Below are 57,671 nucleotides of genomic sequence, written 5' to 3' on the forward strand. Positions count from 1 at the left end.
TAAGTAGCTGGGCCTAATTAAACGATAGCCTGGTGGCTGATTTCGACTCCGCTCAATCAGCGATATTGCTTGGCAGGCCAGAAGTTGAGGGTTGAGCGGAGTCGAAACCCGTTTGTGAAATAATTTTGCCTATCTACTTACATCAATCCCAAGGGTGAAGTTAGCTTTTCCCCGGCGAGATGACCTGACATTGCGTACATAACTCAATGTTTTGAGATGACAATCCCCAAAAGAGTGTTAAGGGGCTTGGTGTCGCTTCCATTTGTCGTCACAATTACGTTTATTGCCGTAGTCAGAGGCCATGGACCAACGACCTCGATAAACTGCGATCGCATGATTAACGCTCTGTAGACAGCTTGGAACTATGCGCCCAATTCGCACCTTTAACGTCACGCCTGCTTTGCCACCTCGCTTGGCCGGCTTAAAAAAGCTGGCTTATAACCTGCAGTGGGACTGGGATGTCGATACCATCGAGCTATTTCGCCGCTTAGATCCAGACCTGTGGGAATCGAGCCACTACAATCCCGTGTTGATGTTAGGGATGCTGAACCAGCAACGCTTGCAGGCGATCGCGGACGATGAGGGCTTTGTCGCCCAAGCCGATCGCGCGGCACAGCGGCTGGAAGATTACCTGAGCGAGCGCACCTGGCACCACCGAAACCGAGCTCAGGCGGGCGAGTGCTATGCCTACTTCTCGATGGAGTTTGGGCTGACTTCTTGTATGCCCGTTTATTCGGGGGGATTAGGCGTACTGGCAGGCGACCATCTCAAATCAGCCAGCGATTTGGGGTTACCCCTGGTGGGGGTGGGGCTGCTCTATCAAGAAGGGTATTTTGCCCAATATTTCAACGCCGATGGCTGGCAGCAGGAGCGCTATCCGGTCAATGACTTTTACAATATGCCGCTAGAACTGGAGCGCGATGACCAAGGCTCCGAAATTCGCATTGCGGTGGAATATCCTGGCCGCACGGTCTATGCTCGCGTCTGGCGAGTGCAGGTTGGCAGGGTGCCGCTCTATTTACTCGACACCAACATCGAGCCGAATAATCAATACGATCAGGACATCTGCGATCGCCTCTACGGCGGCGATATTGATATGCGGATTCACCAAGAAATCATGCTGGGGATTGGCGGTGTCCGGATGCTGGAGGCATTGGGGCTGAAACCCACGGCTTACCACATGAACGAGGGCCATTCCGCCTTCCTGGCCCTAGAGCGGATTCGCCGCTTCATGGAGGGCGATAGCTTAACTTATGCCGAAGCCTTACAGGTAGCTGCGTCTAGCCAAATTTTCACCACCCATACCCCCGTACCGGCTGGCATTGACCTGTTCGGCGCTGACAAAATTCTGTATTACCTCGGTCGCTACGCCCGCAAATTTGGCCTCGCCGATGACGAATTTCTCGCCCTGGGGCGCGAAGATACCGGCAATCTCTCAACCCCGTTTAGCATGGCCGTACTCGCGATTAAAACGGCTTCCTTTGTCAACGGGGTGAGTCAGTTACATGGGGCCGTCTCACGCGATATGTTTGGTGGGCTGTGGCAAGATTTGCCTCAACCGGAAGTGCCCATCACCGCCATCACCAATGGGGTGCATGCCCGCAGTTGTGTCGCTAAGCCGACTCAAGAGCTTTACGATCGCTACCTCGGCCCGAACTGGTCGCAGGCGGGAGCCCAAGATGCCCTCTGGGAGCGAGTCAAATCCATTCCTGATGAAGAACTGTGGCGCAACCACGAACTCTGCCGCTCGCAGTTAGTCAAGTATGTGCGCAGTCACTTGCAGAAAAGTTTGCTGGAGCGCGATGCTGCCCCCACAGAAGTCGCCAAAGCCGCAGAAGTCCTAGATCCCTCGGTCTTGACCATTGGCTTTGCGCGGCGGTTTGCCACCTATAAACGCGCCACCTTATTTCTCCGCGACGTAGAACGGATTCGTAAAATTATCACCGGCGGCGGCCAAAGAAATCGGCGCGTCCAGTTTGTCATTGCCGGCAAGGCGCATCCCAAAGACATTCCCGGCAAAGAACTCATCCGCAGCATTATCCACTTCACGCGGGATGAAGGGCTAGATGGCTCGATTGTGTTTGTGCCCAACTATGACATTCACACCGCCCGCGCCATGGTTGCCGGAGCTGATATCTGGCTCAACAATCCCCGTCGCCCCCGTGAAGCCTCGGGCACCAGCGGCATGAAAGCGGCGATGAACGGCTTGCTGAATCTAAGTGTGCTCGACGGTTGGTGGGATGAAGCCGACCACGTCAGAACCGGGTGGGCGATCGGCTCTGGCGAAGAGTATGACGACCCCGATTACCAAGATGAAGTGGAAGCAAATGCGCTGTATGAACTCATTGAAAAAGAAGTGGTGCCGCTCTTCTACGATCGCGACGAGAACGACACCCCCCGGGGCTGGGTCGCCAAAATGAAGGATGCGATCCACCTCAATACGCCTCGGTTCAACACCTCGCGGATGGTGAAGGAATATACCCGGCGCGCTTACTTCATGGTGAGCGATCGCTTGCACCAGTTGAGTGCTGACCAGTACGCCCCCGCCAAAGAACTCGCCGCCTGGCATAACCGCCTGTATGAGCATTGGTATGACACGAAAATCCAAGCTATTAACATTGCTGCGCCGTCAGACCTGCAAGTCAACGAAACCTTCAATGTTCAGGCTAAAATTTCTTTGGGAAAATTAAGCCCGGAAGATGTTCTAGTCGAACTTTATCAAGGCACCGTGCAAGTGGATGGGGAAATGCATACGGGCATCGCCATCGCCATGGACTATCAAGGCCAAGATGCCGATGGCAAAAGCTTATATGCCACCGAGATGCAGTACGTCACCAGTGGTTTGCAGGGCTTATCCCTCCGGCTACTCCCTCGACATCGTTATTTACACAGTTCCCTAGAGACGCGGCTCATGCTCTGGGCCAATCCCGAAGAAGTGGCTATCAATATGGAGTCTAGCGCGCCCCCTGTGGCTCCTACGGCCCCGGCTACGCCCCACCCGTCTTGAAGTCTGGCGATGGCAGACGGCTCTGGATCCCGGAGATTTGTACCCCTGAGTTTACCGGACACTACTCAGGGAAAGGGTCTTTCCCAACAGTCTTTGGCAAGCAGTTTGGGCTGAGTCGAAGGTGGGCTGGAGCTTGGCCGCTTTTTGGTAGGCGGCGATCGCGGCGCGATAATCCGCCAGCTGTTCTAACATGCGCCCCCGCTGATACCAGGCCCAATGGTTGTGGGGCTGTAGGCGGGTAACATTACCGTAGGCCTTGGCCGCCCGCTTGGGATGTCCCAGTTCTTCGAGTACGGTGCCTAGGCGAAACCAGGCCATGTGATCGTCCGGTTGTAAGCGGATGACGGTGTTGTAAGCGATCGCCGCAGCGGCTAAATCCTGTTGATTTTCGAGCGCCATGCCTCGCATCAGCCACAGGGTAGCATCTTGAGGATTTTCTTTGAGCGCCTGATCACAGGCGGCGATCGCATCGTCGTAATGCTGCAAGGTGTAGAGTTCGTCCACCCGCTTGAGCGTAATGAGGAGTTGCTTTCGACGCTCTTGAGCCAGTTGAAAGTCAGGTTTGAGCTCAATGGCGCGATCGTAAGCTGCTAGCGCTTCCTCTACCCGTTCCGTTTTTTCCAAAATTTGACCGCGATCGGCCCACACCCAATAGTTTTTGGGTTGCAGTTTAAGCACTTCATCGTAAGCCACAAGCGCTGCTTCATACTGCCCTAGGCGCTCTCTCACTTTGCCCAATTTAAGCCAGGCCAAATAATCTTCAGACTGGCGTTCAGTCACGGTCTGATAGGCTTCGACCGCTAAGGCGTATTGCTCGATGTGGTCGAGGGCCATACCCAACTTGAACCAAGCCGTCGTGGCATTGGGTTGCACCTTGACCACCTTTTCGTAACAGCGCGCCGCTTCATGGAAGCGATTTTGTTCAAACAATTCGTCCGCGCGTTCTAACCAGGCCACATGGGCCTCTAGCGCTTGGGAAGTTAGATCAATTTGGGGATTGGGGTGGTTTGCTGTTCCCGGAGAGGGAGCCGTTGCTTGATTCAGGGCCGCCAAGGCGGCTCTCGCATTGGCGTAGCGCTGGCGATAGTCATAGCACACCATCTTATCTAAAACATTGGCGAGTTCTGGTCTGATTGAGACCAAATTCCGCCACATAAGTTCACTGGTGGTGGGGTCTTTGGGAATGCGCTTTGGATCACGACCCATGAGGGCTTGTAATGCCAAGATCCCGACCGCGTAGATATCACTACTCAGGCAAGGTTGACCCGCCAGTTGTTCGTTAGGCATGTACCCCAATGAGCCGACGGCAACCGTCATGCTGTAGGGCGTCGCTTCATCCAGGGGTTGATTGCTGATTTGCTTGACCGCGCCAAAATCGATTAGCACAATTTTGCGATCGCGCGCTCGGCGAATCAAATTGGATGGCTTGATATCGCGATGAATCACCCCATGATCATGAACAGTGCAGAGGGTCGTCAGGATGTCCTGAATCATTTCAACGGTTTGAGTTTCCGAAAGCTGCGCCCCAGGATGAATTTCTTCGGTTAATAAGTCGCCTTGAATATATTCTTGAGCTAAATAAAAGTGCCGATTCTCTTCAAAGTGAGCGAGCAATCGGGGAATCTGATCGTGATTGCCCAAGGTGTACAGGGCTTCCGCTTCACTGTTGAACAACCGACGAGCCGAGTCGAGGGAAATGCCATCAGTGTTGCGGGGCTGTAGACGCTTGACGACGCAACAGGGATGTCCAGGTAGATGAAGATCGTTAGCCAGAAACGTTTGGCCAAATCCTCCTCCCCCCAATGGTTGAATAATGCTATATCGGCTACCTAAAATCTGTAGGGACATGCAATCGCACCCTTAAAGCTATCTACACAAAAGAAACGTTAAAGAGCCTTTAAATCAGTGCAGAGCCAGGCAACTCACAGACATTTTAATCGTTCTGAAAGCTGTGCCAGGATCAGCTTTTACATGGTTTAAAGAGCATCCTTGTATTGATATCGATAACATTTGCCCAGTCAGTGATTGAAAAGAAGCTGCCAATTAATGACTTATCCACTCGCCCAAGACCTGCTAATGCTCTAACAGTTTTTTACTAACAATGGAAAGGGTGATAATGCTGAACTTCACCTGAATGAATCGATCCCTCCCTGCTTCTCAAGACTCGGTGCATTGTGCTGAAGCCGATTAACCCTGCACCAGCTCATTTACACGCTTGAGTATAGTGTCGCTATTCGACCGCCACATGAGCCAACGGATGAGCCTTCTTTGCGAAAATTTCATCATTTTGTAATTCAGCCTCATGCTTGGTGAGTGCTTTCGAAGGCGGCTTGATTGCGGTCAAAGAGTTGTTGATGGTTGTGATAGTAACTCGCCACGATCGCTAACATGAGCCACCACAGGGTGCTGACCTGGGGGCGAAACCAGATGGTGTCGACGAGGCCATGGACGAGCATCCCCGTCATGGTCGAGATCGCGGCCATGAGCCAATAAGCCTGCACAGATTGGGTTTCGCGCAGTTGTTGCAACCGCCGCCAGCCCTGCCCAAAGGTGACGGCAAGCAGCCAGACAAAGCAGGCCAAACCAATCAGGCCCGCTTCTACCGCAATTTCCAAAAAGACGGAGTAAGCGCTAAGGGCGGTGTAGCGCGGACGCTGAAAGAGTGGATAAACCTGATTAAACGCATCGTTGCCAGGGCCAATGCCGAGGATGGGGCGGGCTTTGATCATGTCGATCACGGCCATCCAGACATTGATCCGAAAGTTGTTGCTGCTGTCGCTGCGTCCGGCAAAGATGCTCATGACGCGATCGCGCAGCGGATCGAGGGCAGCGATGCTGACAAACAAAAACGCCGCTGAGCCGCCCAGCAAGATTGGCATCGCCCACTGCCGCCAAAATGTGTTGAACCGCAGGCTCCAAAACTGCACGAGCAAGACTAATAGGGTGAATCCGGCGGCGATAAAGCCGAGCCAACCGCCCCGGCTAAACGTCAGGACTAAACAAGCCATGTTGACCAGCAGCGACACCATCGCTAACAGCTTAGGAGTCCAGCGCGGCCAGGCAAAGATCGCACTCCCACTCAGCATCACGGCAGGAATGAGGTAGCCCGCTAGCAGGTTAGGATTGCCCAGAAAGCTATAAACCCGCGTGGTGCCTGCCAAGTTCGAGGTGGGGTCAACCCAAGTGGCCAGGGCATCGGCCCCAAAGAACCATTGGCGGAGTCCAAACACGGAGACCACTAAGGCAGTGAGTAGGTACACCGTGATCAACGTGGTGCGCAGTCGCGGCTGTCGCAATACCCGCGCCATCAGCAGAAATAGCAGGACATTGAGCGTGAGTTTGATCAACCCAGCGATCGCGGCCCCCCGCACGGGAGACAACGCGGTCGCCAGGACCATCACCCCCCAATAGGCGATGACGACTAAGTGAATAGGTGTCAGCCCTTCCCCCGCGTTGTCCGTCAGCGTTAGCAGTAGCCAAAAGGCGCTACAGGCAATTAACAAGACGCCGATGAGCGATGTGGGTACGTAGGGGGCGAGGGCGAACAAAATTGCCACAATACCGAGGGCGATCGCCTCGCCCCACTGCAACAAAAAACTACCCTGTCGCCAGACCCGGGCAAACCCTAATAACCGATGTAGCACACTGACTTCACGCCATTGTGATAGCGCTAAGCGATTGAGAGTCACACTTTGCCAAACGTTGCTCAACATCGGGAATCGATCGCCCCAAAATAACTAGGCTTTATTCTGCATCATTCTGATGGGTTTGCGGCGTCAGATTAACCTAACGGTTGTCTGACTGGAGAATTCAGCGAGCTCCAGGAATAGATAACGAGCACACATCTCATCTGTTGGGGGTATCGCCAGGAGGCCGTTTGTTTGCTACGAAAACCAGCAGTCTCAAAAGCTTTGCTGGGAGTTTATTAAATCTTTTGCCATGCCCTCAGGCTGAGGGGCTGATCGTGATTTGCTGAAGGGTGGCGATAATTCAGCCAATTTTTAGAGAGGTGATTTAGATGAGATTTTCTGCATCAACGATGGCAATGGCTGGGGCCTTGACGTTGGGAACGGCTTGGTTGGCTCCGGGGGCGATCGCTCAAACGACGCAAGACGGCACCTGGCTAGATGATAAGACCAATTGGAATACGCCCGGAGCAGCGATGCCGATGGCCCCGGAACTGGAATATTCCAACCTAGCCGAATGTGAGCGCACCTTTCGCTCGCCGCGATTGTATGAAGATGCGCTGGTGGAGGCCGCTGGCTGGACTTTGACTGGCCCGGCTTACATCTTTGGCGACACAACCTTGGTGATGGGCATGGCCAATGCGGATGGCATGTGTCGCCCCTTTAGCTATCAGGCGTTTGTCTTTGTGGATGGCGATTTTGCGGGCACACTCTCCCCCAATTTGATGGACGCTCGCACGGATGGCAGCCTGTACGATGTGCGGCTGTATAACGATGGCTCGATTGATGCTTTCTTCAACCGCTATGCGCCGGATGATGCGTTGTGCTGCGCCTCGGCAGAGAGCCGCATCTTTTACAGCATTGAGGCCACTGAAGACGGCCCGGTGTTGGTGCCCCAGCTCCCGGCAGACACGACAGATCGCCCCCAGCCCTAGCTTGGACTAACTGAGGCGATCGCGCTGTTTTCGCACGTTACTGCTCATCGCGATCGGCCTCATCATCATCGTCGTTGGACTGGCTGGCGAGCAAGCCGATCAGCGTCGTAGTGCCCATTGTCCAGGTGGCGTTAGCCCCGTCAAACAACCGATTTTGCGCCGGGCTCAGGGTGGGCTGACTGCCCAGGTAAAACGCGGCCCCGCCCGAGGTTAGGGTCAAGCAAAAAACGGCAGTAAAGATAGCTTGGAAGTGAACGGTTTTCATTAGAATCAAGTCTCCCTTGCGTGGTTGTATCTACTGTCGCAAGGGGGATTTGGAGTTTTCTCTCTAACTTCAGCCTGACTTCCCTGACTTAGCCTGACTTAATTCCAATCGTTGCCAGATTGACCCATTCGAGAGCGCAGCAGGGAGCCTCCCTCATCGCGATCAGTGAGTTACGCTTTGAGCAACCCAAAGTTTTGTCTGCTAGAGCTATGCAACCTTTGCCTTCAAGCTTTCTGGAAACTATTGCAAAGCAATACGAGTTGTCACCTGAGCAAACAGAAGCACTCATAAAACGATTGGGTGAGCAGCAAAGTGAACAAGACGATGCGGAGGCATTGCACATCAGCGTCAATGCCTTGCGTAATCGCATGAGCGGTGTGTATGGCAAGTTCAGCATTGGTGGAAAAGGGCCGGGGAAGCTACGCAGGCTGCACGATTTTCTATCGGCGCAATATCGGAAGGAACTGCCGGACAACTCGGATGTTTATGGCCCTGAGACGGATATTGACGCCTTAGTGCAAACCGTGCGCCAACAGGTACGGGCCGACATCCATCATCGCTGCGGCACGATGCGGGTGCTGGATATGGAGCAGCCTATCGGCATTGGTGACATCTACACCAACGTCAACATCCTTGAAAAGCTGTCGGGGCGGCGACGCCTGGGGCTGAACGAACTGCTGCAAGACTGCGACCTGGAAAACTTTGACCGCTTCTCGCTGGGGCAAATCCGCCATGAGCGGGTACCGGGCTTGGAAGCAGTGGAGCGCCACCGCCAGCTCATGGTGCTGGGTAAGCCAGGAGCGGGCAAAACCACCTTTATGAAGCGGCTGGCGACGCTGTGCAACCAGGGCGAGTTTCAGGCGGGACGGGTGCCCATGTTTGTGACGCTGAAGGAGTTTGCCGAGGCGAAGGGGCAGCCCGACTTGCAAACCTACATCGGCCAACAGTGGGGTGCCTGCGGTGTTGAAGACGCCGAGGCGTCGGCGCAGATCTTGAGGGCGGGTGGAGCGCTGATTTTGCTGGATGGGTTGGATGAGGTGCAGGAGACCGACCATGACCGCATCTTGCAGGACATTAAAGACTTTACGAGGCAGTATCGCGATTGCCAGTTTGTGATGACCTGTCGCATTGCCGCAAGGGAATATACCTTTCAGCACTTTACCGAAGTGGAGGTGGCGGACTTTGACCAGGAGCAGATCGCAGAATTTGCCACGAAATGGTTCACCGCCAAGCAAGACCCAGAAAAGGGCGAAACCTTGATTCAACGGCTGGAGGACAATGAGCCGATTCAAGAACTGGCGACCAACCCGCTGCTGTTGACGCTGCTGTGTCTGGTGTTTGGTGAGGCGAATGACTTTCCAGCTAACCGCGCGGAACTATATAAAGAAGGGCTGGATGTGCTGCTGAAAAAGTGGGACGCCAAGCGCAACATTGAGCGGGATCAGGTCTACAAAAAGCTGTCGCTCAAGCGCAAAGAAGACCTGCTCAGCCAACTAGCTTTTGCCACCTTTGAAAAAGGAGACTACTTCTTCAAACAGTCGGTGGTGGAGCAGCACATTATCGACTACATCCGTAATTTGCCGGGAGCCCAGGAAGATGAGGAGGCCCTGCAACTTGACAGCGAAGCGGTACTGAAATCTATTGAGGCGCAGCATGGCTTACTGGTGGAGCGGGCACGGGGCATCTACTCCTTTTCGCACCTGACGTTTCAAGAATATTTCACTGCCAAGCAAATCACCCGACCCACGGCTCAATTCCCCCAAGCCCTCACGAATCTCGCCAAGCATGCCATCGAAAAGCGTTATCGAGAAATCTTTTTGCTCACCGTCAGCATGCTGCCCAAAGCGGATGAGCTATTGATATCAATAAAGCAGCAAGTCGATTTATTGTTGGCCGAATACGATGATCTGCAAGCCTTGATGAGCTGGGCAGCGCAAAAGGCTGAGTCGGTCGGTGTTTCCTATAAGCCTGCTGCCGTCCGAGCGCATTACCTCTCTCGCGTTTTCGACTTCTCCCGCGTCTTCGCCCTCTCCCGCGTCCTCGCCCTCTCGCTCGACGGAGCCCCATCCCTCGCCCTCTCGCTCGACGGAGCCCTCTCCCGCACCCTCTCCCACGCGAGTGCCCATATCTTCTCTCTCGCTTCTCTCGCTTTCTTCCGCGACTTGAACTGCGCCCTTCCCCGTGCCTTCAATCTCGACCTCAACAGCACTGCCACAATAGCAGCAGAGAGCAATCCGACACTAAAGCATCAGATTGATAAGTTAAGTGCACAATTGCCCAGTTTTCGAGACTCAGATACTTATGCTTATTGGCAATGGTGGAAGGAGCATGGGGTAGGCTGGATTGGTCAATTGCGCCAAGTGATGATCAAGTATCGAAATATTGGTCATAATTGGCAGTTCACCGATGCGCAAAAAGTAAAGTTGCAACAGTACTACGACGCTAACAAACTGCTAGTCGAATGCCTCAACAGCGACTGCTACGTCACCAAAGCCACCCGGCAATATATAGAAGACACGCTGCTGTTGCCCATGAGCGAGATTGAGCAGATCCCAGTTCCCAAGAATTAACCTCCGTCGAAGGTGAGAACTGGAGTTGGGGATGGGCGGGCAGAACCTCACCTAGCCTCTCCTAAGCCCTCTGGGCAGGCTTCGCCAAGCGCAAGGAGAGGAACCGGAATCGTCATTAAACCTCTCCTTGCGAAGGAGAGGTGCCGCAGGCGGTGAGGTTGGGCAAGATGTCAACCCTCCACGACAGAAACTAGATGAGATTGGGCACCAGCAGTGGGCTAAGCAGGCTAGGGATGCCGCTCTCCAATAAGGCCAAGTTCCTGATACATCCGTAGATCAAACCCCGATCGCCTCTCGAAACGCCTCAGGATCGGCGGGCGACACCAGAATGGTTTTGCTTTGGCCGTATTGAATTTCTAACCGATTGAGGGAGAGAGCAGGCGCGGAGAGGAGCGATCGCGACGGTTGAATGCTGTAAATTTCGCTGCGGGGAATGCGCCACCGAAACGGCCCCGATCGCACATCCAGCACATCGGTACGCACCGTGTAATTCGTCGTCAACATCAGCCAAATCGGCAAGCCCAGGGATAACACCGCCGCCAAAAGGACAATCACCATCCCAGCGATCGCGCCCGATTTCAGCAGCCCGACCAAAGCCACAGCCAGGATGATTGCAGTGACGGCAATCATGACGTAATACCAAGTATCGATCGCTGATTTGAACACCATCTCACCGTTCCCTCTCGCCGTGATCTTGCCAGTCACCCCAGTTTACTCAGGCCCAGCCAAGTGCGGCGGGCAATCTGGCGGGCGATCGCGGTTGGGGTGTCCGTTCGCCTCACCTCCCTGAGTCCCGAGTCTTAGCTCTCCAGCGGAATCACATCGACCCAGTCGCGATATTTGGGTTCGCGGTTTTCGACGATCGCCTTCAACAGATCCTGCAACTGAGTAGTGACGGGGCGATCGGTGGGCAGAGCGTAGTTTTCGATGCGCTTGACCGGGGCAATGCGGGCAGCGGTGCCGCAGAGAAACACTTCGTCGGCAATGAGCAGTTCGGTGCGATCGACCGCCCGTTCCACCACCGACATTCCCAAGTCGCGGGCCACTTGAATCACACTGTTGCGGGTGATGCCTTCCAAAATGTCTTGATCGACACCAGGGGTGATGAGTTGCCCCTCCCGCACCAAAAAGATATTCATGCCCGACGCTTCGCTGACCTTGCCTTGAGAGTTCAGCATAATGGCCTCATCAAAGCCGGACTTTTTGGCCTCGGTTTTCGCCAGGGACGAGTTGATGTAGCAGCCCGTGATTTTGCCGCGCAGGGGCAGATTGAGATCCGACGGGCGCTGCCAAGAGCTGATGCGACAGGTAATGCCCTCGGGCGACAGATAATCGCCCAGGGGCAGGCCATACACCGCAAAATCATGGTCAACATCATGCACCCGAGGGGCAATGCCCAAGTCCGACGTGTAGACCAGCGGGCGAATGTAGAACGGTTCCGTGGGCCGATTCTTTTTCACAAAGTCGATAATGACTGACTTGATCTGCCCAGCTTCCAGGTCGTACTGCAAAAATTTGGCACTTTGGCTGAGGCGTTGACAGTGCCGCTCTAACCGAAATAGCAGCGCTTGTTGGGGGTTGGCCGGGTCTGGCAGGCCGCGCAGGCCGCCAAAGGCTCCGGTGCCGTAGTGCAGTCCGTGGGTGGCAATGGAGATAGTCGCCTCTGCGAAGGGGCAAAACTTTTGCTGAAAATAGGCAATGGGCAGGAACTGTGGCATCGGAGTTTCCTAACTCTGTCAGTGGGTGAATGTATTGTCGTAAAAAATCCGACTTTAGGGAATGCCGATGTTTGTAAACCGTAAAGTATTGGTGGTGCCTGAGGTGTGTAAGCCGCCCTGACGGATGCTGGCTTTACACCGCAACTTGCTAAGTCACCGATTACACCTACCAAGCTGCGGCGATGCGCAGCCAGAAACATCATCGCACCAGGTGTCTGCTCGCGTATCTTTGGAATCAGGTTATACGGACTGTCGTAATTGTGCGTGTCCCTCATGAACTGCAACTGCCTTCAGTGAAGCCCCTTCACATAGTTAAAGCTTTTACAGAAACCGCGATCGCTTGAATTCCGTATAAATTTCAATCCCCCGCTATTTCACTAAGCTGACGGCCAAATTAGAGTTGTTTTAGTCACAGGGGTGTGTTGATTACGGTTGTCTTGGATGGGTCAATTCAAGTTCTCCCCTCTGAGCAGCCAACCACAAACCGCACACTTAAATTCAAGGAAAACGTATGACTAAGAATTCACTCATTCGCTCTTTGCAGAAAATCGGTTATGTCGCCCCAATGCTGGCAGCGTCCGTGATGGGGGTAGGCGCGATCGCCCCAGAGGCCGAGGCTAATTCACTAGTTCCTCAGAAAGAAGGCGAAGTGAATGTCGGTTTAGGGGCTTGCCTACCGACCCCTGACGGCTGTTCTTACTTGAATTTAGGCCCTCTAATTGAATCTGTTGTCAGTCTTAAAGACAGCTCGACAAATACCAAAAGTCGCTTATTTGTCGATCAATCGGGAACTGCCAACAAGTACGGCGGTGTCAGGTTCAAATCCACAGATATCGGCACCTCTGATGGCTCTGGCGACTATTGGTTCCGTCCTGCGGCAATGAAAGCAGATGGCGAGACCACGCTGGTCGAGAAAGGGCAGCTTGAGGTCGGAACCTTTTTATTCACCTTTACCCAAGCCCTCAGTGACTTGACGGTGAACTGGTTTGACACCGAGCGGCAAGGGGGTACTCGCTACACTGCTTTCGACCTTAATGGTAACGAGGTTGCCGCCGGGACAATCGCCGCCGGGAGCAACAACAACGTTCAAGAAACGACGCTAACGGGTGTTAAGTCGATTCTCCTGAATCTGGGTGAGCGTCATGGTGGCACTGGTGACGGGGTCAACTTCCAACTTGATGGCGTGGCCGCAGTGCCCGAACCGGGTTTAATGATGGGCTTAGGTGCCTTTGCCGTGGCAGGGGGATTTGGCCTCCGCAAGCGCCCGTCTGACAGCCCCTCGGCATAGCCGCAAGATCTCCTAAATGTTCGTTAAACATCGCCTTGCTGCCGTTTCTGACCTAGAAGCGGCAGCTTTTTTAGCGATCCAAAAATCTGGCAAATACCTGATTGGGAGACCTGAAACTGGCAATTTGGGGATCAATTATGGGGTTGGAGTGGAAAAGGTGTGGGCCACACCGGCAACGGGGGGCGCGGGCGCGGCAGCGTCGGGCCAGGGGCCGGGAGAGGCGTCCGGCAGAACGACTACTGTGTTCTCAGTTTTATAGCGGGTAAAGCCCCGTGCTTCGTAGTTTTTATAAGCGTGTTGGCTATCTAACGAACAGGTATCGAGCCACACCCGCCGAGTTGTCTGCTCCCAAGCGCGCTCAATGGCGCAAGTGAGCAGGTGCCCGCCAATGCCCTGCCCGATGAACTGCGGCAAGAGGCCAAAGTATTCAATTTTGACACTTTGATCGGGCTGGACAATCAGTTCACAATAGCCAGCTGGTGTCCCGGCGAGATAAGCCACCCAGGTTTCGAGTTCGGGGCGGCTGAGGTGGGCGAGCCACTGGTCATAGGTCCACGGTAGCCGATCGCTCCAGTGCCAGTGGCCGCCCACGCTGGTATATAGAAAGCGGCTAAATTCGGGGCTAGGAATGCTGGCTTGCTGCACCGTCAGCCCCGGTAAGTTGGCCCGCTTCGGACGCAAGTCGTCGGGCGATCGCATTTCCAAATACCAAGTCGTGAGTGGGATTTTCATGGGAGCGATCGCCCTCCGGCAAGTTTGGCGCTATTGATAATACCGCCCCTCTAACCAAACCCGCACCTCCGGTTCTGAGTCAAAGGTGTAATGACGCTGATCAACCGGATCATATACCCGGTAATAGAGGCGGCCAGCGCGATCGTGCCGCCGTTGAATGCGGGGCGCAGTGGAGCCCACAAAGTAGCGCCATAGACTTTGCCCCCAGCGCTGCCAGCGAGGGGCTGATGTCGCCTTGGGAGCCCCCAAATCTTGATGGGACGAGCCATCCAGACGAGGTTCGGGTTGAAGTTGCTCTAAACGGGCGTAAACATGTTCCGGTTGCACGAGTCTGTCCTCCGGGTGAAAGATCAGCTCGAATCGATTCGGCCTGGATTTAGTATCAGCGATTTGCCCCTAGCCGAACAGAGGCAGTCGCGATAGATTGTTCTGGTAACAGTTTAAATTCTAGAAACTGTTCCGGTCAAATGTGAGGCCAACTGTTTAGCCGCCCTCAAATCAAGCTCATCCCGTCACGTCTCAGCCTTCTGTTGCGCCGCATGGCCACCGGAAATCGCTAACTTTCTCCTCTCGGTCAATCCTCCAGCCAGTCCCAGGTGACGTCATGAAACTTTCGCCGATTACATTAGAAGCCGACCAGGTGCTGTATGAGCAGGTGGCCGAGCGGCTGCAAACTCTGATTCTGGAAGGAACGCTGAAGACGGGCGATCGCCTACCCTCGGTGCGCAAACTGCGGCAACAGCTGTCGGTAAGCACATCGACGGTGTTAGAAGCGTATCGCCTGCTGGAAGATCGCGGCCTGGTCACCGTGCGGCCGCAGTCTGGCTACTACGTCAAATCCACTGCGCTGAATCTGCTGCAAGAACCAGCTATTACGACCCCCGCCACCGACGAGGCGCGCGAAATCGATACGCCATTATCCCTGCGGCTGATGCTCGCGGCTCAAAATCCCGAAATCGTTCAGTTAGGAACGGCACTGCCCGCCCTGTCGCTAATGCCGCTGACGCAGCTAAATCGACTAACGGGCAAAATTTTGCGCGATCGCCCAGAATACGCCCACGCCTATGCCAGTCCCCTGGGGGATGAAGGATTGCGAGCCGAAATTGCTAAACGGATGCTCAATACAGGTTGTGCGGTTGCCCCAGACGACTTGCTCATTACGAACGGGGCATCAGAGGCGCTGTATTTCTCGTTGCAGGTGGTGACTCAGCCGGGTGACACCGTAGCAGTGGAATCACCGACCTATCACACCCTGCTCGAAAGTCTCAAAAGACTCAACCTCAAAGCTTTGACGCTGCCAACCCACCCTCGGGAGGGCATCAGCCTGGCGCATCTAGAGGCGGCCTTGCAGACTCAACAAATCAAGGTGCTGCTGCTGGTTTCAAACTTTAGTAATCCCCTCGGTAGCTGTATGGATGATGACAAGAAAAAACGGCTAATGACTCTGCTGAACCGCTATGACGTGCCGTTGATTGAAGATGATGTTTACGGCGAGCTGTACTTTACCGGCGATCGCCCCAAAGCCATCAAAGCTTTTGATACCGAAAATCGCGTTCTGTATTGCTCGTCGCTGAGCAAAGTGCTATCGCCCGGCTTACGCATTGGTTGGTGCGCTGGGGGGCGTTATCAAGCCGCAGTCACCAGTCACAAGTCGGTCACTAACCTGAGCACTGCGATCGCCCCGCAACTCACCGCCGCTGCCTTTCTGACTAACGGCGGCTTTGACCGTCATCTGCGCCAACTGCGTCGGGCCTATCAGGAACAGATGACCCGCCTGCAACAGGCGATCGCCGACTACTTTCCCGCCGAGAGCCGCGTGACCCGCCCCAACGGGGGTCATGTCCTGTGGGTCGAAATGCCTGCCGGATTCGATGCCTTCGCTTTTCACCAAGCCGCCCTAGCGCAAAACATCAGTGTGGTGCCCGGCTTTATGTTTTCCGCATCGGGGCATGATTATTGCAACTGCTTCCGCCTCAATACCGCTGTGCCCTGGTCAGACTCGCTAGATCAGGCGATGCAAACCCTGGGGCAACTCGCCAAGAAACAACTTGCCCAGCAATGGCTCAGCGACATGTCGTGATCCAGAGTCGCCAGCGGGACTTTAGAGGCTGCTTTAAAGGGGTTGCTTTGCATAACAACAATGACCTCAACCCCTTATTCAGTTGTCTCTCCCTCTTGGGCCGTCACAATGCGAGAAAAGATACGACAAGCTTCAATTTCTTCCGTCGTCCAAGTACGCTTTTCGTAATTAAAATTGTCTGAACCTTGACGTTCAGGCGAAATCAGGTTGTATTCAATATTCTCAGTGTGAATCGCAAACGTAACTTGAAAGACCTCTAAAAAATTGATTACCCAATTGCACTGTTCGCTTGGAAACTGGTCGTAATAGCGGATTAAGTCAGCAATACGGGCTTCTAAATAATGGTGAGAACTTTTGGAGACCAACACGATCTTAAGCAGCAAGATCGCAAGCAAAATTGAGCTGCTTTGCGAAAGTAATAATGTGAACAACGGCGACGGCGATCGCTGATCTTCCGTCATCAGCGCATCAATAATGCGATTACAGGTGCGCAGCCGTAAAGAAGGATCAATGGGGTCGCGATCGTGCTCAACGTATAGCCGACTCAGCTTTTGACCAAGATTATGTTTGAGGGTTTTGACGACGTCAGGCTGCTTCACAGAGTAGGTTAAATACTCAACGAGGCTTTTTTTAAAGCTGCCATAGTTCAAGTCTTGAACTTGCTCTGAAAACAAGTTAGCCAAGCTTTTGTAACTATACTGACCCTTCCGTGCCACGATCGCCTTAATCAAACGTAGTGCGCCATCTCCAAGCACCGTGGGGTTCTTCAGGCGCTTCTGACTTGAATCTGTAAAGTTCTGAGAATGGGCCGTGTACATCGCCAGATCCATCTTGTACTGATCTTTCAGCTTCCGTGATAGCGATCGTGCCGCTTCCCGCTGTTCTAAAGGGTTGTCAGTATTGATGTATTGCTGAATGAGCAGATAAGACGTGTATCGAGAAGTCCACGGTGTCTCTACCTCAGTAAATCTGGCGGCAAACAACTTCAGTTCTTCAAAGTCGCTGCTCTGGGCAAAATTTGCCACCCAAGTCCGCAGCCGTTTCAGACTGGGGGAAACCGTATATTTGTTGAGAGTAGAGCCCTTGAAAAGCTCGACGAGGTCTTGGATCGCTTGGTATTCGCGCGCCACTTCCCAGTTATTGATCAAAATGTAGCAAGATCGCTTCAGCGTATTGCGAAATTCTTGCTCATTATTGTTGAACAGTAAGGCATAAATCCCTGAAGAAACCTCAGTGCTGGCAGTCTCACCATGCTCAAAAAATAGTTGCTTGAACTGCGCTAAAACATCTTCGACCTCCCAGGTCTTTACAATACTTAGCAAAAAGCTGAAGATCGTTTCTTGAGCTTCGTGAACGCTGACCTGAGATCGCTGGTAGCGTTGCACGCCTGGTTGTTGACTGCGATCTACCACAAAAGTATCAACCCTCGTCATATCAATCTTCATCTACCCAGGACATACTGCGGTTGGAGTGTCCATCGCCAATCAAGAATGTGCCGATTGTTGCTCGAAATACGTAGATCGCGCAACGCCGTTCGCATCTGGATTAGTGATATGGCCGGTTAAGTTCAGTGAAACCAACGATGACACCGTGTATCCATATCCTTCAACGTCGATGACCACGAATCCGTTTAAAGTACCAACAAATTTGTCAAAACGGACTGATTTACTCTCGGCTGTGTGAATAAATAATGCTGGCGACAGTTAATTATTGGCTGCTAAGCGCCTCGCCCAAGGGTGTCCCAACATCGCAAACCGCCCGTCCTGCGGGGAAAGCAGGGTTTGACTATTCGCCAACCTTCTAATGTCACAATTGGGAAGAGGGGGGAAACCACTAACTCCAAAATCTCCCCCTCAAAACTGGTACCGCTGGCGACATATTTTGCAAACTTGCCCACGCCTTATCCACTCAATAAATCCCCAAACGTCGGGAGCCTTTCGGCCCTTGCTCCCCCAAAGTTGGGGCTGGGGGGGCTCGAAAACGGTTGTCAGTCAGCCAGTGCTGCTAACGGTTAATTTCGCCGAGGTTACTGGGAAAGGGATTGAGGGAGAGCGTTAAATAGCGCAGATACAAAGTCGGGATGAGCGCCATCGCGTCGGCAGCAATAGTCTTGCCGACGGCAGCACAGGCACCTTGACCAGGCAATTGGAATCAGTCAAAACGATGGATGGATGAACGAAAGTGAGTCGTCAAAGATGCAAACGGTAGATGGTGAACCTGATGGATGCATTTTAGGTGCATCAGCAGTGAGGAGAAATCTATTGAGTCGGCGAGCACAATTCTCCATCCTCGACGGCCTGTATGACCTGTCTAAAGAACAATCTCGTTGATCGAGCAGAGTCGCTAGCGCTGTTGGTTTGATATTTTTGGCTATCCAATGAGCCTCAGCGACTGATCAACCAGCGCTGGGATAAAAGTTTAAGAATGGGGGCGGAGGGACTTGAACCCTCACGACCTTAACGGTCAACGGATTTTCATCCTCCCGCAGCTTTCGCTGCTGCCAAGGGATAAGTGAAACACTTTCCTTAGCTTTGAGAATTGGACCCTCCCTTTACCCTCGCCTCGCGCGTTAGGGTAGCTCCCGTCGGGCCTCTGCACCTTCCAACCAAGTCTGTCGAGCAGATGGCATTTGGTTGGCTTGGCTCAGGATTGCCATGTTCTCAATCACTGCAAGCGATTAAACGCTGACCGAAAGAGAATTTAGGTTTCCCTGAGTTTGAGAGCTTCCACTCAACAGATTTCTCCGCTGAGGCTCAGTTTTCTAAGTCCGTAGCGTCTACCATTCCGCCACGCCCCCTGGTTGTGCCTAAGAGTCAAACCCTCAGGAATATCTATATTACAGATGAAACTCCACTATCGATCATCTTTCTACCAAGAATCGTCTTGCCCTTAGAATATGTTTACGGAAGTTATGTCATGTTGACTGTGGGGCCAGTGCAGTGTCGCGGCCCAGCCATTTACTGGAGAATTGCATGTTGGAAACGTTGCCCCTCTCTTTAGACACTTTGATTAGTCTTGGTCTGTATGGCGGTCTGGCGATCGCTTATTTGCTGGTGATTCCGGCGGCGATTCTGTTTTACCTCAAGGCAAAATGGCATAAGGTGAGTTCGGTCGAGCGGTTTGTGCTGTACGGATTGATGTTTGTCTTTTTTCCCGGCATGTTGCTGCTGAGCCCCTTTTTGAACTTTCGCCCGCAGCCACGATCGCTGAATTCTTAGACCTTGTGGGGTTTACCACGGGTTTCCTTAACCACTGTCGTTGATGGGCTTGGCCGGCACATAGTTGAGGGCCAGCTCGTCGGAAAATGATTTCGTTGGGTGCTGACGCAATCGATTATTTTCTCTCGGGTGCGCATTCGCCAGTACATGAGCGATCGCATTTGCTTGGGCGAGAGAATACGGGGTTTGTCAGGCATCTGGAGCAATGGCATGGACGTTGGGGCAGGCAGGTGGCGACGCTGGGGACTGGTAGGGGTGGCCTTGCTGGGCAGCTGTAGCGGGGGGGCTCCGGCTGAGTCACTGCATCTGGCGACGGCACCGGGAGCCACCGTGCCAACGCCAGAAGCGGGCGTCATCGTCCATTTATTTGAGTGGACCTGGCCGGACATCGCCCAGGAATGCGAGCGGGTGCTGGGGCCGCAGGGCTATCAGGCGGTGCAGATTTCGCCGCCGCAAGAGCACGTCATCGTACCGGAACTGGGGTTTCCGTGGTGGCAACGGTATCAGCCGGTGAGCTATCAGCTCATTAGCCGCAGCGGCGATCGCGCGCAGTTGGCGGACATGGTGCAGCGCTGCCGGGCCGTTGGAGTCGAGGTTTATGCCGATGTGGTGATCAATCACATGGCGGCGATCGACTCAGCGCCGGGCTCTGCGGGAACGATCTTTCGCCGATATCACTACCCAGGGTTGTACGGCTCCGCAGACTTCAACCATTGTCAGCAGTCGATTCGTGATTATCAAAACGCCGATGAAGTAACCCAGTGTGAGTTGGTGGGACTGCCCGACTTGAACACCGCTTTGCCGTCGGTGCAGGGCCAGTTAGCCGATTATTTGGTTGATTTGGCGAGTTTGGGGATTGCCGGATTTCGCATTGATGCGGCTAAGCATATACGCAGTGAAGAACTGGCGGCGATTTTGCAGCAGGTGCGAGATCGCCTGGATGCCGATCCTTTCATCTACCAAGAGGTCATCGACCCCGGCACGGAGGCGATTAAAAAGCACGACTATTACGAGGCGGGCCATGTGATTGACTTTGAGTATGGTCGGTTAGTGGGGGAGGCGTTTTTGAATGCGGGCGATCGCTCCCCGGCGGATTTACTCGAAGCGCTATCCATCGCTGATTTAGTGCCGAGTCAGCAAGCGGTGGTGTTTATCGACAATCACGATAAGCAGCGGGGGCATGGTGGGGGTGGCAACTATGTCACGTATCAATCTGGGGATTTGCATACCCTGGCGATGGTGTTTATGCTGGCGTATCCCTACGGTCAGCCCCGGATCATGTCGAGCTACGCTTTCGAAACTTCTGATCAAGGCCCGCCTGCGACGGCGGCGGGTCGCACCCGCACCGTTTATTCGCCCGATCGCCTCGGCTGTGGGGGCGAATGGGTCTGTGAGCACCGCCAGCCGGAAATTATGGCGATGGTGGCGTTTCGGGCGGCGACCCAAGAACAGTCTACGGTAACGGACTGGTGGAGCAACGGTAGCAATCAGATTGCCTTTGGGCGGGGAGATCGCGGCTTTGTCGTGATCAACCGTGAATCGACAACGCTGACCCATACCTTTCAAACTCAGCTCCCGGCGGGCGATTATTGCGAAGTGATGAGTGCGGAAATTCAGGCCAATGGCGACTGCGATCGCGTCATTACCGTGGATGAGACGGGACAGTTTCGGACGACGGTAGCGGCGATGTCAGCGATCGCTCTACATCAAGCGGCGCTGATACATGAGTAGCTGAGGACAGGGGATGAGTCGCGCAGACGACCGGAACTAATTCGCAAGTTAAAATCGAAGCGAACTCAAGCTTACCGCTATGACCCTATTCGTATCTGGGACGGCCCCCCAGCCGCCGGGCGTCATGATGCCGCTGCAGCCCGTTGTGCAGCTAGAACAGATTTCGCGGATCTACGGCACGGGGGAAGCGATGATCAAAGCCTGCGATCGCATTACCCTGACCATTCACCGGGGCGAATATTGCGCCATTATGGGCGAATCTGGCTCGGGCAAGACCACTCTGATGAACATCATCGGCTGTCTGGATCAGCCGAGTCGCGGGCGCTATGAACTGGATGGCGTCAACGTGTCGCACCTGAGCAAAAATCGCTTGGCGCGGCTACGCAATCGCCAGATTGGCTTTGTGTTTCAGCGCTACGAACTGTTGAATAATCTGACGGCTCTGGAAAATGTGATTTTGCCGTTGATGTATGCGGGGGTGGGACGACGCCAGCGGCAACGTCTGGCCACCGCAGCGCTGCGGCGCATGGGGCTGGGCCATCGGCTGGATAAACGTCCCAGTCAACTGTCGGGCGGGCAGCAGCAGCGAGTGGCGATCGCCCGCGCCATTGTCAACCGGCCTCTGCTCTTGTTGGCGGACGAGCCGACCGGAGCGCTGGATACCCATTCTGCCGAGACCGTCATGACGATCTTTGATGAACTGCACGCCAGCGGCATGACCATTGTGATGGTCACCCATTCCCATGAGGTGGCTTGCTACAGTAAGCGCATCATTCAGGTCAGTGATGGCCACATTGTGAATGATCATTTGTCGCCCCAGGAGGTCTGACACTCCACGGCGGCAGCACTGTCATTGACGATGGATGAAGGAAACTCAGCTAACCCAAATTATGGTGGACGATTCAGGTGTGCCTCCCAATCAGGACCGCGTTTTGGCCTCCTCAGCCCCTGAGGAGATGCCGACAACCATGCCCTCTGCTCCAACCTCTATGCCCCTGGCCGATCATGCCGATGACTTAGAGGACTTAGATGTGTGGGCGGCGGCGGCCAACGCCAAACAGTCAGCCGGGTTCAAATGGCTGTTGGCCTCTGGTCTGGTAGCAGTCTTGGGCATGGGGGCCTGGCTGGGCTATCGGGGGTTTAGTCAGGCGTCGCCAGCGGTCGTCATGGTCAGCACCGCGCCCGTCAGTCGCGATGATTTAGAAGTGGTCATCACGGAGGCGGGGGTGGTGGAGCTGGGCGGCCAGCAAACCTTTAAAGCTCCCGGCGATGTGACGGTGCAGGCGGTGTTGGTGGAAGAACGGCAGCGGGTGGCACAGGGCCAAGTGTTGCTGGAATTGCGCGATCGCGATTTGCAGCAACGGCTGGCCGATCGCTCAGTGCAAGCCCGCATCAATCAAATCGATCTCCAGCGGCAAGCAGAAGTGTTGGCCGAGCGGCGATCGCGGGTAGTGGATGCCGAAAACCGCTTGGCCGACTCGACGGACTTGCTGGAGCAAGGCTACATCTCAGAAGATGCCTTTCGGGATGATCGGCGAGCGTTAGAGGATGCGCAATCGGATCTGCGCAATGCCGAAGTGGAATTAACCAAAGCCCAATTGCAAGTACAGCAAGACCAACTGACCTTAGCCAGCCTCCAGCAAGAACTGACCGATAATCAGATTGTGTCGCCCATTGCGGCGATCGTGCTGAATGTAGATGTGAACCCCGGCGATGGCGTTGAGCGGGAAGGGCGACTGCTGAGTATTGGCGACCCCACCCAAGAGAGCATTCGCCTAGAGCTGACCACCTTGAATGCGACCAGAGTGGGCCTGGGGATGCCGGTGCGAGTGAGCGTGATTGGCCCGAATCCGGAGATTTTTGAGGGACGCATTGTGCGCGTCTCGCCCCAAGCCGTGACCGAAGACACCAACGCGGAGCAGTCCACCGTCGAGGCCGAGGCCACGTTGAACCAGCCCAGTGGCTCGTTGATTCCGGGCAGTGCCGTCAGCGTCGATATTATCTTGGAGCAGCGTCAAAATGCCCTCGTGGTGCCCGTAACGGCGGTGCAGCGAGAGGGCGAAACGCCCTATGTCTGGGTGCGCGATGCAGATGATCTGGCCCAGCGTCGCGAAGTGGCCATTGGTTTGGAAACTCTGGAAGCGGTGGAGATTACGTCGGGGCTTCAAGAGGGGGATGAAATTGTCGTGTCGATGCCCCCCGAAGCACGTCTCGTGCCGGGGCAACCCTTGCAGACGGAGGCCGACGCGGGGCCGACTGATCAGCAAAATGGCGCTAACCAAAGTCGTCGCGGTGGAGCAATGTAACCATGGCCCTTTCTCCTGCGGATTTAATCTTGACCACCTTCCGCGATTTGGGCGGTAACTGGGTGCGATCGGGGCTGACCACCCTGGGCATTTTCATGGGCGTAGCGGCAGTCAATGCCACCTTGAATATCGAGGCGATCACGTCGGCCCAGATTCAGCAAAAGCTTGACCAGCGCGATAACCCGTTCGTATTCACCTGGATGTATGACCCCACCTGGACTAAACCCGCCCCGGAACTCGGGGAAGAAGATTTTGTGGCGATGCAGCAAACTGTCGCTGGCATTGCTGGCGTGAGTCGCACCACGCAGGTGTTTAACGTTGACCAAGTGCGGCATCAAGGTCAAGTGTCCAATGAGGCCGACATTGAGGGGGTATCGCTCAACTTTCAACAAATCACGGGGCGACAAATCACGGCTGGACGATTTTTTCAGCAGGCCGATTTCGATGAATACTATCCCGTTGCGGTGATTGATTCGGTGTTGGCCGAGCAGCTGTTTCCGGAGGGATCGCCAGTGGGACAGGGCTTATTTTTAGACACGGTGCGGTTGACGGTGGTCGGTGTGGTGGAGACGAAACGCGGGCGGGCCGATCGCGAACCGACGGGATTGGTTTGGTTGACCCAAAATTATGCCGATGCGATCGCGGGGCGATCGACTTGGGGCCGGACTCAAATCGCCATTGCTGAACTCGACGATTACGAAACAGTGGAAGATGGCGTGCGTAATTTTTTAGAGCAGCGGTATCCGGGCTTTACCGTGCAGGTATTTGGTAATGCTGAGGATCTCTATCGCGAAGAACAGCAGCAGCGCACCAGCACCCGCATCCTGAAAGTGGTGGGGCTGCTGGCTCTCGTCATCGGTGGTGTGGGCATTGCCAATATTACGATCGCGGCGGTGATGGAACGCACCCGCGAGATTGGTCTGCGTCGCGCCATTGGGGCCACCGATTGGGAAGTCATGATGCAGTTTATTGCCGAGGCGGCGCTGTTGAGTTTGATTGGCGGCACGGCGGCGATCGCCTCCATTCACGGGTTAACCAAAGTGGCGACGACCCAGGTGTTTGAAGCGCCCTACACGTTTCGCGTCCAAGACGCGGCGATCTCCATGGGGGCGGCCTTTGCGGTGGGGGTGGGGGCGAGTTTTTTCCCTGCCCTGCGGATTACGCAAATTGATGTTGTCCAAGCCCTGCGAGGAGAGTAGCCATGGTCTGGTTCTGCGGTCAACGGATGGGGCGTTTAGCGGGAAGTCTCGCGCTGCTGGGGGCGATCGCTCCCATTCCCACTTTCGCCAATGTCACCGAACCGCTGGACGCCACCAGTCCAGTGATCCTAGCTAGCGACCATGCTGCGCCAGCAGGCACTGCCCCGACTTTCAACAATGAGTCAGAGCTAGGGCAAAGCGATCGCCCCCAAGTCGCCTTGAATCTGACCGATTTGATTCAGTTGGTGGTGGCGGGCAATCGGGATTTGCGCGATCGCCAATTGCAGCGGCTGATCGAGCAGCAACAACTGGTCGAAGCCGAGTCGCGCTTTGACCCGCGTTTTACCCCGGCAGTGGGCCTTGGTACCACCCAAACCTTTGCAGACGACTTCATCCTCAACCGGAATCTACGAGGCAGCATTGGGGGCAGTGCGATCGAAATTGGCGATCGCACTGCCCTGACCCAAAGCGCGGGGGTACTGGGCGAAGTAACTACCCGCCAGGGCACCCAAATTGGCCTCACCCTCGACGCTTTAGGAGACACCCCTATGAGCTTGCGGCTGACTCAGCCCCTGTTGCGTGGGGCCGGCACCACCATTAACGAGGCTCCGGTAGACATTGCCCGATTGCAAGAATCACAAAACTTTCTGGGATTACAGCAAACCTTGATCGAGACGGTGAGCACCACGGTGACGCAATACACCAGCCTCATTCAGGCCCAAGCGGCGGTGGAAATTCAATCTCAGGCCTTAGCTCGCCGCCAGCAGCAACTCGAAATTTTGACCGCCTTAGTGGCAGCGGGGCGTCGGGCCGCAGTGGAACTAACCGACACCCGGCGCTCCGTCGCGAATGCCGAGCGCGACTTGTTGGTGGCGCAGACGGGCCTGGAGGCGGCCAACACAGCATTACTAGATCAATTGGGAACGGATCAAAATCTGTTGTTTGTTGCAGCGGCGGAGACGATTCGCGACCTGTTTGCAGCGGCGGTGGCGCGCGTGGAACCCTATGAGGTCGAAACCTTAGTGGCGATCGCCTATCAACAGCGCCCTGACTATCGCCAAACCCTGCTAGCCCAGGATGTGGCCCAGCTCAATTTAGCAGTAGCGGCTGATGACTTACGCTGGCAGCTCAATCTAGAAGGCGATGCAGATCTGGGCGATGCTTCAAACACGACGCTGGGGCTAGTCGCCCGGCGCACCTTTGACGACCCAGCGCTAGAAACCGCGCGGGTGCGCCGGGAAGTTGAGACCGCTCAGCAGGCCAATCGACTGTCGCAGCAGCGCATCGCCATTCGCAATGAAATCACCAACCGCCTGAATACTGTGCAGACCAACTTGGTGCGCGTCGATGCGGCGCGGCGGGCCACAGAAAATGCCCGTTTGCAGTTGGAGGCGACCCGTGAACTGTTTGAACGGGGCCGCTCAGGCGGCAATCTATTTCAGGTTATTTCTCAAGAGGAAAACCTGGTCACCGCCCAAAGCCAGGAACTCCAGGCCGAAATCGAATTCCTCAACAGCATCGTTGCCCTGGATCAGTCGGTCGGTCTGACGTTGGACATTTGGCGCAGTGAGGTCGACTTTACGCCCGCATTTTCACCCCCCACCACGACTGAACCACTGGCTCCGACTGATATTACTGAAATTGAGGTGGGGAACCCGTAGCCTAAGCCGAGCGCTACAACTATGCAAAGGTGCCAGGTCCATGGGAGCTTCGCTCACGGGGGGAATACCAATTTAGTTTTGAAATGCCCCTTTACCGATGAAGGTAAAGGGGCATGAGCATAAAAATCGAGGTGAACTGTTTCCTGATAATTGAAGAAAATCCCTCTACGCTCAAAAGTGAAAGACCTAGAGAGCCCCCCCTTTTTCAGGATGTATCGGCAGCATACTGCGGTGGTTCAGGGGGCTGACCCGATGTCCGCTGATGTTTGCCAATGAGTGGAAAAACCATATCAATAGCGCCATACTATTGCGCCCCAAAATAAAACCCCTCACCGGCAAAGGCAAGGGGAGCATGAGGAGTCACTGATGAAATGTATGCACCTCGAAGTTGATTAATCGTCTCGTTTCATCCAGAGTGACGACACTGTGATCAAAAACCGTTATTTCAATATCCATCCCGTTGATCACGGTTGAAGTTATGCCGCTCATCCAGTGTGACTTCATCGTTGCCATTGGTATCGGTAGCTTCATCCAATGATTGATGCGCCACAGTTGCCGCCGGACCCTTGTGATACCCATCCCGTTGATCACGGTTGAAGTTATGCCGCTCATGCAATGTGAGTACCTCATTGCCATTGATATCGGTAGCTTCATCCAATGATTGATGCGCCACAGTTGCCGTCGGACCCTTGTGATACCCATCCCGTTGATCACGGTTGAAGTTATGCAACTCATGCAGTGTGACTTCATCGTTGCCATTGATATCGGCAGCTTCATCTTTCGGGCCAAATTGCTCAGCCTGAGCAGTCGCTGCTAGCGTGCCTAGCGAAACCAAAATTACTAAGGTGGAAAATAAAAAGCGTTTCATTATATGAGTCTCAATTCAATCAAAGCTCAAACCTTTTTAAAGGGGTTATTGCTTTGTTGCTACCTATTTTACCACTTCTTATTCGGCATTTATCTGATAGCACACCAGGGACAGGCTGAGAAAGAAATTAAGATTGCTCAGACAAAAAACAAAGTCTATTACCACATGAAAAAGGGACTACTGTTTTCTTCGAATGATACTAAATTGCTTTCTAGCGTACTGTTTTCCGAGAAAAGTATTTTTCTTGCAGCCTCAAAATATGTAACGCATTCGTTACAAGAAACCCCATGAGGTTTCCCCAGAAAAGTGAATTTTATTGCCGTTAATTCTTTTTCGGAAAGTAATAAATTGACGGCTATTATCGCTAGTAATCAACCACTTCTTTCTATTTGAAGTACTGTTTAAAGGGGAGTTAATTTGTTGATATTTCAAAAAATGAAGGATAATAAAAATCCCTCATGTGAGTATCGTTGCCTATGGTGCCAAGCTCGAGCGAACATCTCGATCAGCGTCGTGCCGACACTCCTAAACATCCTGAATGCCCCCCGGCTCTAGCCAGTCAAAGTCAACGGATGCACTCTGCCCACCTCGGTTGGTATTGGCGATCGCTCTCTGTTCGTAGCCTTTCAAGTAGCGGTGTTAAGCCTTCGTATCGATGCTCGCTTTACGAGCGCTGGCATTATTGACCCTGGCTCCGACTACTAGGCAGTCAACCAGGCGCAGTAAGATTTCATCGCCAAAGGTCAGCGAACACGCCAGCCATGCCTAAGTTGTCGAGATTGCGGATGATATCAATTTGGTTTTGAAATGTCCCATATGCACATTCGGCTAGTGGCAGGGCATCGCCCTGTAAGCTTTATCGCCCGACAAGCTTTAGAGAGTATCAACTTTAGATACGGGACATTTCAAAACTAAAGAGGTCAATAATCGCGTAGGAATGGGCCTTAAGGCGATTGGGAAGTTCTTGCCTTAGGGCGATCGCTAGGGAAGATGCGCAGAAGTACCTCGCGAGCATTTATACCTAATCTATCTGTTTCCACTAGGTGCGATCAGTCTCGACTGAGTTTTTTGCGAAGACGGCAACAATTGATAGGCTTCTCAACGTTGCTTTTCGTTCTGTTACGGGTTGCTCGCTGATGAGCTGAGTAGCTCCAGTTTGCAGCCTCTCTCAGAACCTCCCAGCACGGCTCTTCCCACTGGCTCAATTCCCCCGCGCGGAGATTAAACATCACCCAGGATGGCCGTGACAAAACTCAATGATCACCTCACTGACAGCGGTGTTATGGTGAAAGGCCATCGGTTTTAGCGAGGAGCAGTCGCTAAAGGAAACGGGGAAAGTGCAGTGCAAATCTGCCGCTGTCCCGCAGCTGTGAGCCAGTTTGGCATGGTGGATTTTAGATTTGGGTTGGTAAAAGCCCAAGCGGAAATTCCAACTCAGTCATCCCAAACTGCGCAAGTCAGAATGCCCGCCGATGCGAACAACCTGTTGTGTATTCGTCTGCGAGGTACGGATGGATTTACGTGTTCAGTCCTTGAGCTTATTCAAGGCCAGTTTTGGCTTAGGGAGCTGCTTAAAAATAACGTCCCCGATCGTAGGGGGTAGGCATTGCCTAACCCCGACAGAAAGCGTCGTAATGTTGGGGATGTTATTTAAGTGCGATGCCCTTACAGCAATTTGGGGCGACCAGGATAGGGAGCGCGATCGCCCCATCCAGCTTTCTCCTCGCGGCAACGCCTGTCATTCAGCGTTTGCCCCTGTGCTGGTCGACTAGCATCTCAAATCGGCATCCTCTAGCCCCCCTTAACTGAGTTGTGGCTAGGGAGACTAACAGGAATGCGAGCGATTAGCGATCGCTGTCTATGAATGCCAACTTAGCACCTTGGGATAACTCAGGTGCGGCTGCTTTTTTGCCCCCTTTTTTGACGGTAAGTCATGTCTGAAACAACTTTGATGGTGTGCGCATTGTGTCGTTTTTCCGCACAAGAGCGCAGCCGCAATGGCGTGTCCGGTGGTCAGTACCTAATCGACCAACTGCGTCAAGAACTCGCCTCGCGATCGCTGCAAGATGTGGTCAACCTGCAGCCGCTGCGCTGTATGGCTGGCTGCCACCAACCCTGCAACGTCTCCGTGGCGGCACCGGGCAAGCTGACGTTTATTCTCAGCAGTGTGGACCCGGCTACGGCGGCTGCCCAAGTCTCAGACTTTTGTCAGCAATACACCGCTATCCCCGATGGTCGGGTGCCCTATGGCGATCGCGCCACCGCCATCCGCCGCGCCACCGCCTTTGTCCTGCCGCCACTCCCCACTCCCTAGCCCCGTTCCTTCGCGCTACTTAGGGATGCGCGGGCAATTAAAGTACTGACTCCAGCCACCCAGCACCCCACCCCCAATACCCAACACCCAGCACCCAATACCCAACACCCAATACCCAGCCACCCAACACCCAACACCCAATACCCAATACCCAAACACTGCCATTACCGGGCTGTTATTTTCCCGCCGATCCCTTCCCATCACCCCTCAACCCCATGCATAAAATTCCCGTTACCGTCGTCACTGGCTTCCTGGGTTCCGGCAAAACCACGTTGGTGCGCCATCTGCTGCAAAACAATCAGGGCCGTCGCATTGCCGTACTCGTAAACGAGTTTGGCGAGGTGGGCATTGATGGCGACATTTTGCGATCGTGCCAGGTCTGTGACGACGAAGACACGACAGCGAATGCCGCCAATGCCAATATCTTGGAACTCGCTAATGGCTGTCTCTGCTGCACCGTGCAGGAAGAGTTTTTGCCCACCATGCAGGAATTGTTGAAGCGGCGACAAGAGATTGACGCGATCGTCATCGAAACCTCTGGTCTGGCCTTACCCAAGCCGCTGGTGCAGGCTTTTCGCTGGCCGGAAATTCGTACTGGAGCCACCGTCGATGGCGTGGTGACTGTGGTGGATGGCGAGGCTCTGGCTAAGGGCCAAATTGTCGGCGATCTGGCAGCGTTGACCGCCCAACGCCAAGCCGATGACAGCCTGGAGCACGAAACCCCGATTGAAGAACTGTTTGAAGATCAGCTGGCCTGTGCGGATATGGTGCTGCTGACCAAAACGGACTTGATGGGCGAGGCGGAGCGCGATCGCGTCCAAACCTGGCTGCAATCCCAAGCGCCGAGCGGCATTAAAGTCGTCCCCTGTCACCAGGGCGAAATTCATCCCGAGGTGCTGCTGGGCTTCAACGCCGCCGTGGAAGATCACCTCGACCATCGCCCCAGCCACCACGACCACGAGGAGGAACACGACCACGACGATGACATCAACTCCATTTGCGTGGAACTCAACCAAGCGATCGACCCCAAAACGTTGGTGAAACGCTTGCAAGCCCTCGTCCAGCAACAAGAAATTTACCGCATTAAAGGATTCGTCGCCGTGCCCAACAAAGCGATGCGCCTGGTACTGCAAGGCGTGGGGCAGCGGTTTGACCATTTTTATGATCGCCCCTGGCAGCCTGCGGAACGCCGCCAAACCCGCCTTGTCTTTATTGGTCAAAACTTAGAGAAAGAGCAAATCGTTCAGGCGTTACAGTTCTGTTTGTGACATTGATATATCCGATACATGTTGTTGTCTTACCTGTGAATTAGTATTCGATGTGTAGTGAGCCTAGAAACGTTGAATTGCTTCACAGAGAATTTCATCATGCAGAGCGCAAGACATAACTCAGGCAGAATCCAGCCAATTCTGATAAGCGAGATTGCCCGAAGCGACTCTCTGATAGAGCGACATGGTCAACGAAGCAACATATTTTTATCAATTGAATATGAATCTTTTTGCAACTGTAGTGGTGTGACAGTCGGCGTTTGGCCATTCCGAAAGAAATCGAATGTAACTTTCAACTTATCCAGTGCCATACTTCACTACTCCTTAACTAATGGCAAGGTCTATCATTATGTTCAGGAGAAGAAAAATCCTGGCTTTAAAATATGTGAGAATGGCAACTTTTCTGGTTACACTACAAGCAACGATCTCAGAGATGAATTACTTGAGTTTTCTTTTTATCCAAAAGGAGCGTCAGCTCATGGAATCCACAAAAATAAGCAAACTTATGTCGAACCGAAATCTGGAGACATAACCTTAAACTTTCAGGAAATTGATCCGGAATTAATATCTAGAAGAGGGAGTAACATAATACCATACTTCATCATGCTATGGAGAAATCATGCCAAATGCTGATCATGGGAATTTGTCAGTAGAGATTCCTGTTGATTTAAGGATTTCTAATATAAGAGCTCCACACGAAAATAGCCTCACGCAAGCAGCGAAGAAATTCTCTCATTTGCTGTCTGTTACTTTCTTCCTTTTTTTATGTTTCATTTCTTATCAAATTCTTGGAAGAATAGATCTCCCAATATTAGATGATCCATTACTTCAATTTATTGGATTTGCGGCAATTTCGACTTTCGCTGTGAATTTCTTCCTTTTCTTATTGAATAGATTTGAGAAAATTGTCGAAAAAGTTTTTCTTGGGGGGTTGAAGGCTGAGCTCTCTGATAAAGTTCTCCATGACTCAGAAAATATACAAATAGATTTTGTTCGCGGTAGAAATCCTAAATATATAAACCTTGTCTGCTTTTGCTTTCATCGAGGCTCTGGAAATCAGAGCAGCATCAAACTTGAAGCGCTTCTTTACCATGTTACCTCAGGCAAGATTGACGCTCTCAAAAAAGTAGATATACAACAAAAATACGAATCAGAATTAGTTGAAATTGACTGCTCTATGATTGATTGTCAGTTAGATTTCCCTTGGAAGTCTCCCTCTTTATTTCCTGAGGATTTGAAGATAAAATTTATAAATTCCCACTTTGAAAATGATTTCCCTCAGGGAATGAGTGGGCTCTCTTTTAAAGAAGAAGATTCAGTGTCATGTTTTGATGGAAAAGTGTTGCTTGATAGAGGAACTTGCACATTTTCTGGGACAAGCCTAAACAAAATTGCACAAGCCATTGAACAGCAACGAAAAGACGATCTTGCACGCCTCACTAATGAGGGAGGCTGGCTGGCGAGACATCTCTCAGATGTCTTGCCAGCGGATCTTAATCATGATGCAGTCCGCGAACATTTGGGTGACAGTTCAAACTATCCACCTGGCCAACTAACTGTAGACCAGGTTCAAGATGCTTTGCGACAATTTCTTGATAATAATGGAATGAACATTGAGGGAATGAACATTGAGACGTAGGTGAACCTTGATTATTTTTCAGATTAACAGGTTGGTTTAGTAGAACATCGGTATCCTTAAAAATGAGGGGAACTGATGGAGTCATGCTGACTAATCCGCCCATTCGTCGCAGTGTGATGCTGCTGTGCTTCGGCGCAGCCGGATTGTTGCTGGCGGCCGAGTGGCATATTCTGCGATCGCAACCCGACCCCGTGGCGATCCCCATCCGTCCTACCCGAGTCAGTCAACTCGCCACCCTGCTGCGCTCTCCCCTACCTAACATGGTGCGAGAGGCCCGTCTCGTCATTCGCCTCGCCCCCAAAAAGCTGGAATATTACGAAGGCGACACCCTAATCAAGCAGTACGACATTGCTGTGGGCCAAGCCGATTGGGAAACCCCCGTGGGACATTTCTCCGTCCTCGACCTGCGGGAAAACCCGCTCTGGAAGCATCCCATTACGGGCGAAGCCATTCCCACTGGCCCGAATAATCCCCTGGGCTCGCGGTGGGTGGGGTTTGCCTACGACGACGAATATCACATCGGCATTCATGGCACCAATCAAGAGGAACTGGTGGGGCAGGCCGTCTCTCACGGCTGCGTGCGCATGCGCGATGGCGAAATTCAAGAGCTATTTCAAAAGCTCGCGATCGGCACACCGATTACGGTGAGTCCAGATTGAGCCGCCGACCCTGATTTTTTACATGGTCAGGACTCTCGACACCGCCCTCATGCCCGCCCCGGCGGCTGAGCCCCCCTGCACCCCGCCCCGAAATTACCTAAGCTGAATATGCCGATAGGCAAACCACCGGATGACGGCTAGCGATTGTGATGGACTGCTGAGAGGAAAAGCCATGAAATATTTCGAGAAACCAGGCCCTGAGATGCGCGATCGCGTCCCCCCTGGACAGCATTTAGCCAAAGGCTTTCCCGTATTGACCTATGGTGATACCCCACAAGTTCCGCGCGCTGACTGGCAGCTGAAAACCTGGGGCTTGGCAGAGGCCAAAAGCTACAACTGGGATGACATGCTAGCGCTGCCCCAGCAAGACTTCACCGCTGATTTTCATTGCGTCACCACCTGGTCAAAGCTCGATGTGAAATGGACGGGCATTGCCGTGCCGGACTTTCTCGCCACGCTCAAGGTCGAACCGACTGCCACCCATGTATTGCTGCACTGCTTCGGCGACTACACCACTAACCTCACCCTTGAGGACTTTAATCGCCCCGAAAATTTCTTTGCGCACACCCTGTATGGCGAACCGCTACCCGCTGACCACGGCGGGCCGATGCGCCTCGTCGTCCCCCATCTTTACGCCTGGAAGAGTGCCAAGTGGATCAACGGTATTGAGTTTTTGCCCCAAGAGAGCCTGGGCTTTTGGGAGCGTAACGGCTACCACCCTCGGGGTGAACCCTTCGCCGCAGAGCGCTACGCTGGACGCTAATCAATTCGTTGACAAACAAAACAGACCGTAAACTGTTGCCCCCACTCTCTCAACCGTAGTTGAAAGAGTGGGGGCAACTAATAATTCCGCGACTTGATAAAGCTGCCTGGAATTCTCCGAAGGAATTATTCGCTGATCAGGTGTGCTTCAAGGAACCAGAGACGTTTGTCAATGGTGCGAGAGACTTCGGTATAAAGGTCAGCGGTATCCGCATCACCCAATTCGTCCGTCGCGTCGATCGCTTCCCGCACATGCTTGGCGTAGGCCGCATAGCGATCGGCCAAGGCGGTGACATGATCCATCCCATTGACTGCATTGATGGGATATTCGGGCAAAATCGACTGCTCAGCCGCCATTCTAGCGGTGCCTAGCGCCGTGCCACCAAGGGCCGTCACTCGTTCTGCCACCATATCGACATACTCTTCCAGCTCACCCGCCATTTCATCAAAGAGTTCATGTAGCTGGTAAAAGTCTTTGCCCTTGACATTCCAGTGAGCTTGCTTCGTCTGCGTCTTGAGGTCAAGCGTCGCCGCCAAGCTTTGGTTCAAAATAGCCGTCACTTGTTCGCGCACTGACGCCGATAAGTCGTTGCGCGTCGGATAAAACCGGGCAGTGGGTTTAGCGGAGGTTGCAACCATGAGAATTTCTCCTTAATCAATTCCTGAGCGGACTTTAGTAAAGCAAGTATAAACGCCTCACTTTTCAGACATCCTTTGCTAAATCATACTCGTTATGACTTCGTCTTGCAACGATAGTTTCTCACTTTTTCCCTAATGGGTCAGCGTGGGTTGGGGCCATCGCCCACAACCGAGCAAGCGCCAAGGTTGCGTTGGGCGGCCAGGACGCTCCCCCACTGTACTTATGCAAAGTGGCCGAGGGACTAACGGGTACATCATCGAGATTGCCTTGAGCCTGACGCTGAAGGCGCGATCGGACTGGTTAACTTCAGTGGTAACGGGGTGGGTCGGTTCCACGGACATGCGAATTTCTGTTGCTCACCCGGCGGCCTTTGGGAGTAGCCCAAGGGTAGATTCACTTTATTGCCAGCAGCCAATACCTAGACAAAAGCATTGAGCGATCGCTGCTGGTAGCCTGAACGACACCTCAGTGTCTTGCGTGATTAAGATTACTAATTCTTTGGGAAAGCATTTATAAGTTTCTTGAGTCCAGATCCATTGATCCCTACAATTAATAGAATCCATTAATAAGCAAAAATACGCAGTTTAGTTAGGAGGAACTATGGCGAATCGTCCAATTATTCTCGGGATCGTGGGCGACAGCGCCGCGGGCAAGACCACCCTTACCCGTGGGATCGGTCAAATTTTAGGTGAGGATCAGGTCACGGCCATTTGCACGGACGATTACCATCGCTACGATCGCCAACAGCGCAAAGACATGGGCATCTCGGCGCTGCACCCTGACTGCAACTATCTCGACATTATCGAACAGCATTTGCAACTGCTGCGGGAAGGCAAGCCCATCCTGAAGCCGATTTATAACCACACCACCGGCATGTTTGACCCGCCCGAATACATCAAGCCAACTAAGTTCGTCATTGTGGAAGGACTGTTGGGGTATTCCACCGCGATCGCTCGCGACTGCTACGACGTGATGGTGTATTTGGCTCCGCCAGAAGAAATTCGCGCCAACTGGAAGATTAAACGCGACACCCGTAAACGCGGCTACACCGAAGAGCAGGTGCTCGACCAACTCAAGGCGCGGGAGCCCGATTCCGAAGCGTTCATTCGTCCTCAACGACAGTGGGCCGACGTGATTGTGAGCTTTTGTCCCCCAGCGGAGGGGAACGGCGGCAAGGATGACTTGCTGCTAGATGTGAAACTGGTGCTGCGCCCCACCATTTCTCACCCGGATTTCACCCACATTTTGGATGGCACCGGCAGCCACTTGGGAGATTCTATTCGGTTGGTGCTTGATCGTGACATGAGCAAGCCAGTGGATGTACTGGAAATTGACGGTCAGGCGACGCAAGAGCAGGTGCAAGAGCTGGAGCGGATTTTGTGTGGCGAAGTGCCGTACCTGGGCCAATTTTGTAGCCTCGAAGGCAACGACGAAATCGGCAAGTTAGTTGGCACCACGGGTGAAACCTTGCAAAGTTACCCGCTAGCGCTGACGCAGCTATTTATCACCTATCACATGCTGAAAGCCGACAAGGTGGCTAAGCAGCTGGTGACTTAGGAAACGGGTAAACTCGGATTTGTCAGGGGGATGGAGCCATGCGCCCATCCCCCATTTTTGTGTCAGGGATAGTGGACAGGCAGAGTGTTGCTGGGGGTGCCGTCATGCAAGTGAGCTGGCGATATGGGCACAACTACAACGATCGCCCTGCCCTCTTGAGGCTAATCCTGTAGGGGGTTCAGCATTCTGGTTGGATGCCCATCCAGGCCGTCCAAGGCGGCATTGGCCTTTTGGGAACCCCCTACAGGATTACCGCTTGAGGTAGGGAAATTGCCCATCCAAAATGAGGTTAAGTTCCCCAAAGGCTTATTAAAAGAGCGTTACAGTATGAAAAACAGCGATCGTGCCATCTCCTCATGGTGTACCTGTAAGAGATAGCGCTGTATAGTTCGCGATAAAACTGTCTGGATAGCATTATGGGTTTCAAGCTTCACAACCTTTTTCGTCGTCTCAAGCCTCTGGTTAAGCCAATCATGGCGATCGCGCTAGTGGGCGTTTTGGTCTTTGGTCATGCTGATGGTGCCCTGGCGGCGCGCGCCGGGGGGCGCATTGGGGGCGGCAGCTTCCGGGCACCCAGTCGGGTTTCGCCCAGTCCGTCTTACCGCAGTCCCAGTGGTGGCGGGTATTATCCCGGTGGGGGCTTTGGTTTTCCGTTTCTATTCCCGCTGTTTGGCTTTGGCGGCGGCTTTGGCGGCCTGTTCACGATTATCCTGTTCATCGGTTTAGCCAACTTCATCATGCGCACCGTCCGTGAGATGGGCAGCAACGATGACGGCATGGGCACGGTGGATAATCCTGCCGTTTCAGTCGCTAAGCTGCAAATCGGCCTCTTGGCCGAGGCGCGTTCTTTGCAAGAAGACCTCAATCGCATGGCATTGTCAGCCGATACGTCCTCTGCCACTGGACTCACTCAGGTTTTGCAAGAGGCCAGCCTGTCGCTGTTGCGGCACCCGGAATATTGGCAATATGCCACCGCTCAAATCGAGTCAACCCGGTTACTATCCGCCGAGCAAAAGTTCAACCAGTTGGCGCTGGCTGAGCGCAGCAAATTTACGGGCGAGTCGGTGAGTAATGTCAACAATCGGCTACAGCAGGGCGTTCCCAAACCGACTGAGGCGGGGGATCTAGCGACGATGGAACCCGGTCAATACATCGTGGCGTCGGTGATTGTGGCCACTCAGGGTAAGTTAAATCTGCCCAAGGTGTCTTCCACTCAAGATGTGCGGCAGGCGTTGAGCACGTTGGGCGCAGTGTCGAGCGATCGCCTCTTAGCCGTTGAGATTCTCTGGACCCCTCAAGCTTCTGGCGAAACGTTGACGGCAGACGAAATGATTGCCGAATATCCAGAATTGACCCTGATATAACGTCTAACGGTTCATCACAATTCATTGTGGGCAAACCCGCCCGAATCTTATTTGGTTCGGGCGGGTTTGTTAGAATCTGAGACTGCACTCTGGTTCGGGAACTTGCAACGATGACGGTATCTCAGGCGGCAACGACAAACACCCCCAGTTCAGTCGATCTTTTGCCCATCGCCCAGCGCACGCGGGCGGCGGCTCAAGCTTTAGCCCCGCTGCCAACAACAATCAAGAACCAAGCCATTGCCGCCATTGCCGACGCCCTTGCCGCTCAAACAGAGGAAATTTTGGCGGCTAACGCAGCCGACTGTGAAGCGGCGATCGCCGATCAAATCGCGAAGCCGCTCTACAATCGCCTCAAGCTGGATGCGGTGAAACTCGCTGGGGCGATCGCGGGCGTGCGCGATGTGGCCCAACTGCCCGATCCCGTTGGCGTTGTCCAAGTTCACACCGAGCTAGATGCCGGGTTAGAACTGCAACGAATTAGCGCACCCTTGGGCGTATTAGGGGTGATTTTTGAGTCGCGTCCCGATGCGGTGATGCAAATTTCTAGCCTCGCGGTGAAATCGGGCAACGGGGTGATTTTGAAAGGGGGTAAGGAAGCCGTCCGCTCTTGTCAGGCGTTGGTGACGGCCATTCGCGCTGGGCTCGAGGCCGCCGGGGTGAACCCCGATGCGGTGCAACTTTTGACCACCCGCGAAGAGACCCGCGCCATGCTGGCATTGGAAGGATATCTCGATCTGATTATCCCGCGCGGTTCCAACTCCTTTGTCCGGTTCGTACAAGACAACACGCGCATTCCGGTACTGGGACACGCCGATGGGATTTGTCACCTGTATGTTGATCGGGCTGCTGATTTTGACAAAGCGATCCAGATTGCGATCGATGCCAAGGTCGGTTACCCCTCAGCCTGCAACGCGATCGAAACCTTGCTGGTGCATACAGCGATCGCGGCGGAATTTTTGCCCCAACTTGCTACCGCCCTACAACAGCACGGGGTGGAATTGCGAGGCGATGCCCTCACCCAGTCCATCCTGCCAGACGTGACACCGGCGACGGAAGCCGATTGGGCCACAGAATATAGCGATCTGATCCTCGCGATTAAAGGAGTGGATGCCCTGTCGGCCGCGATCGCCCACATCAACACTTTCGGATCTCGCCATACGGATGCGATCGTGACCGAAGATCTGGAGGCGGCCGCCACCTTCCGCAATCAGGTCAATGCCGCTGGGGTCTATCACAACTGTTCCACGCGCTTTGCCGACGGCTTCCGCTACGGATTTGGCGCAGAAGTGGGCATTAGCACCCAAACCATGCCCCCCCGTGGCCCTGTGGGGTTAGAGGGGCTAGTGACCTATAAATATCACCTAGTGGGCAATGGGCACATTGTGGCCACCTACTCTGGCGAAGCAGCCCAGCCCTTTTCGCACAAAAACCGGCTGTCGTAGCATGCTTCTGACGACGTAGCGCAGTGACGGTGGGAAGGCGTGGCGACTTGCTCTCTCTGGAGAGATGCGTCATGCTAACAAGCAAGGACTTTTTAGCGATCGTCGCCTGTTGATCATGTTTTCGCTGCTCACCCGTTTCTTTAATCGTCATTTGGCGGATATGCAAGCCGATGTCGAGATTTACACCTGGCAGACTTGCCCCTATTGCATCCGCGCCAAACTGCTGCTCTGGTGGAAGGGCGTCACGTATCAGGAATATAAAATTGACGGCGACGGTGCAGCCCGAGTGCGCATGGCAGAACGCGCCCACGGTCGCAAGTCCGTGCCCCAAATTTTCATTAACAACGCGCATATCGGTGGCTGTGATGAGCTGTATGCGCTTGATCGCCAAGGCCGTTTAGACCCGCTACTAATCCAAGCAAAAACCGCAGAACTCTAGCGCCGCGTCAACTTAAAAGACTGGGATAAGTCGTCGTGTGGAGAACAAACGCAATGCAACCATCGCCGCTGAGCAAGCCATGCGGTTGATTCTCGGGTTCGCCGGAACGTCTAAGCGATACTGACCGGCACTCGGTTGGCTGGACAGCGTGGCCTCTTTGTCGTAGAGCAACCGGTCGCGGCCAGCTCGAATGAGCCGATGCCCAGATGCTTGACGAATCTGAACCCACGGCTCCTAGATGTCTGATTCGGTATCGCAAATGTCGGTCATCTGCCAACTCCCTAAGTCTGGATAGGACTGACCTGGGCGCGGTGTAGTAGTTTGCCCTGATGGCGAAAGCCGGTGTAGCGTATTTTGACCAATTCACCGGGGTTGGCATGGCCATTCATTAGTTGGTGCAATTGGGGATCAAAAGGGACGATCGCTCCGACGGGGGCGATCGCCTCCACCGCCCACTGCTCCAGCAGAGTTTGCACGGGATTTACCAGGGGCACTAAGCGACTGGCGGGGAGGTCAGGATTGTTCTCGACCGCATGGGTGACGGTGGGCCATTGCAGCAGCCAGGATTCCAGAGTGGTCAGGGCGGTGGTTTGAAACTGCGCTTGCAACTGGACGGCTTGCTGCTCCAGTTGCGTTTGCAAACGCTGATATTCGGTCTGGAGGGTTGCCAGCGCGGCGGCTGGGGCCGCTTCATTGTCAGCCGATCGCGAGTCAGCGATCGCGCCAAAATGGCTCAAGAGTTCCGCCAATGAAAGGTTCAAAGCCGCCGCAATTTTTTGCAAGGTCTCGAGGCGCATGGCTGGGAGGCGATCGCTGCGCAGTTGTCGGATTGTCCAGTCCGAAACCTGGGCCTGCCGGGCCAAAGCGCGAAAACTGGCAATTCCTGCGGCGATCATCAGCGATCGCAGCTGCTCGGTCGCCATCGGGGAAGTGCGGGTCGGAGAGGCAGGGAGGTCGCGGGTCATGGCCAATTTCGATGCAATGCAGCGCGTCTAAGGCTTAACGTCTCTAAGGCTTAACGTCATTCACCGAAGCCGCGATCGCCGCCGCTGGCATCAGTTCATCCAAAATCTGAAAGCGAATGTGGTTGATCGCTAAATGTCGCACCGACAGCTTCTCGGGTTTATCATCGGCATTGAGTCGGCTGAAGGGAATGCCCTTGCCCAGTTCTGTGTGATACCAGGCGAGGCCCATGAAATAGCGCTGCGGATAAGGCCCCCGTTCAATCACATCATCCACGTTGGATTCCATGGGCAGCCAGCCCACCCCCGGCACATAAAACTCCAGCCACACATGGTTAAAGTCGGGTTCTAACGGCAGGTGGCGATATTCGGGATGCGCCGGACATTTGTAACGGCCAATAGTGCGACAGGCAATGCCACTGAGCCGCGCCAGCGCCAACAACACCCCCACGTATTCCCCACAGGAGGCGACCCCCCGAGCGAGGGCCACATCGGGGGTGTCGATTTTGGGTTGAATGCCGTAGGAAAGGCAATCGTACACATAGTTCCGAATCCGCAACATCTTGCGCAAGACGTTCGTTTCCCGACCGGCCCCGTTCCGCGCTGCCTGCTGAATGATGGGAGTCTCCATCGAGAGTTCGTCATCATCAATTAGATACCGCTGAAAACCTGCCGGGAGGGACAAGTTGGCATCAATATCTTCAGGGGTGAGGAAATATTTCAAGCTATACATCTCGACGATCGCCCGCCACCCGACGAGGCCACCCTGAAAGGGCTGCAACTGGTCAAACCGAAAGACCGCGACCGGCTGACCATCCTGTTCCTCGATGGTAAAAGGATGGCCAATCGGTTCCACCTGCCGCACCCGCTGGCGCTGAGTATTGGCGGGTAGCGCGATGCGCCATTCCACATTGTTGAGGCTCACAGCATCCAGCTGAGACAACTCCTCGACATAGGAAATCTCGATAAGGAAACCGTTGGACAGGGTGTAACGCTCATCGGAATTAACGTAGAGATGCAGGGGATGAATGAAGGTGCGATCGCGAAACGCCAATTCCAAGGGCGACTCGCTGTTGGGGTTATCGCGCAAATAGGGTTCTTCGTCGGCATAGACGACATAGCAAGTAGGCTCACCGTCGCCGTCTGGAGCGTAGAACGTAATGCCCGTAGGGGAGGTGAAGGGCGTTAGAGCGCTCAGTTGAATTGCCCCGGTTCTGGGATTCAGGCAATAGACGGTTTGCTCATCACGATCGCAGACCCAGAGCCCTGATTCATTTACCGTCAGGGTTTCGGCCCCGATCCCCGGCTGCGGAAACTTGCCCAGCTTCGCCCCACTGCTGCGTTCGAATAGATGGATATAGCCCGACTTTTGAGAGCTGACGTAGACGGTGGCATCCCAAACGGCCACCCCATCAGCAGGATAGGGCAACCGCGCAAAAAAGGTTGGTTTCAACGTGTCGCGATCGCACCAAAAAACGGACTCATCCTGCGTGAACCAAAACGTATCGTCGGCGAGGGACAAGCCCCCCACGCCCATCCAGTCCTTATCTTCGAGCTGATAAGGATTCAAGATGACGGTGTTGTTAGTTTGCGGATCAATGGCGACCAGATAGCCGCGCACCGTATCAATGGAGTACAGGCGATCGCCATCGGTAGCCAGTCCTGACAGAGCATAGACCCCGATCGGGCGAATTGTAGACGGTCGCGCAGTTGCGCCGGGAAACCCCTGCTCAGATTTAGACATAAACGAAACCAACTCCCGACTGCCGTTAGGATCTTTAACAACGGATCACGGCACTCATTATAGGGATTCCTGCCCGCTTTACATCGTCCGTTCAGCCATGACATCTGCTCACGATGACAATTGGTTGCCCGCGCCCAAATGAGACAGCTTTTGCGATCGCCCTCGCCTGAATCCGCTATGCTGACAGCCATGCCAATTCTACGGAGATCACGATTTTGGGGTCTGAGGTCATGAATTCAGCCGTTGCCCCCTTACCCACGCCGGGGCGAGCGTGGCACGGGCAAGCCACCCTCACGTTTGAACGCCGGGGCGAGCGCACGGTGCCGCAAGCGCAAACCCAAGCGCCGCTGAAGGTGCAGCGACCGTTTTATCCCGAGGGACCGAGCCTTTGTCAGTCAGTGTTACTGCACACGGCTGGGGGCATGGTGGGGGGCGATCGCCTCAGCTATGATCTACACCTCAAAGCTAACGCTCACGCTCTGGTCACCACGGCAGCAGCGGCGAAAATTTACCGTGATCATCCCCAACCCGCCCAGGTCAACGGCACCGTTCGCGTTGAACCGGGAGCCTGGTTGGAATGGTTGCCCCAGGAAGCGATCGTGTTTGAAGGCGCGCAATACCATCAAAACTGGCGGGTTGACCTGGCGGCCCAGGCCCATTGGCTCGGGTGGGATGTGCTCCGGTTGGGGCGCACGGCACGGGGCGAACGGTTTTGCCAAGGCGAGGTGCGATCGCGGTTTGAAGTGTGGCACGATGGCCAGCTGATTTGGCTGGATCCGCAACGACTCGTCGGCAGCAAAACGCTGTGGCAAAGCCCCCATGGGTTAAACGGCTGCCCCGTCATTGGCACGCTGGTGTGGGTTGGCGCTGTTCCCACGGACGAGGTGATCACAGCGGTTCGCGCCATCTGGGAGCAGCAGCCCAATCCCCAGGGCGAAGCTGGCGTGACCGCCCTACAGCGAGGTTTACTCTGTCGCTATCGCGGCGCATCGACTAGCGCCGCCCGCCGCTGGTTTATACAAGTTTGGCAATTGCTGCGGCCCCACTATAGCGACACTGCGGCGACCATTCCCCGCGTCTGGCAACGTTAACTCAACGGCAAACCAGTCGTTAGACCGGCTTGGCGGAATTGCCCCGACAGCTAAAGTGCAGATATAGATAGCCGCCTTTATTGCCTTGGGGTTGGTCAGCCGCCAACTGACAGATCGAGGGAGTTGCCATGATGAGCGGATCGGCCGGATCGATTTCGGAGCGGATTACCCACAGATCCGTCGGGTCGGTGAACTGACTGACTAGATTAGCAAAGCTCTCAGTCACAGGACGCGCCACACCATAGCCTTGCTTAATGGCAAAAAAGATGGGTTGGGATGACCAGCCACTGGCCGCATGGCCAGGGTGAAAGTTGCGCTCGATCTCCCATCCGAGGCTGAGAAACTTGGCCCCAATAACGGTAGGCTCGGCGAAAATTTTCTCCGTGGAAGCGATCGCAATCGGCTGGGAAGAATGCGCCTGCATGAAGGGGATGAAGCGATCCGGGGCGTAGTATTTGGGAAAAGCAAAATTATTCACCACCATCAGCGCACTCAGCAGTCCGGCCACCCAAACCCCCAGCACAAATTGCCGCCCACTGAGGCGACGCTGGCTAAACGGTAAAGCTACACTCAGGGCTTCGGCGGGCGATCGCCCCGGCCAGTAAGTGGCAAAAATGCCCCCGGCCAAAATCATGAGCGCCGGGTAGTAGGTAAACATGTACCGCAATCCGCGCGTAATATCAGACCCCTGACCGTAGCAAATTAGCGCAAACAGCCCCAGCATCGCCAACCCAAAGCCTCCCATAATCACCAGTCCGATATGGCCTTCGGGATGACGATTGAGCAGCCGTGCTCCCCGCATCATCGCTGGGACAAATATCACGATGAACCCCAAGGTCAGCACGATGGAAACCGCGATAAACGCCATCTGCCCAGGACTTTGGGCAAAAAAGTTGGCGGGCGTGACAAAACTCGTCACCATCGCCGCAAAACTCTGGGCGATCGGGTTGATGAACTTCATGAGCGAAGCGTCTTCTTCTTTCAGGAAGGTGGTTTGGGGACTACCGTAGAAATTGATCAACACGGGCAACCAAAGCAAAATGCTGACCGTCGTCATCAGCGCCACCCCATAGATTCGTCGCCAGCGGCGATGCCACAGCACCGCGCCCCCCTCACGACGCCACTGCTGATAAGCGATCGCCACCAGCACCATACCCTCCGCCGTAAAGCTCAACGCCGAAAAGTAGTGATTGGCAAACCCCAAGGCATTGATGAAAATCCACCCGCAGCACAACCGCCAACTCGGCGCATTGCCCGCCAAGATTGAACGGGCGGCGATCGCAAAGCATCCTAGCGACAGACTGATCAGGGTGATGGCTAAGCCATAATGTCGGGCCTCCTGCGACAAAAATAGGCTGAACGGCGACACCGCCATAAACGCCGCGCTCAACACCCCCGCCCATTTTGATCGAAAGGTATGCTGGCTGGCCCAGTAAATCACGGGAATGGCCGCCGCTCCCCAAAGCGCGGAAAAGAGTCGAGCGATCGGCAGCGAAGCCGTCACGCCAGCGGTTGAAAACAGATCCATCCACAGGTGAGCCAGCATGAAATACAGTGGCGGATGGTTATTTTCTTGCAACAGGAACCGAGCGGCATCAAGCGGCGTCGCGCCCGCCTGAGCCCGAATCGGTTGCAGCAGCGCGTCCAGATCCACCAGCTGATCCACCGGCAACGACAAGCTGCTGTTCCCCAAGCTAAAAATGACGGTGCTCACCTCATCCATCCAAACCGTCTTGAGGTCGAGGTTGCTCACCCGGAGCAGCAACCCTAACAGAAACAACGCCAGCACCCAAACCCAAGTCGACTGAGTCGATTGAGATGCCTTAATCCGGCTCTTTTCTGGTGGACGCAACACTGGATTCAAGCCGCTGACCTCACCTACAGAGATAACTCAATCGTTAATCATAGTATCTGTATCGGTGGCCAATACTGATCCAGAGCGCTGCCCTTCTCTTCCAGCGTTCACGGCAATGGATGGGTGCCGAAGATTCGCGATCGCGACGGTCAGATTCAATCAGATGTGAGTAGTCAGGAGGCATCAACGCGATGCGAGAGCGATCGCACAGAGTGAGGGATCGGCATCAGTGGAGATTGCTGCGAAATCACCGCCCGGCGAGGGAAATCAGTCCCTACGGATAAAAACTTTGCTTAGGTAACCCCATCTGTTGATCTAGACCGTGCATCAGGTTGAAACACTGAACGGCCTGTCCGGCCTGACCTTTCATCAAATTATCAATCGCGGACATGACAATGACTCGTCCCGTGCGGGCATCGACCTCAATCCCGAGATAACAGCGATTAGTGCCCCAAGCCCACTTGGTTTGCGGATAAACCCCCGTGGGCAACACTGTAATCCAGGGCGATCGCCGATAAAACGTACTGTAAATCGTGTGCAAATCTTCGCGCACCAGACCCGGATCACGGAGATTGGCATACACCGTTGATAAAATGCCGCGCACCATGGGCACTAAGTGTGGCGTAAATTGCACCATCACCTCTCGACCCGCCAAACGAGAACAAATTTGTTCGATTTCTGGGGTATGGCGATGTTTGGTCACGCCATAGGCCGCCAATGAGTTATCGGCTTCAGCCAACAACAGATGTTCTTTCGCTTGGCGACCACCGCCAGAGGTGCCTGATTTCGCGTCAATGATTAGGCTATCCGGTTGGGCTAACCCTTGCTTCAGCAGCGGGGCGATCGCCAACAAACTAGCGGTAGGGTAACACCCCGGACACCCCACCAAGCGAGTCTCCGCCAGGCCCTCACCAAACAGCTCGGGCAAGCCATACACCGCCTGTTGGTTCGTGCCCGCGTCAGAGCGATCGCTGCCATACCAGGTCTGATAGATCTCTAAGCTGGCAAATCGGTAATCCGCCGACAAGTCCAACACCTTGCAGCCCCGCTCCAACAGCTGCGGCGCTAGCTCACAAGCAAGACCATTGGGCAGCGACAGGAACACCACATCACAGCGGTTCACAATCACATCAACACTAACGGTCTCGACCGTCAGCGGTACCGCCAAATGGGGATAAATCTCGACATATTCACGCCCGGCGCTGCTGTTGCCCCCGAGATACGTAATGTCAGCATGAGGATGCTCACTCAGCAACCGCACCAATTGCACGCCGCCATAGCCCGAAGCGCCGACAATCCCGACCCGAAGTTGTTTAGACTCGCCCATAGTTTTCGCATCTAGCCAATGTCAAAAATTCACCCTATTGGGGAACAAGCATAACGGTAAATAAGCTTGCTGTTATCTGATTAATTTGTGACAGAACTTTATCGTAATTGAGTGATTAAGGTCACCAGGGTCATCCTGAACATAACCACATCCGCTGCCCTTCAGCCGTTGCCGCACTTTGACATAAATTTGAGAGTCCAGTCTAGAGAGCGCAAATGTTGTCAATGCATCAATGCTTGAGGACATACCGAATCGCCGGCGATCGCGACTCGTGACACAAAACTGGGACTCACTTGCGGCAATAGCACTCCTACAGATCTCCATCAAGCCAACGACAGTCCGCAACCTTATGAGCTCTGGAAGATGGATGCATCACCGGAAATGGCTCGATTGGGTAATCCTCCTCAAAGCAAAGCGACCATTCAATCGGCCTATCCTGCTATGACGAGCTACAAATCTAGCGGGCCAAGGAATCTTCTGAATGTCTCTACCAATCAACATTTTTCCTAAGACGGCCACGGGTTACTGCTACGACCATCCCAGCAATTGTCCGCCCCTGCTGCCATAAGTATCCTCAGTGGTTGACATCAAATGCCCAGACAAGGAAAAGTGCCCCTAACCTCACACCTATTGCACTTAACATACGGAGACCTAAATGGTAAAAATAGCTTCATGAAAGCACCCTCTTACCCGTCGGAAACACGTAGGCAGCCCCAGGCGCTACCTACGTGTTTCAAAAGCACTGAAACGCCTGTAGATCGCCTTGTAAAGCTGACAGTCCCTATGCCAAGCCGCTTTAGCCCATGGCTTACACAAAATCCGGAAATTTGAAATTTCCCGTAACATCCCTGTGTTTGTTTAGGGTATATCAAGGCTTAAATAGTAAATGAGACGTATGTAAAGTGCTTAGCCCTAAGTCGCACATACGGCTCAGGTGTTAAGTCTACGCACAATCTCTGTTACGCTTCTTGCCCCTTGTTGACGTACAGAAAACTACCATCACAACAATCAGTCAGGTGCATAAGCCATGAAATCTTTACTCATTCAACTACTTGTCCTACCTCGCGGTTTACTCTGCTTAGGTCTTCTCTGTAGCGCTAGCTTGGTGCTTTTGAGCATCCCCACTGAGACCTTGGCCGATGGGGGCGGCGATGAGTTTCCGGGGCAGCGTCGTGGAGGCGGCACCCATGTCACGATACAAGCAACGGACGTTCGTTAATCTATCTACAACTAACTTCCAAAATTTTCGTAGGTAAGGCCAACTTAATTAGTTGCTTCTGATTGGGTTTCTCACCGTAGGATTACGAATTATTTTCGTTGCCTAAAGGTTGGGGAAAAAGTGCTGAACATTAAGCCACAGTCTGCGTCTAACCGGAGTAGTGCCGCTAGGGTGAGTATATAGAGATCAATGCCTTTGAACTCTTATTTACCAAGGCAATCCATTCAGCAGTGTGGCTCACATGGTGCGATCGCCCTTACCGCTAACCCAAACAGTTAAACCCATAATTAGCCGATTGACACAGTCGTTGCCATTTAGCGGGCGTTCAATTTTGATTGCGACCTTGTTGGCGACGACTTTAATCACTGGAGCTAAATCCTTAGGGGGACTACAGCGATTCGAGCTCTTCATTTATGATTCGCTGGTTAGGCTCAAACGAGACGAAGGACAAGATCCCCGTTTGATCGTCGTCGGCATTAAAGAAACTGATATCCAGAAATATGGGCATCCCCTCTCTGACGGTGAAGTTGCCGAAGTTTTGCAGATTATCCAGAGACACAACCCCAAAGTGGTTGGTTTAGACATCTATCGCAAAACAGAGCATCCGCCAGGGTTATCTGACTTAAAGACACAACTCTCAGCTAGTAATCTCATTGCCATCACCAATGTCGGTACCGACCCCAGTATCGGCGAAGTGCCGCCGCCCGATAGCGTGCCCTGGGAGCGAGTGGGCTTCAATGATTTCAGTATCGATCCCGACGGGGTCGTACGACGTGGACTCCTGTTTGTGAGCGCGCCGGATCGTCCCTTCTACTCCTTTGCTTTGCGTTCCGTACTGGCCTACCTGCCCCAAAATGAAACGCTCTTTGAATACGACGAGGATGCACTTCACATCAACGGTCAGCAGATTCCCCGCTTGGATGCGAAATCAGGGGGATACCAAAACGCCGACGACCGGGGATACCAAACTCTCATGCGCTTTCGAGCGCGAACGGAGGTAGCAGAAGTCATTTCCATCGAAGATGTCATGCAGGGAAATTTTGAGCCCGCACAGTTCGACGGCAAGATCGTATTAATTGGGTCTGTAGCCCCGAGTCTCAAGGACGAGTTTTTCACACCCTACAGCGCTAGCCGAGACGATCAGTTCAAGATGGCTGGGGTGGTTGTACATGCACAGATTATCAGTCAACTGTTAGATATTGCCGAGGGACGAGCCGCTCAATATGCCTTTTTGCCGCCAGCTGGAGAACTGCTGTGGCTATTTGCCTGGGCTGGTTTAGCCAGTTTTCTGACCTGGAAAATTCGGCGTCCTGAAATTTTATTATTGGCTGGTATTGCTCTCCCAGTAGCACTGTTCGGGATTGGATGGGTCGCACTATCAGAATTTGTATGGCTGCCTATCTTTGAACCGCTGCTGGGCATTTTGGGTGCAGGAACATTAGTGATTGTACAAAAGTCAATTTACCGTACAACCTACGATAGTCTGACCGATTTACCGGGACGAGAAGTCTTTTTACTGCAAATTCAACGAGCCCTTAATAGCCAGAAAAATAACCCTGTAATTGTAGCATTTCTGGATGTTGATCGCTTTCAAATCATCAACAAAAGCTTGGGGCATTTTGCGGGCGATCGCGTCCTTATAGAAATTGCCAAACGCTTACGTAACATGTTGGGTGAGTATGGGCAAGTGGCCCGCGTTGGTGGAGATGAGTTTGCGATTTTATTCCATAATATCAGTCAAGTCGAGGTCAAAACATTCTTGGATGATATGCGTGGCAAACTGTCGAGTCCAATGATGTTAGGGAAGCATCGCCTATCGATTTCGGCCAGTGTGGGGTTGGCGATCGCTCAGGCTAACTATGGGCAAACCCCAGAAGAACTTTTGCGGGATGCTCACACTGCAATGTATCGAGCCAAAGCACTGAAAGAGGCACAGTTTCAGGTTTTTTCAAACGATATGCGAGAGGAAGCGGTCGCCCGCTTGGACCTAGAAAGTGATCTGATTAAGGCTTTAGAAGACAAGGAATTTTCTCTCTTTTATCAGCCAATTATCCACCTCAAAACAGGCAAGATTTCTGGCTTTGAAGCCCTTATTCGCTGGAACCAAGAAGAGCGGGGATTGATTTCACCCAACGATTTTATTCCTGTAGTGGAAGAAACTGGGATGATTATTCCTTTAGGGGCGTGGATCATTAAAACTGCATGTCAACAGATTCAACTTTGGCATGAACAGTTCCCAGAACTCTCCCTCAAGATGAACGTGAATCTATCACGAAGACAGTTTGATCAATTAGATTTAGTACCACAAATAAAAACCATCTTGCAACAGCTCAATTTACCCGGTCATTATCTACAACTAGAGATTACCGAAAGTATGATTATGCGTGATGTGGAGGCTGCGCATAATTTAATGATGGAGCTGAAAGCATTAGGCATGCAGTTGGCAATTGACGATTTTGGGACCGGTTATTCATCGCTGAGTTATTTGCACCGATTTCCTACCGATACGCTCAAAATTGATCGCTCATTTGTCAGCAGCATGGAAAACAGCGCTGAAGATCATGACATTGTTGAAACCATCATTAGTTTGGGACAAAAGCTCAGTATGAAGTTGGTTGCTGAAGGCATTGATAGCCCAGAACAACTCAGACTGCTAAAAATTGCTGGCTGTCATTACGGTCAGGGATACTTTTTCTCACGCCCTTTATCTGCTGAACAGGCGACTCATTTTATTGAGCAAAGTCTGGGCGCAACCGCTCCATTTGAAAGTGCCTCTATGGGGGTAGAGCCCTAATGATCAAAATGATTGCGGCGCTTGAGGTAGGAAAGCCCGGTAAAATTATGTTGCTTGTAACTTTACTGTAAACAGCAATAAATGACAGATAATACCCATCAACAATTTATGGCAGCGGCGATCGCCCTTTCGAAACAGGCCATTCGTGAAGGTCGGGGGGGGCCTTATGGGGCCGTAGTCGTAAAAGATGGCGCGATCGTGGGGCGGGGAATGAACGAAGTGACTTCGGTCAATGATCCGACGGCCCATGCTGAAATGACAGCGATTCGGCAGGCTTGTGAACAGTTAGGCAGTTGGAATCTGGCTGGTTGTGAACTGTACACCAGCTGTGAGCCCTGTCCAATGTGCCTGGGGGCGATTTACTGGGCGCGAGTGGACAAAATTTATTACGGCAATACTAAGGAAATCGCTGCCAGGTTTGGCTTTAACAGCCAGTACTTTTACGACGAGGTCGCTAAAGCCCGCGAAGACCGCCAAATTGCCATGGTGCTGTTGATGCCAGAAGACGCCATCACGGCATTTGAAGAATGGGAGCAGCAAAGAGATCGGCAGTCATATTAACTGGCCGACAATTGAAATGATCGACCATCTGTTGTTGACTCACAGCTCGTGCCCATGGGTATCGCCGGGCTGCGGTGGCTGGTTAGTGGTCACTCTGAGTGGACTCTGAAATGTCTTCCGAAATGTCTTTTGAGGGTGGTGAGTTGAGGCTGTTTTGATGCCGACGTTCACGCATGTGCTGGGCTTTGACTTTTAAGTCTTTGAAAAAGTCAGTTTCAACAATTTCTTTGACTTCGCGGCTCTTACGAGATTCGTCAATTTCAATTTTGAGGGCTTGGAGTTGGCGCTTGAGATTTTGCTCACGGTTGTAAACCTCTTGAGCCATTTTTTCGAACACTCGCGCCAGTTTTCCGAGTTCATCACGCCGATCAATTGTTTTATTGAGACTAACCTTGCTGAAGGTGCCGGACTCGATCGCTTCAGCGGCGTCACTAATGTTGATAATGGGGCGAGTGATGGCGCGATCGCTCAACCAGACAGCAGCAATTGCCCCCACGCCCAAAAATACAGTAATGACAATGAGCAAGCGATTACGACTGCGGTTAATGCGAGTGAGAAAGACCGATTCCGGGGTGATGGTGCCGACGACCCAATCGAGTTGCCCTAAGGGTTGAACCGCAATGTAGTATCGTTGCCTGGTGGTGGAATCGTAAAAAGTCAGTTCTTGCAGCCCCGTTAATTGATCGAATTCAATGTTGTTGGTACGAAAGGCCTGGTGGGCGACCTGCAATAAAGGGTCTTCTACTTGGGCCAGGGGCATTAACTCTGCATCAGCATTGGTACCCTCGCCGACAAATGTTTCAGACAAGGCACGAGGATTACTAGAGGCAATCACAAACCCCTGAGGATCGGTAATAAAAATTGCGCCTTCATCATCATTTTTGAGTTCGTCAAGGTACTGAGAAATTTGCTGAAGTTCAAACGAAATACTGATGACGCCACGAATTGGGGCCTCTTCTGACTCACGATAGGTGGTTGCTGCATCTAATCCGACCGCGTTGTCTGTCTTAAAGACATACAGATCGGTCCAGACATTTTCACCAGGGCTCTCAAAAGCATCTCGATAAAACGGGCGAATGGGAGCGTAATAGAACTCGCTGCCTGTGGTTTCTTCCAAAATTTGCCAGTCTTTATCAGCCTGAAATTTATAGGTTCTGACTGTTTTTGCCGCTGTTGTAAAGTCTCCTGGGAGTTGTTGGGTTTGCAAATATTGTTCAGCAATTTGGGCTCGTTCGGCTTGTTGTGCTGCCAGTGCTGAGCCGGGTTCGGAAAGGGCACCAAGGGTGTCATCCCACTGTCGTTTGATCAGGTCATATAGTCCATCGGGACGTCTTTTGACCCCTAAGTAATCACCGTTTTCAAAGGCAAATTGAACCCAGGTGAAATTTTCATTCGCTTTCAATAAGTTTAGATAAAATCGTCCCTGAGTTTCGGGTTCATCTAGCTGAATCAGACCTTCATCTAAGCTACTGGTGATCAACTGTTGTGAAGACAGAATGTTTTCAAATAAATTATCCACTTCATTTTCAGTGCTGCCCATCACCTCGCTGTTGATTTGGCTCACCATGTCATTGACGTTTTGGCGGGAGGTGTAGGCCCAGGGAAAGTGGACGATCGCCGCGATCGCACTGACCGTCAGCAACATGACCCCGGTAATTTTGGTCTTGAGACTCAAACTGCGGGGAATTGCGACAGATTTAGGGGTCACTTTGGCGTGGTTAGACTCAGGGGAGGAACTCATACGGAACCTGTGGAGGAAGCGACTCAACGGCTAATTCTGTTACCAAAGTTTAGCGTTACAGATAGGCGATAGTAACACCCGTGCCGCCATCCGCTTGCTCAGCCGCTTCAAACTTTTGTACTTGAGGATGACGTTTGAGGTAGTCGTGTACACCGCGCCGCAGCTTGCCAGTACCGTGACCGTGGATAATCCAAATTGGCCCTTGAGCGCAGGCGATCGCATCTTCTAACTTACTCTCCGCTTCGGCGACCCGCATGCCCCTTAAATCAAATGTATTTTGAGAGGTGCGGACAGCCGGGGCCGCAGGCGGCGGCGAGGGGGGTGGGGTCATGACCTTGGGCTTCGGCAGTTCGGCTTTTTCGCCTTGTAGAGACTCGATCTCGGCCAGGCCCACGGTCATCTTCATCAACCCAAAGCGCACCATGACTTTACCGTCTTCGTCGGGATCAGTCAGAACTTCAGCGGTTTGCCCGAGGCTGGGAATCCGGATGCGATCGCCCATTTGTGGCTTAAAGCCCGACTTGGGCGGTTTCGCTGGGGCTGGAGCCTGATGTTGGGTGGCAATTTGGTTGACGGCATCCGTGGCCTTTTGAGCCGCTTGGGCAGTGGGCTCACCCTGTTGTAAGCGGCGAATGACCTGAGCAATTTCTTTGCGAGCATCGGTAATCGCTGCTTGCACCGCCTTTTCTTGCTGCTGCTTGAGTTCCCGCTCTCTTGCTTCCAGAAAGGCGGCTTTGCGGGCGACCTGCCGATGCAGTTTTTCCGTTTCTGCTAAGAGTTGGGCTGCGGCGTCGGCTTTGGTTTCCTGCTGTTTGCGCTGAGCCTCTAATCCGGCGATGACCTGGTTTACGTCTTGTTGGTGGGTAATGCTGATTTGGTCACGGGCTTCGGTCACAATGGCTGCGTCTAGTCCTAACCGCTGGGCAATGGTCAGCGCATTGGAACGGCCCGGAATGCCCCACAACAAGCGGTAGGTGGGGGACAGACTCACGTCGTCAAATTCCACGGAGGCATTTTCAAAGCGATCGTCCTCGTACTTCAGCGCTTTCAGTTCGCCGTAGTGGGTCGTGGCCACGGTAAAGCGGGCATGATCCGCGAGATAGTGCAACAGGGCGATCGCCAGCGCACTCCCCTCTGACGGATCAGTGCCAGCCCCCACTTCGTCCAGCAGCACCAGCGTGTTGGTGAATGCGGGGGACGGGGGACGGGGGCGAGGGGGCAACGGTTCTGTGATAAGTGGAGCAGAAGGAGAAGGCGACTGAGTTGCTGGCTCTTGAGAACCGGTGAAGAGGGCGGGAGGCGTAGCCGCTGCTGATTGATCGCGATCGACGGATGGCGGAACTACGGCTGATTCTGAGGATGACTCGGTAGGAGGTTGAATGGCAGCCAAAATGCGGCTAATGCGCTTGATGTGGCCGGAAAACGTGGATAGGCTTTGCTCAATAGATTGCTCATCGCCAATATCGGCCAAAACTTGCTCAAACCAGGGAATTTCTACGGGCTCCCGAGCCGGAATGTAGAGTCCAGCTTTGGCCATCAATGCCGCCAAGCCAATGGTTTTCAGGGTGACAGTTTTGCCCCCGGTGTTGGGCCCGGTAATCGCGACAACCCGGGTTTGAGGATTCACAATGACATCAATAGGCACCACGTCGCTGCCGTCTTCGTGGCGCTGTTGCCACACCAACAGGGGATGACGCAGCTTGCGCAGGGTCGTTTGCTCGGTGGGGGGTACAAAGCGCGGCGCGTTGGCTCCCAGCCAGTCGCCATAGCGGGCGCGGGCAGCGGCTAAATCCAGCACGGTGACGATGCGCAAGAGGTCTTCCAGGTCGTCGTGAACGGCGGCCACTTTGGCGGTCAGCGCCCGACAAATGGCCTCTTCTTCCACTTGTTCTTGCCGTTGTAACTGGCGCAGGCGATTGCCCATCTGGATAATGCTGTTGGGCTCAATATAGAGGGTCGCGCCACTGGTAGAAGCGTCGTGAACAATGCCAGAAATGGCGTCTTTTTGGGGGGCTTTGACGGGGATGACGAAGCGATCGCCGCGCTGGGTGATCACCGCTTCCTGGATGGCGTTGCTCTGCTGTTGCAGGATGTTGTTCAGCTTTTGATAAATTTGGCTGCGCTGTGCTTTTAATTGCTCGCGAATGCCGCCTAGCTTGGGCGTGGCGCGATCGGCGACTTTGCCGCGATCGTCAATACAGTAGTGAATGTCTTGTTCCAGTTCTGGATAGGTGCGGAGCGGCGCAACGAGTTCCGACAAGGTGGGTAACTCGCCGTCTTCAAAACCATCGATCGCCCGCCGCAGTTGGCGCGCCCCCGCGAGAGTGGTCGCAATATCCAGCAGTTCTGGCGGTTGTAAACAGCCCTGACGTTGGGCCCGTGCCAGCGCGTCGCCAATGTCTTGAATGCCCGCAAACTTTAGCCCCGGCGGTCGTTGGTCAATCTGCATGGCTTCGCCGGTTTGGGCTAAGAGTTGCTCACTGTCAGCTTGCTGAGTAGGCAACGGTAGTTGCCGGGCGGCGATCGCCCCCAACTTAGTTGCCGCAAAGGTCGATAAATGTTGACAGAGACGAGACCACTCTAAGAGAGCAAGCGCTTCAGATTGAATCAAAACTAGTTAATCGTCGGTGAACAAAGAATCAAAGACTATGAATACAGCCTTTAGATTCAGTATAGATTCTTGAACCGATGACCGAATATCTACAGAAACTTAATCCAGACTTCAGTGAAAATTCAATCAAACTCGGGATAAATAGCCATAGAGTCAGTATATTTTCTGAAATAGGGGGAGACGGCCTGGAGTCATAGAAGGGAATGACTAAACTTATTACGAGCAAATTTCGCTAGGCCCAAAAGCACACGCTGCAGTTCAGCAGCTTGCCCAGACGCAGTCGTGACCCTGGGGACAGCCAAGAAATCAGGGCTGTGGGTGGGTTAAGAGGCGATCGCTGGCGTCGGCAACACCATGGCAGGGCCACATTCGATCGCCCCACCAGACCCACTCATGCAAAATTCCCGGAGGAGGATTTAACTAGACTTACCGGATTCCTTCAATCAGCGTTAGAAAGAGACTCCTAAGGTCAGATTAGGGAATTTTGTTGGTGTACTGCCTAATTTGAATTCGGGAATCGAGCCGCCCAAACCACACGCTGGCGATCGCTAGCCCTATTCGCTCACGCTCACCCGCGACTACAGTTCACAGCATGTCCACTCCACCTCACTCGCGCTCGCCACAGTCTGGCACTCGACAACCACCATTACGCCTGGTTTTGGTCGTGTCGTTTGTCCTGCAAATTACCGCAGCGGTGGGGTTGACCACAGCGCTCTCTTGGCGCAATGGGCAAAAAGCCGTCGATGATTTAGCTTCCCAACTGAGCGAAAAGGCGGCTAATCGGATCCGCGAACATGTGCAGACCTATTTGCTCCAGCCGAACTTGCTCCAGCGCGACAGTCGTAGCAACCTCTTTTACGGCGATGTGGCCCTGTCGAACTCCCAGGCAATCGCGCGACATTTTTGGCATCAAATTCGCGCGTCCGATGGCATCACCAGCATTTATCTGGGCTATCCCAACGGCACGTTTGTGGGCATTCAAGAGCGCAACAACGGCCAGACTGTGCTGTGGGAGGTAACTCCAGAAACGCAGCCTCAGCGGTTGACCTATCGTTTGAATGAGGCGGGAGAACGGCGAGAACAGTTAAGTTCGCAGTTCTATGACCCTCGCGGGCGGCCTTGGTACCAGGCCGTAGTCAAAAATCGCCATGCGAGCTGGAGTCCCATTTACAAGTTTGCGTCGCAGGACTATTCCGTTTTGGGCATTACGCTAGCCGCGCCCATTCATGGCGATCGCGGCAAGTTACAGGGCGTTTTAGCGCTGGATCTCACGCTAGAACAAATCAGTAGCTATTTGCGAACGCTCAATATCAGCCCCAATGGCGAGGCATTTATCATCGAGCGCACAGGTGACATCGTGGCCACCTCAGCCGATGAGTTACCGTTTTTGACCCTAGCAAGTGGCGAACAGACGCGACTGCCCGCCACCGCCAGCCAAGAACCGATTATTCGGGAGGCGGCCCAATATCTAATCGCCGAATATGGCAGCCTCGAACAGGTCAACACCGCCCAGCAGTTCACTTATGATTTGGCCGGCCAGGACCAACTTGTCCAAATTGTGCCGTTCCGCGATGGTCGGGGACTCGATTGGCTGATTGTGACAGCTATTCCCGAAGCGGATTTCAAAGGTCAAATCGCGGAGAATACGCGCAATACGCTGCTGCTGTGTCTGCTATCTCTGATTGTCGCGGGCATCATTGCGGGCATTACCGCCCGTTGGGTGGCTCAACCGATCCATCGCCTGAGCGCAGCCTCTAAAAAGCTGGCTGTCGGCACCTGGGACTCGCCGCTGCCCAACGGTCGCTTTCAGGAACTGTCGGAGCTATCGTACTCGTTTGAAAGTATGGCCCAGCAGCTGAAGCAGTCTTTTCAACAACTTGAAGACCACAACTACGAGCTGAAACGCCTGGACAAACTGAAAGATGAGTTTTTAGCCAATACCTCCCATGAGTTGCGGACGCCCCTGAACGGCATTATCGGCTTGGCGGAGTCGCTGATTGATGGTGCCAGCGGGCCGCAGACCCGGCAGACGAAGGGCAACTTGGCGATGATTGTCGCTAGCGGTAAGCGCTTATCGGCGTTGGTGGATGACATTCTTGACTTTGCCCAACTGCAACAAGACCGGGTCGAAATTCATCCCCGGCCAGTCGGGGTGCGCGAGGCGGCAGAAGTGGTACTGACCCTGAGTCGGCCCCTCGCTCGGGAAAAAAAGGTGCAGCTGGTGAACGCCGTCTCGCCCAAATTACCGCCGGTATTGGCCGATGAAAATCGCCTACAGCAAATCTTGCATAATCTGGTGGGCAATGCCGTCAAGTTTACGGACTATGGCATGGTGGGCATCTCGGCGCAGATTATTCGTCAAGATGAGGGCCAGCTGGTCATGCTGTCGGCAAATTTGCCGAGCATTTGTCCGCGACC

Annotated in this window: 42 protein-coding genes and 1 riboswitch (1 of these 43 running past the window's edge); of the genes, 25 read left to right on the forward strand and 17 right to left on the reverse strand. The window is 53.6% G+C overall.

The annotated features are described in order from the left end of the window. Positions 1-364 precede the first annotated feature (364 nt). Positions 365-3,007 carry an alpha-glucan family phosphorylase gene (gene glgP / locus JUK32_RS03395; RefSeq protein ID WP_204137445.1) on the forward strand — a complete coding sequence of 881 codons (2,643 nt, stop codon included), beginning with the start codon at positions 365-367 and terminating at the stop codon, positions 3,005-3,007. Positions 3,008-3,058: 51 nt separating this feature from the next. On the opposite strand, the gene JUK32_RS03400 is transcribed toward glgP, so the two are convergent. Together JUK32_RS03400 and JUK32_RS03405 are read right to left on the reverse strand one after the other, a co-directional pair. After that, on the reverse strand, positions 3,059-4,855 hold the full coding sequence (locus JUK32_RS03400) for a tetratricopeptide repeat protein (protein ID WP_204137446.1): 1,797 nt from the start codon (positions 4,853-4,855) through the stop codon (positions 3,059-3,061). 452 nt (positions 4,856-5,307) lie between these two features. Then, a complete protein-coding gene (locus JUK32_RS03405) occupies positions 5,308-6,720 on the reverse strand; it encodes an IctB family putative bicarbonate transporter (protein ID WP_204137447.1) in 1,413 nt (470 codons plus the stop codon). 305 nt (positions 6,721-7,025) lie between these two features. Here JUK32_RS03405 and JUK32_RS03410 point away from each other — a divergent pair, with 305 nt between their 5' ends. Further along, entirely contained in the window at positions 7,026-7,628 is a 603-nt protein-coding gene (locus tag JUK32_RS03410; RefSeq protein WP_239112288.1) for an LppP/LprE family lipoprotein, read from the forward strand. 37 nt (positions 7,629-7,665) lie between these two features. Here the strand turns inward: JUK32_RS03410 and JUK32_RS03415 are convergent, their stop codons facing one another. Next, the gene (locus JUK32_RS03415) at positions 7,666-7,893 is read right to left on the reverse strand and encodes a hypothetical protein (protein WP_204137448.1); all 228 of its coding nucleotides are present in this window, start codon (positions 7,891-7,893) and stop codon (positions 7,666-7,668) included. 209 nt (positions 7,894-8,102) lie between these two features. On the opposite strand from JUK32_RS03415, the gene JUK32_RS03420 reads away from it, so the two are divergent. Continuing rightward, positions 8,103-10,463: an NACHT domain-containing NTPase gene (locus tag JUK32_RS03420; protein WP_239112289.1), complete on the forward strand. Its 2,361-nt coding sequence runs from the start codon at positions 8,103-8,105 to the stop codon at positions 10,461-10,463. Between the two features lie 276 nt (positions 10,464-10,739). On the opposite strand, the gene JUK32_RS03425 is transcribed toward JUK32_RS03420, so the two are convergent. Next, entirely contained in the window at positions 10,740-11,132 is a 393-nt protein-coding gene (locus tag JUK32_RS03425; RefSeq protein ID WP_204137449.1) for a PH domain-containing protein, read from the reverse strand. 131 nt (positions 11,133-11,263) lie between these two features. Beyond that, entirely contained in the window at positions 11,264-12,181 is a 918-nt protein-coding gene (locus JUK32_RS03430; protein WP_204137450.1) for a branched-chain amino acid transaminase, read from the reverse strand. A gap of 511 nt (positions 12,182-12,692) precedes the next feature. Between JUK32_RS03430 and JUK32_RS03435 the strand changes: the two genes are divergently transcribed. Beyond that, positions 12,693-13,469 (forward strand): LEVG family PEP-CTERM protein, encoded by a 777-nt coding sequence (locus JUK32_RS03435; protein ID WP_204137451.1) that lies wholly within the window; start codon positions 12,693-12,695, stop codon positions 13,467-13,469. 135 nt (positions 13,470-13,604) lie between these two features. On the opposite strand, the gene JUK32_RS03440 is transcribed toward JUK32_RS03435, so the two are convergent. Then, positions 13,605-14,201: a GNAT family N-acetyltransferase gene (locus JUK32_RS03440; RefSeq protein WP_204137452.1), complete on the reverse strand. Its 597-nt coding sequence runs from the start codon at positions 14,199-14,201 to the stop codon at positions 13,605-13,607. A gap of 30 nt (positions 14,202-14,231) precedes the next feature. Continuing rightward, positions 14,232-14,528 carry a hypothetical protein gene (locus JUK32_RS03445; protein ID WP_204137453.1) on the reverse strand — a complete coding sequence of 99 codons (297 nt, stop codon included), beginning with the start codon at positions 14,526-14,528 and terminating at the stop codon, positions 14,232-14,234. A gap of 277 nt (positions 14,529-14,805) precedes the next feature. Between JUK32_RS03445 and JUK32_RS03450 the strand changes: the two genes are divergently transcribed. Next, the gene (locus JUK32_RS03450; protein WP_204137454.1) at positions 14,806-16,281 is read left to right on the forward strand and encodes a PLP-dependent aminotransferase family protein; all 1,476 of its coding nucleotides are present in this window, start codon (positions 14,806-14,808) and stop codon (positions 16,279-16,281) included. Between the two features lie 74 nt (positions 16,282-16,355). Here the strand turns inward: JUK32_RS03450 and JUK32_RS03455 are convergent, their stop codons facing one another. Together JUK32_RS03455 and JUK32_RS03460 are read right to left on the reverse strand one after the other, a co-directional pair. Next, positions 16,356-17,714, reverse strand: coding sequence for a hypothetical protein (locus JUK32_RS03455; protein WP_204137455.1), 1,359 nt, complete (start codon positions 17,712-17,714; stop codon positions 16,356-16,358). A 571-nt stretch (positions 17,715-18,285) separates the two neighbouring features. Further along, on the reverse strand, positions 18,286-18,426 hold the full coding sequence (locus tag JUK32_RS03460; RefSeq protein ID WP_204137456.1) for a hypothetical protein: 141 nt from the start codon (positions 18,424-18,426) through the stop codon (positions 18,286-18,288). 827 nt (positions 18,427-19,253) lie between these two features. Between JUK32_RS03460 and ndhL the strand changes: the two genes are divergently transcribed. The 6 genes from ndhL (at position 19,254) to JUK32_RS03490 (ending at position 26,396) form a co-directional block, all read left to right on the forward strand. Continuing rightward, a complete protein-coding gene (ndhL, locus tag JUK32_RS03465; protein ID WP_204137457.1) occupies positions 19,254-19,499 on the forward strand; it encodes an NAD(P)H-quinone oxidoreductase subunit L in 246 nt (81 codons plus the stop codon). A 99-nt stretch (positions 19,500-19,598) separates the two neighbouring features. Continuing rightward, entirely contained in the window at positions 19,599-21,230 is a 1,632-nt protein-coding gene (locus JUK32_RS03470; RefSeq protein ID WP_309224478.1) for an alpha-amylase family protein, read from the forward strand. A gap of 79 nt (positions 21,231-21,309) precedes the next feature. Then, positions 21,310-22,059, forward strand: a complete 750-nt coding sequence (locus tag JUK32_RS03475) for an ABC transporter ATP-binding protein (RefSeq protein WP_239112291.1) — start codon at positions 21,310-21,312, stop codon at positions 22,057-22,059. A 139-nt stretch (positions 22,060-22,198) separates the two neighbouring features. Beyond that, a complete protein-coding gene (locus JUK32_RS03480) occupies positions 22,199-23,536 on the forward strand; it encodes an efflux RND transporter periplasmic adaptor subunit (protein ID WP_204137458.1) in 1,338 nt (445 codons plus the stop codon). A gap of 2 nt (positions 23,537-23,538) precedes the next feature. Continuing rightward, a complete protein-coding gene (locus JUK32_RS03485; protein ID WP_204137459.1) occupies positions 23,539-24,735 on the forward strand; it encodes an ABC transporter permease in 1,197 nt (398 codons plus the stop codon). A 2-nt stretch (positions 24,736-24,737) separates the two neighbouring features. Beyond that, positions 24,738-26,396 carry a TolC family protein gene (locus JUK32_RS03490; RefSeq protein ID WP_204137460.1) on the forward strand — a complete coding sequence of 553 codons (1,659 nt, stop codon included), beginning with the start codon at positions 24,738-24,740 and terminating at the stop codon, positions 26,394-26,396. A 445-nt stretch (positions 26,397-26,841) separates the two neighbouring features. On the opposite strand, the gene JUK32_RS03495 is transcribed toward JUK32_RS03490, so the two are convergent. After that, entirely contained in the window at positions 26,842-27,264 is a 423-nt protein-coding gene (locus JUK32_RS03495; protein WP_204137461.1) for a hypothetical protein, read from the reverse strand. Positions 27,265-28,544: 1,280 nt separating this feature from the next. Next, a riboswitch (cobalamin riboswitch) is annotated at positions 28,545-28,753 on the forward strand. A gap of 444 nt (positions 28,754-29,197) precedes the next feature. Here JUK32_RS03495 and JUK32_RS03500 point away from each other — a divergent pair. From JUK32_RS03500 to JUK32_RS03520, 5 genes are all read left to right on the forward strand, one after another. Continuing rightward, positions 29,198-29,578 carry a DUF1636 domain-containing protein gene (locus JUK32_RS03500; protein WP_204137462.1) on the forward strand — a complete coding sequence of 127 codons (381 nt, stop codon included), beginning with the start codon at positions 29,198-29,200 and terminating at the stop codon, positions 29,576-29,578. Between the two features lie 215 nt (positions 29,579-29,793). After that, positions 29,794-30,846, forward strand: a complete 1,053-nt coding sequence (cobW, locus tag JUK32_RS03505) for a cobalamin biosynthesis protein CobW (RefSeq protein WP_204137463.1) — start codon at positions 29,794-29,796, stop codon at positions 30,844-30,846. A gap of 619 nt (positions 30,847-31,465) precedes the next feature. Continuing rightward, a complete protein-coding gene (locus JUK32_RS03510; protein WP_204137464.1) occupies positions 31,466-32,485 on the forward strand; it encodes a hypothetical protein in 1,020 nt (339 codons plus the stop codon). Between the two features lie 83 nt (positions 32,486-32,568). Then, positions 32,569-33,144, forward strand: coding sequence for a L,D-transpeptidase (locus tag JUK32_RS03515; protein WP_204137465.1), 576 nt, complete (start codon positions 32,569-32,571; stop codon positions 33,142-33,144). 172 nt (positions 33,145-33,316) lie between these two features. Further along, positions 33,317-33,907 carry a sulfite oxidase-like oxidoreductase gene (locus JUK32_RS03520; RefSeq protein ID WP_204137466.1) on the forward strand — a complete coding sequence of 197 codons (591 nt, stop codon included), beginning with the start codon at positions 33,317-33,319 and terminating at the stop codon, positions 33,905-33,907. Positions 33,908-34,032: 125 nt separating this feature from the next. Here JUK32_RS03520 and dps read toward each other — a convergent pair whose 3' ends face one another. Continuing rightward, positions 34,033-34,545 carry a DNA starvation/stationary phase protection protein Dps gene (gene dps / locus JUK32_RS03525; protein WP_204137467.1) on the reverse strand — a complete coding sequence of 171 codons (513 nt, stop codon included), beginning with the start codon at positions 34,543-34,545 and terminating at the stop codon, positions 34,033-34,035. Between the two features lie 601 nt (positions 34,546-35,146). On the opposite strand from dps, the gene JUK32_RS03530 reads away from it, so the two are divergent. The 4 genes from JUK32_RS03530 (at position 35,147) to grxC (ending at position 39,348) form a co-directional block, all read left to right on the forward strand. Continuing rightward, entirely contained in the window at positions 35,147-36,103 is a 957-nt protein-coding gene (locus tag JUK32_RS03530) for a phosphoribulokinase (protein WP_204137468.1), read from the forward strand. Positions 36,104-36,519: 416 nt separating this feature from the next. Next, positions 36,520-37,467, forward strand: coding sequence for a DUF1517 domain-containing protein (locus JUK32_RS03535; protein ID WP_204137469.1), 948 nt, complete (start codon positions 36,520-36,522; stop codon positions 37,465-37,467). A 110-nt stretch (positions 37,468-37,577) separates the two neighbouring features. Beyond that, entirely contained in the window at positions 37,578-38,909 is a 1,332-nt protein-coding gene (locus JUK32_RS03540; RefSeq protein WP_204137470.1) for a glutamate-5-semialdehyde dehydrogenase, read from the forward strand. A gap of 115 nt (positions 38,910-39,024) precedes the next feature. Next, a complete protein-coding gene (gene grxC, locus JUK32_RS03545) occupies positions 39,025-39,348 on the forward strand; it encodes a glutaredoxin 3 (RefSeq protein ID WP_204137503.1) in 324 nt (107 codons plus the stop codon). Positions 39,349-39,629: 281 nt separating this feature from the next. Here the strand turns inward: grxC and JUK32_RS03550 are convergent, their stop codons facing one another. Both JUK32_RS03550 and JUK32_RS03555 read right to left on the reverse strand, forming a co-directional pair. After that, positions 39,630-40,313 (reverse strand): helix-turn-helix domain-containing protein, encoded by a 684-nt coding sequence (locus tag JUK32_RS03550; RefSeq protein ID WP_204137471.1) that lies wholly within the window; start codon positions 40,311-40,313, stop codon positions 39,630-39,632. 43 nt (positions 40,314-40,356) lie between these two features. Continuing rightward, positions 40,357-42,054: a transglutaminase domain-containing protein gene (locus JUK32_RS03555; protein WP_204137472.1), complete on the reverse strand. Its 1,698-nt coding sequence runs from the start codon at positions 42,052-42,054 to the stop codon at positions 40,357-40,359. A 230-nt stretch (positions 42,055-42,284) separates the two neighbouring features. Here JUK32_RS03555 and JUK32_RS03560 point away from each other — a divergent pair, with 230 nt between their 5' ends. Next, the gene (locus JUK32_RS03560; RefSeq protein ID WP_204137473.1) at positions 42,285-43,145 is read left to right on the forward strand and encodes an urease accessory protein UreD; all 861 of its coding nucleotides are present in this window, start codon (positions 42,285-42,287) and stop codon (positions 43,143-43,145) included. 19 nt (positions 43,146-43,164) lie between these two features. Here the strand turns inward: JUK32_RS03560 and JUK32_RS03565 are convergent, their stop codons facing one another. Next, the gene (locus JUK32_RS03565; protein ID WP_204137474.1) at positions 43,165-45,009 is read right to left on the reverse strand and encodes a glycosyltransferase family 39 protein; all 1,845 of its coding nucleotides are present in this window, start codon (positions 45,007-45,009) and stop codon (positions 43,165-43,167) included. A 265-nt stretch (positions 45,010-45,274) separates the two neighbouring features. After that, positions 45,275-46,327, reverse strand: a complete 1,053-nt coding sequence (argC, locus tag JUK32_RS03570; protein WP_204137475.1) for an N-acetyl-gamma-glutamyl-phosphate reductase — start codon at positions 46,325-46,327, stop codon at positions 45,275-45,277. A gap of 1,027 nt (positions 46,328-47,354) precedes the next feature. Here argC and JUK32_RS03575 point away from each other — a divergent pair. The 3 genes from JUK32_RS03575 to JUK32_RS03585 all read left to right on the forward strand — a co-directional run bounded on the left by JUK32_RS03575 (position 47,355) and on the right by JUK32_RS03585 (position 50,901). After that, positions 47,355-47,546, forward strand: coding sequence for a hypothetical protein (locus tag JUK32_RS03575; protein WP_204137476.1), 192 nt, complete (start codon positions 47,355-47,357; stop codon positions 47,544-47,546). 331 nt (positions 47,547-47,877) lie between these two features. Continuing rightward, positions 47,878-50,340: a bifunctional diguanylate cyclase/phosphodiesterase gene (locus tag JUK32_RS03580; RefSeq protein ID WP_204137477.1), complete on the forward strand. Its 2,463-nt coding sequence runs from the start codon at positions 47,878-47,880 to the stop codon at positions 50,338-50,340. An 81-nt stretch (positions 50,341-50,421) separates the two neighbouring features. Next, complete coding sequence (locus JUK32_RS03585) at positions 50,422-50,901, forward strand: nucleoside deaminase (RefSeq protein ID WP_204137478.1); 480 nt, start codon at positions 50,422-50,424, stop codon at positions 50,899-50,901. 82 nt (positions 50,902-50,983) lie between these two features. On the opposite strand, the gene JUK32_RS03590 is transcribed toward JUK32_RS03585, so the two are convergent. Together JUK32_RS03590 and JUK32_RS03595 are read right to left on the reverse strand one after the other, a co-directional pair. Further along, the gene (locus JUK32_RS03590) at positions 50,984-52,642 is read right to left on the reverse strand and encodes a HAMP domain-containing protein (RefSeq protein ID WP_204137479.1); all 1,659 of its coding nucleotides are present in this window, start codon (positions 52,640-52,642) and stop codon (positions 50,984-50,986) included. Positions 52,643-52,697: 55 nt separating this feature from the next. After that, a complete protein-coding gene (locus tag JUK32_RS03595) occupies positions 52,698-55,253 on the reverse strand; it encodes an endonuclease MutS2 (protein WP_204137480.1) in 2,556 nt (851 codons plus the stop codon). A 664-nt stretch (positions 55,254-55,917) separates the two neighbouring features. On the opposite strand from JUK32_RS03595, the gene JUK32_RS28240 reads away from it, so the two are divergent. Then, a protein-coding gene (locus JUK32_RS28240; protein WP_204137481.1) for a response regulator crosses the window boundary here: on the forward strand, positions 55,918-57,671 show its start. The gene runs 1,816 nt beyond the window's last position; the window shows 1,754 of its 3,570 coding nt (coding positions 1-1,754); the start codon lies at positions 55,918-55,920; its stop codon lies beyond the right edge, outside the window.

Source organism: Halomicronema sp. CCY15110, from assembly GCF_016888165.1.
Classification (GTDB): domain Bacteria; phylum Cyanobacteriota; class Cyanobacteriia; order Phormidesmidales; family Phormidesmidaceae; genus Halomicronema.

Excerpts from the sequence above, each read along its gene's own strand:
- glgP (WP_204137445.1), top strand. The coding sequence starts at position 365 with ATGCGCCCAATTCGCACCTTTAACGTCACGCCTGCTTTGCCACCTCGC.
- JUK32_RS03400 (WP_204137446.1), bottom strand. The coding sequence starts at position 4,855 with ATGTCCCTACAGATTTTAGGTAGCCGATATAGCATTATTCAACCATTG.
- JUK32_RS03405 (WP_204137447.1), bottom strand. The coding sequence starts at position 6,720 with ATGTTGAGCAACGTTTGGCAAAGTGTGACTCTCAATCGCTTAGCGCTA.
- JUK32_RS03410 (WP_239112288.1), top strand. The coding sequence starts at position 7,026 with ATGAGATTTTCTGCATCAACGATGGCAATGGCTGGGGCCTTGACGTTG.
- JUK32_RS03415 (WP_204137448.1), bottom strand. The coding sequence starts at position 7,893 with ATGAAAACCGTTCACTTCCAAGCTATCTTTACTGCCGTTTTTTGCTTG.
- JUK32_RS03420 (WP_239112289.1), top strand. The coding sequence starts at position 8,103 with ATGCAACCTTTGCCTTCAAGCTTTCTGGAAACTATTGCAAAGCAATAC.
- JUK32_RS03425 (WP_204137449.1), bottom strand. The coding sequence starts at position 11,132 with ATGGTGTTCAAATCAGCGATCGATACTTGGTATTACGTCATGATTGCC.
- JUK32_RS03430 (WP_204137450.1), bottom strand. The coding sequence starts at position 12,181 with ATGCCACAGTTCCTGCCCATTGCCTATTTTCAGCAAAAGTTTTGCCCC.
- JUK32_RS03435 (WP_204137451.1), top strand. The coding sequence starts at position 12,693 with ATGACTAAGAATTCACTCATTCGCTCTTTGCAGAAAATCGGTTATGTC.
- JUK32_RS03440 (WP_204137452.1), bottom strand. The coding sequence starts at position 14,201 with ATGAAAATCCCACTCACGACTTGGTATTTGGAAATGCGATCGCCCGAC.
- JUK32_RS03450 (WP_204137454.1), top strand. The coding sequence starts at position 14,806 with ATGAAACTTTCGCCGATTACATTAGAAGCCGACCAGGTGCTGTATGAG.
- JUK32_RS03455 (WP_204137455.1), bottom strand. The coding sequence starts at position 17,714 with ATGACGAGGGTTGATACTTTTGTGGTAGATCGCAGTCAACAACCAGGC.
- ndhL (WP_204137457.1), top strand. The coding sequence starts at position 19,254 with ATGTTGGAAACGTTGCCCCTCTCTTTAGACACTTTGATTAGTCTTGGT.
- JUK32_RS03475 (WP_239112291.1), top strand. The coding sequence starts at position 21,310 with ATGACCCTATTCGTATCTGGGACGGCCCCCCAGCCGCCGGGCGTCATG.
- JUK32_RS03480 (WP_204137458.1), top strand. The coding sequence starts at position 22,199 with ATGCCCTCTGCTCCAACCTCTATGCCCCTGGCCGATCATGCCGATGAC.
- JUK32_RS03485 (WP_204137459.1), top strand. The coding sequence starts at position 23,539 with ATGGCCCTTTCTCCTGCGGATTTAATCTTGACCACCTTCCGCGATTTG.
- JUK32_RS03490 (WP_204137460.1), top strand. The coding sequence starts at position 24,738 with ATGGTCTGGTTCTGCGGTCAACGGATGGGGCGTTTAGCGGGAAGTCTC.
- JUK32_RS03495 (WP_204137461.1), bottom strand. The coding sequence starts at position 27,264 with ATGAAACGCTTTTTATTTTCCACCTTAGTAATTTTGGTTTCGCTAGGC.
- JUK32_RS03500 (WP_204137462.1), top strand. The coding sequence starts at position 29,198 with ATGTCTGAAACAACTTTGATGGTGTGCGCATTGTGTCGTTTTTCCGCA.
- cobW (WP_204137463.1), top strand. The coding sequence starts at position 29,794 with ATGCATAAAATTCCCGTTACCGTCGTCACTGGCTTCCTGGGTTCCGGC.
- JUK32_RS03510 (WP_204137464.1), top strand. The coding sequence starts at position 31,466 with ATGCCAAATGCTGATCATGGGAATTTGTCAGTAGAGATTCCTGTTGAT.
- JUK32_RS03515 (WP_204137465.1), top strand. The coding sequence starts at position 32,569 with ATGCTGACTAATCCGCCCATTCGTCGCAGTGTGATGCTGCTGTGCTTC.
- JUK32_RS03520 (WP_204137466.1), top strand. The coding sequence starts at position 33,317 with ATGAAATATTTCGAGAAACCAGGCCCTGAGATGCGCGATCGCGTCCCC.
- dps (WP_204137467.1), bottom strand. The coding sequence starts at position 34,545 with ATGGTTGCAACCTCCGCTAAACCCACTGCCCGGTTTTATCCGACGCGC.
- JUK32_RS03530 (WP_204137468.1), top strand. The coding sequence starts at position 35,147 with ATGGCGAATCGTCCAATTATTCTCGGGATCGTGGGCGACAGCGCCGCG.
- JUK32_RS03535 (WP_204137469.1), top strand. The coding sequence starts at position 36,520 with ATGGGTTTCAAGCTTCACAACCTTTTTCGTCGTCTCAAGCCTCTGGTT.
- JUK32_RS03540 (WP_204137470.1), top strand. The coding sequence starts at position 37,578 with ATGACGGTATCTCAGGCGGCAACGACAAACACCCCCAGTTCAGTCGAT.
- grxC (WP_204137503.1), top strand. The coding sequence starts at position 39,025 with ATGTTTTCGCTGCTCACCCGTTTCTTTAATCGTCATTTGGCGGATATG.
- JUK32_RS03550 (WP_204137471.1), bottom strand. The coding sequence starts at position 40,313 with ATGACCCGCGACCTCCCTGCCTCTCCGACCCGCACTTCCCCGATGGCG.
- JUK32_RS03555 (WP_204137472.1), bottom strand. The coding sequence starts at position 42,054 with ATGTCTAAATCTGAGCAGGGGTTTCCCGGCGCAACTGCGCGACCGTCT.
- JUK32_RS03560 (WP_204137473.1), top strand. The coding sequence starts at position 42,285 with ATGAATTCAGCCGTTGCCCCCTTACCCACGCCGGGGCGAGCGTGGCAC.
- argC (WP_204137475.1), bottom strand. The coding sequence starts at position 46,327 with ATGGGCGAGTCTAAACAACTTCGGGTCGGGATTGTCGGCGCTTCGGGC.
- JUK32_RS03575 (WP_204137476.1), top strand. The coding sequence starts at position 47,355 with ATGAAATCTTTACTCATTCAACTACTTGTCCTACCTCGCGGTTTACTC.
- JUK32_RS03585 (WP_204137478.1), top strand. The coding sequence starts at position 50,422 with ATGACAGATAATACCCATCAACAATTTATGGCAGCGGCGATCGCCCTT.
- JUK32_RS03590 (WP_204137479.1), bottom strand. The coding sequence starts at position 52,642 with ATGAGTTCCTCCCCTGAGTCTAACCACGCCAAAGTGACCCCTAAATCT.